Consider the following 56,203-nt stretch of genomic DNA (forward strand, 5'->3'; position numbering starts at 1 on the left):
CCTCGAAAAGCTCCCAACCAAGCGCTTCCGCCAGTCCGTTGCCACCTACAACAACACCCCGCGCAAATGCCTTGACTTCAGAACCCCGGCAGAGGCCTTCTCCTCTCAACTGTTGCACTTCGAGTGTGAATCCACCTCCTGGCTTTCGCCAGGACGACGACGGAGGCTTAAACAGCCATCTTCCGATGCAGCACCGGCGCGCCGGTGGTGAGGCTTTCGGCCGCATCGATGATGGCGTTGGCGTCGATGCCGTAGTGGCGGTAGAGGTCGGCGATGGTGCCGGTCTGGCCGAACTGCTCGACGCCGAGTGCCTCGACGCGGTGGCCGCGGACACTGCCGAGCCAGCCGAGCGCGGAAGGATGGCCGTCGATCACGGTCACGATGCCGCAGTCGCGCGGCAGCGGTGCCAGCAGCTTCTCGATGTGGCTGAGGTGCTGCACGCCGCGCCTGTCACGCCGCAATTTCCGTGCGGCGGTCCAGCCCGCGTGCAGGCGGTCGGCCGATGTGATCGCGAGCAGGCCGATGTCGCGGCGGCTCTCGCCGATGAAGCCGGTCGCCTCGATCGCCTCGGGCGCCACCGCGCCGGTATAGGCGATCACGAGTTCGGCATTGGGGCCCGGCTTACGCAGCCAATAGGCGCCGTCGGTGATGCCTTGCTGAAGCTCCGGCGTCATGATCCGCTGCGCCTGCTCGATGCTGCGCGTCGAGAGGCGCAGATAGACGGAACCGCCCTCACCCGGATCGCGCTGCATGTGATTGAAACCCCAGCCCATGATCACGGCGAGCTCGTCGACGAAGGCCGGCTCGAACGAGGCGAGGCCATCCTGCGCCATGCCGATCAGCGGCGTCGCGATCGACTGGTGCGCGCCGCCCTCGGGCGCGAGCGTGATGCCTGACGGCGTCGCCGCCACCATGAAGCGCGCATCCTGGTAGCAGGCATAGTTCAGCGCATCGAGCCCGCGCTCGATGAAGGGATCGTAGAGCGTGCCGACCGGCAAGAGCCGCGCGCCGTTGATCTGGTGCGACAGGCCGAGCGCCGAGAGCATGATGAACAGGTTCATCTCGGCGATGCCGAGCTCGAGATGCTGGCCCTTGGGCGAGGCGTCCCAGTTGTAGGTGGAGGGAATTTTCTCGCTGCGGAATAAGTCCGCCTTCTCGGCGTTTGCGAACAGGCCGCGCCGGTTCACCCACGGGCCGAGATTGGTCGAGACGGTGACGTCGGGAGAGGTCGTCACGATGCGCCTGGCGAGTTCGCTATCGCCGCGCGCGATCTCGTTCAGCACGAGGCCAAAGCCCTGCTGGGTGGACATCTGCGGCGACGGCTTGAAGGCGAGCTGCTGTGGCACCTCGACGACGGGCGCGGTCAGCCGGCGGCCGTCCTGGTTGAACGGCACGCGCGCGAGAAACGCGTCGAGCTCGGCGGGAGCTAGCGCGAGGCCCTCGTACTTGTCCCATTCGTGGCCGGGCCGGATGTTCTGGCTCTCGCGATATTTCTCCATCTGCGTGACCGTCATCAGGCCTGCATGGTTGTCCTTGTGGCCCTGGAACGGCAGGCCGACGCCCTTGATGGTGTAGGCAATGAAGCAGACCGGGCGATCGTGGTCGATGGATTCGAACGCATCCAGCATGCTCGCCATGTCGTGGCCACCGAGGTTCGACATCAGCGCCAGCAGTTCCTCATCGCTGCGCTTGTCGATCAGCTTGGTGATCGGCCCCTGGTCGCCGATCTCGTCGTGCAGATGCTTGCGGAAGGCCGCGCCGCCCTGGAAGCACAGCGCCGCATAGAGCGCATTCGGGCAATTGTCGATCCAGCGCTTGAGCGCCTCGCCGCCCGGCTCGGCGAAGGCCTCGCGCATCAGCCGGCCGTATTTCACGATCACCACGTCCCAGCCGAAATTGCGGAACATGGTCTCGAACTTTTCCCAGAGCCCTTCGCGCACGACGGCGTCGAGCGACTGGCGGTTGTAGTCGACCACCCACCAGGTGTTGCGCAGGCCGTGCTTCCAGCCTTCTGCCAAGGCTTCGAAGATGTTGCCCTCGTCCATCTCGGCGTCGCCGACCAGCGCGATCATCCGCCCTTCGCGGCGATCCTTCATCCAGCCATGCGCCTTGACGTAGTCCTGCACCAGCGAGGCGAACAGCGTCTGCGCAACGCCGAGGCCGACCGAGCCGGTCGAGAAATCGACGTCGTCGACGTCCTTGGTGCGCGAGGGATAGGACTGCGCGCCCTTGAAGCCGCGAAAATTCTCCAGCTTCTCGCGGCTCTGCCGCCCGAACAGATACTGGATGGCGTGGAACACCGGGCTCGCATGCGGCTTCACCGCAACGCGGTCCTCAGGGCGCAACACGCTAAAATACAGCGCCGACATGATGGTCGCGAGCGAGGCCGACGAGGCCTGGTGGCCGCCGACCTTCAACCCGTCCGCGTTGGAGCGGATATGGTTGGCGTGGTGGATGGTCCATGACGACAGCCACAGCGCCTTGCGGGCCAGGGCAGTCAGGGTTTCGAGACGCGCGGAATCGACGGGCATGGCGATGCTCCGGAAAAATCTGGCCTCGATGATACTCCCGCGAGGGGCGCCAAACTTCTCAATTTTTCGCGCCATACCTGCCGATATTGGGATATTTTACCAATCGAATGCCCCCTGACCCAGGTTTCATCCCAATGCCCGAGCTCGACGCCATCGACCGCAAAATCCTCAGCTACCTCCAGAACGACAGCCGCCTGACCATGCAGGAGCTCGCCGACAAGGTTGGGCTCTCGGTGTCGCCCTGCCACCGCCGGGTCAAGCTGCTGGAGGAGCGCGGCGTCATCTCGCGCTATATCGCGACCGTCGACCAGAAGGCGCTCGGCCTGCATGTCAGCGTCTTCATCTCGATCAAGCTGGCGCGGCAGAAGGAGGAGGACCTCAACCGCTTCGCGCGCGCGATCTCGAAATGGGACGAGGTGCTGGAGTGCTATCTGATGACCGGCAACCGCGACTATCTGCTGCGCGTCGTCGCCGCCGATCTCGCTTCCTACGAGACCTTCCTGAAGACCAAGCTGACCCGGCTCGACGGCATCGCCTCGATCGAGTCGAGCTTTGCGCTGAGCCAGGTGAAATATTCGATCGCGCTGCCGGTGTGACGGTCCACCGGGCCGCCGGTGTCACATGGACGCAATAATGCCCGCCGATGGTCGTGGGGACATTGGCATCTCAGCCGAGAGAAGGATCCATGACGACAGCCGACCGCCCCACCGACGCCGCCATGCGCGACCGCTTCTACCAGGAGATCGCCGACGATCTCGACGAGGAGCTGGAGCTCGAGCTCGACGACTCCAGGCTTGACGAACTGCTGGACGAGACCGACGCGCTTCGCCCGACGGTGGATCGCAGGCTCTATTTCCGTGAGCTGCTGCGGTTGCAGGGCGAGCTGGTCAAGCTCCAGGACTGGGTGCAGAGCGAAAAGAAGAAGGTCGTGGTGCTGTTCGAGGGCCGCGACTCCGCCGGCAAGGGCGGCGTGATCAAGCGCATCACCCAGCGGCTCAATCCCCGCATCTGCCGCGTCGCCGCCCTTCCGGCGCCGAGCGAGCGCGAGCGCTCGCAATGGTATTTCCAGCGCTACGTGGCGCATCTTCCTGCCGGCGGCGAGATGGTGCTGTTCGATCGCAGCTGGTACAACCGCGCCGGCGTCGAGCGCGTGATGGGCTTCTGCTCAGAGCACGAGTACCAGGAATTCTTCAAGACGGTGCCGGAATTCGAGCGGATGCTGATCCGCTCCGGCATCATCCTGGTCAAATACTGGTTCTCGATCACCGATGACGAGCAGCAGTTCCGCTTCAGCATGCGTATCAGGGACCCCCTGAAGCAGTGGAAGCTGAGCCCGATGGACGTCGAGGCGCGCAGCCGCTGGGAGCACTACACCAAGGCCAAGGAGACGATGCTGGAGCACACCCACCTTCCGGATTCGCCGTGGTGGATCGTCGACGCCGTGGACAAGAAGCGCGCCCGGCTCAACTGCATTGCGCACCTTCTGAGCCAGATCCCCTACCAGGAGGTCGGCCGCGCACCGGTGGTGCTGCCGCCGCGCGCCCGCAATCCCGACTACCACCGCGGCCCGATCCCGCCGGAGATGTATGTGCCTGCGAAATATTGAGAAGATCTCGTAGGGTGGGCAAAGCGCAGCGTGCCCACCGTTCTCACCACAGACGCGGATGCATGGTGGGCACGGCGCTGCGCGCCTTTGCCCACCCTACGACACTGCTACCGCCACGGCTGCACGATGATCTTGGTGTGCGCCTCCGGATTGGCGAGGTCGGCGAAGGCTTTTGCGACGCCGTCGAGGCCGACCTCGGCCGTCACCATGGCTGCGGCGTCCACCTGCCCTTCGGCGATCAGGCGCAGCGAGCTTGCGAACTCGTCCGGCGTGTAGCCGAGCACGTACTGGACGTTGAGCTCCTTCATGATGCCGAGCATGGGCTCGTTCCTGTCGGTCTCCATGCAGACGCCGACCACGACGATCCTGGCATCGCGCGGGGCGCCCTCGAACACCTGCTGCAACAGGCCGGGCACGCCGACGCATTCGAAGATGATTGCGGGCTTCAGTGCCGGCAGCATGGCCTGCAACTGCGGCCGCGCCGCCTTCTCGCCCTCCGACATCTGCGCGTGCTCGGCCCAGGTCGCGTAAGGCTGCGACACCTTGGGATCGACGACGATATCGGCGCCGAGCCTGGCCGCGAGCGCGCGCCGCGCCGGCGAATAGTCGGCGGCGACGATCGGATGCAGACCCCTGATCTTCAGCGCGGCAATCACCGCGAGCCCGACCGGGCCGCAGCCGATCACGAGCGGCACCTCGCCGCCGCTTATGTTGGCTTTTGCCACGGCGTGGACACCGACGGCGAGCGGCTCGGTCAGTGCGGCATGTTCGGGAGCCAAGCCGTTGGGCACCTCGAGCAGCAGCGCTTCGCTGAGCAGCATCGCTTCGGCATAGCCGCCGATATTGTCGTTGGAATAGCCGATGCCCTCGATGCCCTGCGCCGTCACCAAAGCCGGCAGCGAGCAGACATGGGTGCCGGGCTTGAGCTTGCGCGCGGTGCCGGGACCGTAGTCGACGATCTCGCAACAGAATTCATGACCGAACACGACGTCGCGGGCGAGGTCCATCGGCTTGCGGCCGACCTTCCGCGCCATCTCGACCATGCGGTGGGCGTGCTGGCGCGCATGCAGGTCGGAGCCGCAAATGCCGCAGGCGAGCGTCTTGACCAGCACCTGGCCGAGGCCCGGCTTCGGCTCGGCCATCTGACCAACGACAATCTCACCGTTCCTGAAGATCGCAGCGCGCATCCGGCTCCTCCCGTATTGTTGTTGGAGCCGTTGATAGCACGACGCGGAAGCTGCGAACTTGCGTCAGGCGTTCGGGGAACGCTCTTCGAGCACCAGGAGCTGGGCGCGGCGGACGCGCTCGCGATGGGCGATGTAGAGACCGCTGGCGACGATGAAGGCCGCGCCGACGATGGTCCAGATGCTCGGCACCTCGCCGAAGATGAAGAAGCCGAGAATGCTGACCCACAACAATTGCGAGTAGGAGAAGGGCGCCAGCACCGAGGCATCGCCGTAGCGATAGGCGAGCACGACGATCCACTGGCCCGCCGTGGAGGCGACGCCGATGAAGATGCCGAGCGCAATCGCGGTCCAGGACGGCGTGACCCAGACGAACGGCACGATTGCGGTGAGGATCGCAAGGCCCGTCAGCGAGGAATAGGCCATGGTGGTGACGACGGCCTCACGACCGCTCATCATGCGCGTCAGGATCAGCGTGCCGGCCCAGCAAGCGGCCGAGATGACCGGGAAGAACGCTGCGAGTTGAAACGCGCCGGTGCCCGGGCGCAGGATGATCAGCACGCCGATCAGGCCGAGCGCGGTGGCGAACCAGCGGCGCATGCCCACCTTCTCACCGAGGAAGACGATGGAGAGCGCAGTGACGAACAGCGGTGCGACGAAGCCGGTTGCGGACGCCTCCGCGATCGGCAGGAAGCGCAAGCCCGTGATGAAGAACAGCGAGGAGCCAAGCAGCACCGCGCCGCGCATCACATGCAATCCGAGGCGCTCGGTGCGCATCGCGTAGTACGGCGAGGACCGCAGCATCACAGGCGTGAATATCAGCGCGAAGGTGAGGAAGCGGATCCAGGTGATCTGGATCGACGGCAGGCTGGTCGAAAGATATTTCGCGGTGATGTCGGAGCAGCCGAGAAATACCGTCGACAGCAGGATCAGCGCGATGCCCTTGAAGGGATGGTCGACGCGCGCAGGCGCGCGGCGGCCGACGTTCTTCTTCTCCGGCATAGGCATGGAAATACTGTCGAGCCTTGCGGCTGCGGCGGGCGGCGGAGTCACGGCAGAAACTCTGGAAAAATGCGAATCGGGGACGGCTGTAAAAAACGACAAATGCGCCGCTTTCACAACTTCCGAAAACAGGATGCCGATATGCGCTGAGGGCTGCGCGCGTCAATATTCCATTAAGAATGCGCGCTTGCTGCACTACAGCATGGGAAGACCTCGCGGCTTCGGACCACGCGGAAACGCCGCATCCAGCGCCGCAATCTCCCCTTTCGTCAACACGAGATCGCCGGCGGCCGCATTCTCGCCGGCATGTTCCGCCGACGACGCCTTCGGGATCGCGAACACCGTAGTTGCACGGGTGAGAAAGCTCAGCGCGACCTGACGCGGTGTCACGCGCCGCGCCTCCGCGATGCGCGCCAGCACGGCGCCGCCCTTGCTGTTGCTTGCCGGAAAATCGTCGTGGCCGAACGGAGAGTATGCGACGACAGCGACGCCATGCTTCTCGCACCACGGGATCACCGCATGCTCGATCGCACGTTCCTTCAGATGATAGAGCACCTGATTGCAGGCGATGCGGCCCTCGCCCGCGACATCGAGCATCTCGTCGAGATCGTCGGTGTCGAAATTGGAGACGCCCCAGGATTTGATCTTGCCGGCCTTCACCAGCTCCTCGAACGCGGCGACGGTGTCCTCGAGCGGATAGGAACCGCGCCAGTGCAAGAGATAGCAATCGAGGCGATCGGTCTTGAGCCGCTTCAGCGAGCGTTCGCAGGCGGTAATCGTGCCGCGGCGCGACGCATTGCTCGGCAGCACTTTCGAGACGAGGAAAACGTCCTCGCGCCGGCCCGCGATCGCGTCGGCAATGACGAGCTCGGCATCGCCATACATCTCGGCGGTATCGATATGGGTCATGCCGAGATCGAGCCCGCGCTGAAGCGCTGCGATCGCGCGCTTGCGGTCGCCATGGTCGAGATACCAGGTGCCCTGCCCGATGACGGAGACGTTGGCGCCGGTCTTGCCGAAGGAGTTTGTATTCATGTTCGCTCCGATCTCCGCTGTTTCTTCTCCCTCTCCCCCGTTCTTAAGGGGCCGCGACGAGCTTCGCTCGCGCTGAGAGGGTTGGGGTGAGGGGCTACTTCCGCAAAGTCTATGACAGTTAGACTCGCGGAGACTCCCCCTCACCCGCCGCGCTACGCGCGTCGGCCTCTCCCCGCAAGTGGGGAGAGGCGAAGAACTACAATCCGCCGATGTCCGCGACCAGCACGCTGCCGGTCGCGGACTCCGTGATATAGAGACGATCCTTGCTTTCGCCACCGATCGCGACATTGGTGCAGTTCGGCCCCGCGCACGACTTGATCCGCGCGATCAATTCGCCGTTCGGCGCGAACACGAAGACGTGGCCGAGCGAGGCGTGGCCGACGAACAGACGGCCACGCGCGTCCATCGTCATGCCATCAGGGCCACTGGTGCCGAACAGCGAGCAGAAGCGGCCGACCTTCGACACGCTGCCGTCCTTCATGAACGGCAGCCGCCACACCGCGTTGTCGCGTGTCATCGCGACGAACAGCACGGTCTCGGTTGGATCGAGCACCAGGCCGTTCGGGCTGATACCGGTGTCGATGAGGCAGTCGAGCCTGCCGCCCGGCGTCAGCCGGTACACGCGGCCGCTCGGATCGTGCAGGCCGGTCTGGCCTTGATCGGTGAAATAGATGTCGCCGCTGGAGGCCAGATGCAGGTCGTTGCAGCCGCGGAAGGATTCCGAATTGCGCGCGGTCAGGATAGGCTTGATGCGGCCGGCCGTCGCATCGAGCTCCATGATGCCGTGCATGTAGTCGGCGACCAGGATGCGGCCGTCGGCCGCGATCTTCAATCCGTTCGGCCAGCCTTCATATTCGACGATTTGCGACCATTCGCCGTCAGGCGCGATGCGGAAGATGCGGCCGAAGGGAATGTCGACGATGTAGAGATTGCCGTCCCTGTCGAATGACGGCCCCTCGATGAAGCTATCGGTCGCAACACCCGGCCGGTTGGCATCGGCCCAATCCGTCCGCACGCCCTTGCGGCGGAACTTGTCGGGCATGGCGGAGAAGAGTGACGTCTCGATGAGACGCGGCGGCGTTTCCAGGTACATCATGGTTGTTATAGGTGCTGCTGATGGGAGAGCGCGGCAACATAGGGCACAATCGAGGGCGCGTCGATTGGGGCGGAGGTATGGCGCCACGCCCTCACCGTCATTCCCCGCGAAAGCGGGGAATCCAGTACGCCGCGGCCTCACCGCATAATCACAGATGTCTCGGCGTACTGGATCGCCCGGTCAAGCCGGGCGATGACAGCGGAGTCTCCGGCAACGACCGAGAACGTCGCCCCTACCCCGCCGCGCCCGCAAGCTTCGCCTGCTTCACTGGCGCTACCTCCGTCGTCGCGATCAGGCGCTTCAGCTCGGGGATGCAGGAGCCGCAATTGGTGCCGGCCTTGAGCCTGGCGCCGATCTCGGCCGTCGTTCGCGCCCCAGTCGCGATGCTGTCGCAGATGGTGCCGCGGCCGACGCCGAAGCAGGCGCAGACGATCGGGCCGGTCGTGGCGGCGCCTTCGCTGGACTTGCCGGACAGCAGCATGCGGCGCTGGTCGTCGGTGACCTGATCGGCCACGAACAGGCTCTTCACCACGTCCCAGTCGCCGGCATCATGAGCGGGGCCGACGAACAGGCAGGTCTCGATGCGATCGCCTGCGAACGAGGCCGCACGATAGACGCCGCCGCCGAAATCGCGGTACTCGGCGACATCCTCGCCGGCGACACTCTCGAGCCAGGCGGGCCAGCGCGACAGATCGGCGTTGTCGGCGAAGAGATAGCCGAAGCCGCCGCTGACCGTGACGCGCGTCCACAGCAGATTGGGCGGCAGATCGAGCTGTTTGCGCGACAGCGCGAAGCCGCGGAAGACGTATTCATAGGGCGCGATCGCGGCCGGCGTCGCCTTCGATTCCGGCTGTCCCGAGAACGGGTCGGTGAAGGACTGCACCAGCGCGCCGACGCGGCCGTGCGAGGCGTTCATCGCGCTCCAGTGGATCGGCACGAACAGCGTGCCGCGCTGCTGCCGATCGCTGACGACCACCTTCAGGATGCACTGCCCGTAATCGGTGGTGATGCGGGCATAGCCGTCGTGGGCGATGCCGTATTTGCCGGCGTCGTCTGGATGGACCTCGACGAAGGGCTCGGGCAGATGCGCGCCCAGCCGCTGGCTGAGACCCGTGCGCGTCATGGTGTGCCACTGGTCGCGGATGCGCCCGGTGTTGAGCCGTAAGGGGCGCGACGCGCCGGTCTCGCCGCGCAGCGACGGCATCTCCGGCGCGACGAAGCGACCTTTGCCGTCATTGGTGAAGAAGCCACCGCTCGCGAAGAAGCGCTCGCCGGGCGCTTCGCCTTCGCGCACCGGCCACTGCACGGGCTTCAAGGCGTCGAAGGCCTCGTTCGAGAGCGAGGTCAACGCGCCGATGTCGAAATCGCGGCTGCCGTCGTTCTCGAACGCCGAAAGCGCCGCGTGCTCGCGGAAAATATCGGCGGCGGATTTGTAGTCAAAACTGTCGCCGAAGCCGAGACGTTTTGCGGTCTCGCTGAGAATCCACCAGTCCGGCCGCGCCTCGCCCGGCGCCGGCAGGAACGAGCGCTGGCGCGAGATGCGCCGTTCGGAGTTGGTCACCGTGCCCGACTTCTCGCCCCAGGCCAGCGCAGGCAGCAGCACATGCGGGCCGGCCTCGACCGTGTCGTTGGAGAGCACGTTCTCGGAGACCACGAACAGCTCGAGCTTTTTCAGTGCCTCGCGCACGAAGTCCGCATCGGGCAGCGACACCGCGGGGTTGGTACCCATCACCCACAGCGCCTTGACCTCGCCGCGGTTGATCGCCTCGAACAGCTGCACCGCCTTCAGCCCCTCATGGGTGGCGATGCGCGGCGCCTTCCAGAACCGCCTGACACGGTCGATGTCCGGCGGCGTGAAGTTCATGTGCGCGGCGAGCTGATTGGCGAGACCGCCGACCTCGCGGCCGCCCATCGCGTTGGGCTGGCCGGTGAGCGAGAACGGCGAGGCGCCCGGCTTGCCGATGCGGCCCGTGGCGAGATGGCAGTTGAGGATCGCGTTGACCTTGTCGGTGCCCTGCGCCGACTGGTTGACCCCTTGCGAATAGAGCGTGACGACGCGCTCGACATCACGGAACATCTTGAAAAACGTCGCGACGTCCTGCTCGGAGAGGCCTGTGGCCAGCGCGGTCGCAGTGACGCTGCCGGCGATATTGCGCGCGCGCGCCAGCGCGTCGTCGAAGCCCGACGTGTTGGCCGCGATGTAGTCCTGGTCCAGCGCGCCGCTGTCGGCGAGATGGACGAACAGGCCCGAGAACAAGGCGGTGTCGGTGCCGGGCTTCAGCCCCAGGAACAGATCGACGTCGCTGGCCGTGTCGGTGCGGCGCGGGTCGATCACGATCATGCGGGCGCCGCGCTCCTGCCTGTTCTTCAGCATGCGCTGGAACAGGACCGGGTGGCACCAGGCCGCGTTCGAGCCGACGAAGACCAGCAGGTCGGCCTGGTCGAGATCCTCGTAGCAGCCGGGCACGGTGTCGGCGCCGAAGGCGCGGCGATGGCCGGCGACCGAGGACGACATGCAGAGCCGCGAATTGGTGTCGACATTGGCGGTGCCGACAAAGCCCTTCATCAGCTTGTTGGCGACGTAGTAATCCTCGGTCAGGAGCTGGCCCGAAAGATAGAACGCGACCGCATCGGCGCCGTCGCGCGCCACGATGTGCTGCATGCGGTGGGCGACGTGGTCGAGCGCATCGCTCCAGGCGACGCGCTCCAGCACGCCCTTGCAGCGGATCATCGGGTAGAGCAGCCGGCCCTCCAGCCCGACGGTCTCGCCGAGCGCCGAGCCCTTCGAGCACAGCCGGCCGAAATTGGCGGGATGGTCCGGGTCGCCGGCGATCGCCGCTCCGCCCTTGCCGTCGGGCGTTGCGAGCACGCCGCAGCCAACACCGCAATACGGGCAGGTGGTCTTGGTGGTCCGGAGCGTCGGGTCGATCGCCGTCATATCGAGCTGCCTTATCAAGCCGCCTCTATCAAGCCGCTTTGGAGGGACGCGCGAGCGCGCGGCCGAACATCATGTCGGTACGGATCGCCGCCACCTTGTCGCGGTTGCGGATCAGTTCGAGATACCAGAGCGCATCGACGGTATCGCCGATCAGTACCGCGCCGGTGAGCCGGCCGTCGGCGATGACGAGCTTCTTGTAGGTCCCGCGCCTGCGGTCGGACAGCACGAGGCTCTCGCTGCCCTCCCCGCCCATGAAGTCGCCGGCGGAGAACACGCTGACGCCCGAGACCTTCAGATTGGTCGAGACCACGCTGCCCTGATAAGCGGCGGGCCGGCCTGCGAGATGCCGCGCCAGCACGCGCGCCTGCTCATAGGCGGGCTCGACCAGGCCATAGCAGGTGCCGCGATGCTCGGCGCATTCACCGAGCGCGAAGATGTCGGGTGACGCCGTCTGCATGACGTCGTTGACCACGATGCCGCGGTTGACCGCGATGCCGGCGTCCTTGGCCAACGCGATATTGGGCTTGATGCCGGCGGCAAAGATCACGGCATCGGTCTCGATGCGGCTGCCGTCGGCGAGCTCGACGGCTTCGACATGGCCGTCGCCATGGATGCACTTCGTGCTGGCATTGAGCAGGATGCGGATGCCCTTGCGCTCGACCAGCGTCTTGAGCAGGTCGGCGGCCGGCCCATCGAGCTGGCGCTCCATCAGCCGGTCCATCAGATGCAGCAGCGTCACCGGGGCGCCGGCCTTGGCAAGCCCATAGGCCGCCTCCAGCCCGAGCAGACCGCCGCCGACCACGACGACGCGCTTCTTCGCCGCCGCAAGCGTCAGCAGCAGGTCGACGTCGCGCGTGTCGCGGAACGTATGCACGCCGGCGAGATCGGCGCCCGGCACGTTGAGCCGCAGCGGCGTCGATCCCGTGGCAAGCACGAGCTTGGAATATTCCATGCTCTCCTCGCCCTCGATCTTGAGCTCGCGGCGGCCGGTGTCGATCTCGGTGACGCGGTAGCCGTAGCGCACCGTGACGCCGCGATGGCGCCACCAGTCGGCCGGCCGCAGCTCGATCTCGTGCGAGCCGGTCTCGCCGGCCAGCACGGAGGAGAGCAGCACGCGGTTGTAAGCGAGCCTCGGTTCATCGCCGATAACGGCAACCGCGTAGCGGCCAAGCGCGGTCTTGGCGAGCTCGTCGACCAGACGCGCGGCCGCCATACCGTTACCGACGATGACCAGCGGTTCACTCACAAGGCATCTCCTATTCGGCGGCCTGCGCCTGAGCGCCGTAGGCCTCGGAAATCATGTAGCCGGACAGCACGCCGTAGGCGTCGGTCCAGGCCGTGGCGAGTTCGGGCGTCCAGGCTTCGCCGAGACCCTTCTCCAGGGTCCACAGCAAGGTCGCGCCGACGACGGGGTAGTGCTCGGCCTTGGCGCCGTAGGCGACGTGACGCTTGGCAAGCGCCGAGGCCGCGGGAAGAATCGAGTCCAGGTTCGACAGGCCGCCGACGACGGCAGCAAGCATGCCCATCAGCTTCTTGCGCTGCTCGGTCATGTCTTCAGGAAACATCGCGCGCACGGACGGCGCCACCTCGAACAGGCGATCGTAGAACAGCACCGCTGCGGTTTCCGAAATCGGCGCGACCTTGGCGAAGCTCTGCTGGACGAGGGCGATCTGTTCTGAAGTCATGGTGTTCTCCTGCCTGTTGGGTTTGTCTTGGTGCGCGCCATTGCGAACCAGGTTCATGGTCAAACTGTCGGGCAATGCTTCTCCCCGCGTACGGGGAGAAGCGAGATTCATACCAAGCGGTCACACCCTTGCTTCGGCGAGGCTTGGCGCGCCTTCACGCTGCGGGCTGCGACGCAGGTAGAACCACCAGGTCAGGCCGAGGCAGGACGCGTAGAAGGCGAGATAGATCGCGAGCGCGAGCTGCGGCCCGCCGGTCATGGCGATCGACTTGCCGAAACCGCTCGGGATCAGATAGCCGCCGACAGCGCCGACCGCGCCGATGAAGCCAACCGCCGCACCGCTCTCGATGCTCGCCGTCTTCAGGGCGACCGCGCGCGCCGCATCGCCCTTGCCGCGCACCTTGAACAGGTTCTGCTCGCGGAAGATCGAGGGGATCATGCGGTAGGTCGAGCCGTTGCCGATGCCCGTCGTCACGAACAGGATCAGGAACATCGACAGGAAGCCGATGAAATCCTTGTGCCCGACGAAATAGAGCACGCCGACGGTGGCGCCCGCCATCACGATGAAGTTCCAGAAGGTGATGACCGAGCCGCCGATCCTGTCGGCCAGCCAGCCGCCGAACGGACGCGACAGCGAACCGACGAGAGGCCCGAGGAACGCGATCGCGATCGTCACCGACGGAAACTGCGTCTTGATCAGCAGCGGAAACGCCGCGGAGTAGCCGATGAAGGAGCCGAACGTGCCAATGTAAAGGTACGCCATGATCCAGGTGTGCTTGCGCTTGACCACCGCGAGCTGATTCCTGATCGACGACTTGGCCGTGGTCAGGTTGTTCATGAAGAACACCGCGCCGAACACCGCGATCGCGATCGGCAGCACCCACATCAGGCCGGCGTTCTGAAGGAACACGCCGTCGACGGGGGTTGCCTGGAACAGGTTGATGACGGCGAGCGTCATCAGGATCGGGGTCAGGAGCTGCACGCTGGAGACACCGATATTGCCACCGGCTGCGTTGAGGCCCAGCGCCCATCCCTTCATCTTGTCCGGGAAGAAGAAGGAGATGTTGGTCATGCTGGAGGCGAAATTGCCGCCGCCGAGACCGGCGGTCGAGGCGATCAGCAGCATCAGCCAGAACGGCGTGTCGGGCTGGCTGACGAAATAGGCGAGCGACAACGTCGGAATGAACAGGATGGCCGCGCTGAAAATGGTCCAGTTGCGACCGCCGAACGTCGTCACCGCGAATGTGTAGGGAAAACGCATCAGCGCGCCGATCAGGCCCGGCACGGCAACGAGCTGGAACAGCTGGTCGGTGGTGTAATGGAAGCCTGCCTGCGGCAGCTTGGTGGTGACGATGCTCCAGATCAGCCAGACCGAGAAGCCGATATGCTCGGCCACGATCGACCAGATCAGGTTGCGTCGCGCGATAGTCTTGCCAGTCGCGTTCCAGAACGCCTCGTCTTCGGGGCGCCAGTCTGAAATCCAGGTCGGATTCTTCGTCATTGAGTATCCCTTCTAGGCTCACCGCTGCGTCGTTGCAGGCTCAGCCTCCAGGCGCGGAGGCGCGCTCCGAGGCTTCACCCCGGTGGCGAGTTCACGATGCTGATTGATGATGTTGAGGGACGTCGTCGTTGGCGTCGCGCAAATGCTTTTCAATTTCCGTGCCAACTGCGCGCGCTCGGGAAATACAGGGAATTCAGGGGCTTGTTCGAATTGCCCGAAATTCTTGCAGGGCTATTTCGCACGCAAATTTTGCGATTCGCTCAATCCCTGTGCGCCGCACAAGGATTGAGCGAGGTGTCGATTATTTAGGCGCGCACATCTTCCGCGTTAAACCTTCGTTTACGCGGCTTCTACGAAGCGATGACGCTCGTAGAGGAATTCGAGCACGCGCTGCCGGCACTTCAGATAGGTGGTGTTGGTGGCGAGCTCGAGCCGCTTGCGGGGACGCGCCAGCGGCACCTCCAGCACCTCGCCGATGCGCGCGCTTGGCCCGTTCGTCATCATCACGATACGGTCGGACAGGAGCACGGCCTCGTCGACATCGTGGGTGATCATCAGAATGGTGTTGCCGAGCTTCTGGTGCAGCGCCATCACCGAGTCCTGCAGATGCGCGCGGGTCAGCGCGTCGAGTGCGCCGAACGGCTCGTCGAGTAGCAGCACCTTCGGCTCCATCGCCAGCGCCCGCGCGATGCCGACGCGCTGCTTCATGCCGCCGGAGATTTCGGAAGGACGCTTGTCCTTGGCGTGCGCCATCTGCACCAGATTGAGATTGTGCATCACCCAGGCGTCGCGCTCGGCCCGCGTCTTGGTCTTGGCGAACACCTTGTCGACACCGAGCCTGACGTTCTCGTAGACCGTGAGCCAGGGCAGCAGGCTGTGGTTCTGGAACACCACGGCGCGATCGGGCCCCGGCGAGTTGACCTCGCGGTTCTCCAGCAGCACGCCGCCGGTCGAGGCGTTGGTCAGCCCTGCGATGATGTTGAGCAGGGTCGACTTGCCGCAGCCGGAATGGCCGATGATCGAGACATATTGCCCCTTCTCGATCGTCAGACTGATGTCCTTCAGGACCTCCGTGGTGGCGGCGCCGCGGGTAAAAATCTTGTCGATGTGGTCGAGCTTCAGATAGGCGGTCATGTGTCCCTCCCCTCAGTTCATCGCGGTGCCGCGGGTGACGATCTTGCCGAGGCCCGCAATCAGGCGATCGAGCACGAAGCCGACGATGCCGACATAGATCAGAGCCAGGATGATCTCGCTGATGTGCGAGGAGTTCCAGGCGTCCCAGATGAAGAAGCCGATGCCGACGCCGCCGATCAGCATTTCGGCGGCGACGATGGCGAGCCACGACAGACCGATGCCGATGCGCAGGCCGGTGAAGATGTAGGGCGCGGCCGCCGGGATCATGACCTTGCCGAAGAACTCCAGCGGATTGAGCTGCACGACAGCCGCGACGTTGCGGTAGTCCTGCGGGATGTTGCGGATGCCGACCGCCGTGTTGATGATGATCGGCCAGATCGACGTGATGAAGATGACGAAGATCGCCGAGGGCTGGCCGTCACGGAACGCTGCGAGCGAGAGCGGCAGCCAGGCGAGCGGCGGGATGGTGCGCAGGACCTGGAACAGCGGATCGAGCCCGCGCATCGCCCAGACCGACTGGCCAACCAGCACGCCGAGCGCGATGCCGGCGATCGCGGAGAGCGAATAGCCGAAGGCGACGCGCTGAAGGCTGGCGGAGAGATGCCAGAACAGGCCCTTGTCGATGCCGCCATGGTCGAAGAACGGATCGAGGATCAGCTCCTTGGTGTCCTTGAATACCCGCGACGGCGGCGGCAGTGCCGAGCCGGCGCGGCGGCAGACCAGCTCCCAGACCAGCGTCAGCAGCGCGATCACGACGATCGGCGGGATGACGCGCACAGCGGTCTCGCGCACCATGCGCGCGTAAGCCTCGCTCCGCGGCGGCCGCTTCGGCGTCATCGCGACGACGGGCGCGGCGCTCCCCGCGGGCGTCGCGGTCTCAACCTCAATCTTCGTGGCAGGCATGTTCATCGCTATCTCTCTCCGGCTCCGGGACGATGCGGCCGCCTCGCGGCGGCCGCAGGGCTCCATCAGACTTCGACGCGCTTGATCGCGAGCGACTTCAGATAGGCCGCCGGATTTTCGGGATCGAACACCTTGCCATCGAAGAAGGTCTCCTTGCCGCGCGAGGTGGAGGCCGGGATCTCCGAGGCGGCGACGCCGAGCGTCTTGGCGGCGTCGCGCCACATGTCCTCGCGGTTGACCTTGGCGATCAGCGCCTTGGTGTCGAAGTTCGCCTCGTATTTGCCCCAGCGGATGTCCTCGGTGAGGAACCAGAGGTCGTGGCTCTGGAACGGATAGGAGGCGAAGTCGCGCCAGTACTTCATGATGTGCGGCGAGTTCTCGACCACCTTGCCGGGGATGCCGTAGTCGAACTTGCCGGAGGTGCGATCGAGCACGTCCTCGACCGGGCAGTTCATCCACTGCCGCTTGCCCATGATGGCGGCGAGCTCGGCCTTGTTCTCGGCCTTGTCGGCCCACTGCTGGGCCTCCATCACGGCCATCAACAGCGCCTTGGCGGCTTTCGGATATTTGTCGACGAAGGCTGCGCGCATGCCGAAGGATTTTTCCGGATGCTTGTTCCAGAGTTCGCCCGTGTTGATCGCCGTGTAGCCGATACCCTGGTGGATCAGCTGCAGGTTCCAGGGCTCGCCGACGCAGAAGGCATCCATGGTGCCGACCTTCATGTTGGCCACCATCTGCGGCGGCGGCACGACGATGGTCTCGATGTCCTTGTCGGGATCGATGCCGCCGGCGGCGAGCCAGTAGCGGATCCAGAGGTCGTGGGTGCCGCCGGGGAAGGTCATCGCGGCCTTCACCGACTTGCCGGAGGCCTTCTTCTTCTCCAGCGCCGCCTTGAACGGCGACGCGTCGACGCCGAGCTTGAGGTCGGCATATTCGTTGGCAACCGAGATGCACTGGCTGTCGAGATTGAGCCGCGCCAGGATGTACATCGGCGTCGGCTGGTTGTTCTGCGTCACCTTGCCGGCCGAGATCAGATACGGCATCGGGGTGAGGATGTGGGCGCCGTCGATGCCGTTGCCTTCGGAGCCGAGCACGAGGTTGTCGCGCGTCGTGCCCCAGGAGGCCTGCTTCTGCACGTCAGTGTCAGGCATGCCGTATTTGGCGAACAGGCCCTTGTCCTTGGCGACGAAGAGCGGACCGGCATCGCTCAGCGCGATGAAGCCGAGCTTGGCGCCCTTGACCTCGGGGCCGGCGTCCTGCGCGAATGCGCCGGCGGGGAAATTGAGCTTGGCGGCGGCAAGAAGGGCAGCGGTGCTGCCGGTGGCCTTCAACAATTGACGGCGGCTGAGGCCAGTCTCGGAGGGCCAGCGGATGCGCTTGGTCATCGGTGATGTCGTCCTTTTGCGTCGTTGCGAATGATTGCGTCAGTGCGCACGAGCAGCCCGTCCGTCCGTGACGCCCGAAAAAGGCGCATGCGAACGCGCGAGGGGGGGACCCCCGTCTGGTGGCGTCAGCAAAATCGGATGAGAAGTCTCGCGGGACGGCTTCAATGGCGTCGGCTTGGAACTATTCAAGCTTCATGCCAAGCTCCGCATCTCATAAACTTCCGAGAATTCAATACGTTATTTACGCCGCGCCAGTCTGTCGCAGGGTTGCTGCGCACGCGAAATTTGCGGACTGCTCATTTCTTGTGCGCCGCACAATTCTTATGCACTCGCCTAAGCAAAAGGCCGCAGAACCGGCAAAAGCCGGATCAAGGCACGCACCATCCATTTGAAATCGCCTACGTTTTCTATCACGCCCAAGCGGCACGCGACTTGCATTTCCATTGCCGTCAACGAAGACTGCGGCTTGCCGCATTGTTGCAGCCTCTGGCGGCTGCAAACCGGAAGCTCAACTGCTTCGCGGCCCTTATCGGCTCAGTCGTCGTGACGCGATTCCCAAGGCTTCCAGACCTCCATAGCCCTCGTGCGCGGCAGAGCTGTCCGCACGGCTCAAGACGTTCAGCCGCGCTCTCTCTGGGGGCGTGTCGATCTCACTTACGAAGCAAAAGGAACCATTGATGTCGTATCTCGCGCCTTCGGAATTCGTCACCAAGATGGTGGATGCGGGCGAGTCCAAGATCTTCATGTCCACCCGGGATACCATCATTCGGGCCTATATGGCCGGCGCCATCCTCGCGCTGGCGGCCTGGTTCGCCGTCACGATCAACGTGAACACCGGCCAGCCGCTGGTCGGCGCGCTGCTGTTTCCGGTCGGCTTCGTCATGCTGTACCTGCTCGGCTTCGACCTCTTGACCGGCGTGTTCGTGCTCTCGCCGCTCGCCCTCATCGACAAGCGCCCGGGCGTCACCTTTGGCGGCGTGCTGCGCAACTGGGGCCTCGTCTTCGCCGGCAATTTTGCCGGCGCCTTCACGGTGGCCTTCATGATGGCCTTCGTCACGACCTTCGGCTTCACGCAGGACCCCGACAAGGTCGGCGCGGCCATCGGCAATATCGGTGAGGGCCGAACGCTCGGCTATGCCGCGCACGGCGCCGCCGGCATGGCGACGCTGTTCATGCGCGGCATGCTCTGCAACTGGATGGTCTCGACCGGCGTCGTCGGCGCCATGATCTCGACCTCGGTCTCCGGCAAGGTCATCGCGATGTGGATGCCGATCCTGGTGTTCTTCTACATGGTGTTCGAGCACTCCGTGGTGAACATGTTCCTGTTCCCGTCGGGCCTGATGCTGCACGCGAAGTTCTCGATCATGGACTACCTGATCTGGAACGAGATCCCGACCGTGCTCGGCAACCTCGTCGGCGGCCTCGCCTTCACCGGCATGACGCTCTACGCCACGCACGTCATGACCCTGCCGAAGCGCCAGGCCGGCAAGACCACGCAGCCCCGCGTCGCGGCCTGATCAAACAACGTCTCGACAGGGGAGCCTCGCCCGAGCAGGGTGAGGCTCCCCTCTCCTGGTGATGATGATGTCCCGCGGACTTCAGATTTCGATCGGCCAGCACTCCGACAGGGGTCGCAAGCCCGTCAACCAGGATTTTCACGGCGTCCTGATTCCGGAGGAGCCGCTGCTCAGCCTGAAGGGCATCGCGGCGGTTCTGGCCGACGGCATCTCCAGCAGCACGGTGAGCCAGATCGCCAGCGAGTCGGCGGTCAAGAGCTTCCTGATGGACTATTACTGCACGTCGGAATCCTGGACGGTGAAGACCTCCGCCCGCCGCGTGCTCGACGCGACCAATTCCTGGCTGCACGCGCAGACGCGCAAGAGCCAATATGCCTATGACCGCGACAAGGGCTATGTCTGCACCCTCAGCGCCATGGTCATCAAGGCGACCACCGCGCACATCTTCCATGTCGGCGACTGCCGCATCTACCGCGTCGCCGGCAAGGCGCTCGAACAGCTGACCGACGATCACCGCATCATCGTGTCGTCGGAGCAGACGTATCTCGGCCGCGCGCTCGGCATCAACCCGCAGCTCGAGATCGACTACCAGACGGTCGAGATCGAGGCCGGCGACACCTTTATCCTCGCAACCGACGGCGCCTACGAGTTCGTCGACCATCGTTTCATCACGACCGCGCTCGGCGAGCATGCAACCGAGCTCGACGGCGCCGCGAAGGCGATCGTGGACGAAGCGTACCGGCGCGGCAGCGACGACAACATCACCGTCCAGATCCTCCGCATCGACGCAGTGCCGCAGCGCGACTCGGCCGGTATCTTCAATCGGACCTTCGAACTGCCGCTTCCTGCGCTGCCCGAGCCGCGGGCGATGTTCGACGGCTACAGGATCGTCCGCGAGATTCACGGCAGCAGCCGCAGCCACATCTACCTTGCCGTCGATGTGGAGACCGAGGAGGCGGTCGCGCTCAAGCTGCCGTCGATCGACTTGCGCGACAATGCCGCCTATCTCAAGCGCTTCCTGATGGAGGAGTGGATCGCACGCCGCATCGACAGCCCGCACGTGCTCAAGCCGCTGTCACAATCGCGGCGGCGCAGCTACCTCTACGTCGCGACCGAGTTCATCGAGGGGCAGACCCTGAGGCAGTGGATGCTCGACAATCCGCGGCCCGATCTGGAGACGGTCCGCAGGATCGTCGAGCAGATCGCCACGGGGCTTCGCGCCTTCCACCGCATGGAGATGCTGCACCAGGACCTCAGGCCCGACAATGTCCTGATCGACAAGACCGGCACCGCGAAGATCATCGACTTCGGATCGGTAAGGGTCGCCGGCGTCGCAGAGGCGGCGCCGAAATCGGCAGACGAGGAAATTCTCGGCACGGTCCAATATACGGCCCCGGAGTATTTCCTCGGCGAGGGTGGCTCGCCGCGGTCCGACATGTTTTCGCTGGCCGCCATTTGCTACCATATGCTCACCGGACATCTTCCCTATGGCGCCCAGCTCGCCAAAATCCGCGGTAGATCGGACGCGTGGAAATTGAGATATCGCCCGGCCATCGATGCCGAGCGGGGCATCCCGGGATGGATCGACGGCGCGCTCAGGAAAGCGCTGCATCCCGATCCCTACAAGCGCCACGAGGACCTCTCCGAATTCGTCTTCGAACTCAGGAATCCCAATCCGGCCTATCTCGCCACGCGGACCACGCCTCTTCTGGAGCGCAACCCGCTGATGTTCTGGAAGCTGACCACGGCGGCGCTCGCCTGCGCAGTCGTGGTTCTGCTCGCGCTGCTGCACGCGCGTTAGGGCGGTGCGGTCATAGAAGCCCGGACGTCAGCTTCTCGCGGCCATGCGGACATAGGTGGCCGGTTCAGAACATTACCGCTTGTGACCCAAAGCTGACGTGGACGCCTCGCCCTCAGCCCCGTTTTGGAATGAGCCTCAGGAGAACCCAGCCCAAGAAGCAAGTCCCTGCAAGTGAACTGGTTAGCACGAAACTGAATAAACCTGGATTAGTCCGATAGCTCACCCACTCCCAATGTGAGGTGAACTGATCTCCGAAAAATACTCGCTCCGCAAAAACGGCGGACAAGACCTCAGCAAGAAAAAGCAGCCATACCGCAGCAAGCAGAACCCATACTGCAACCGACTCGGCCTTTCGCATCGCCGAGTTAGTCCTGCGTGGAATTTTGACTTTCTGACGTGTCATGATGCATCTCAGCCGACAGCGCCTTCGCGGCGCCTAGAGAATGAATGAAGACGACATGGACAGGCGGCACCAGAGGGCAGGCTGGTGCGGAGTGTATCTGATGCCGATTGCCTTGGCTATCGTCTTTGCACGTTATGTCAATCTGCTTTCGGCTGAGTGGATTTTCCGCTCACAAAAGGACCTGGTGAGACTAGCGATTGGTCTCGGCACACACGTCTGGAGTGGTCGTCTCATTCAGCGGGCTGACCCTGTTGCCGATAGCGATCGCGCAATCCAAGTGCCCAAGACATGAAGTGAGGCTTAGCCCAGCTCGGGGCGCTCGAAGTCCCCTTATGGCCCTCTTCTGGCGTGGCGGATCAAGTCAGCGATGTCGGCTCAGCGAGACAAGGCGGACATTGCGTTGGCAGGTGCGGGGACCCGGAAATAGCATGGGACTCGCAATTCGCGAGCCCCGCTGTGCACTCCGCAATTTCAGGCCTTGTGATGGACAGTCTGCAGGCCGTAGACCGGCGTCGGGATGCTCTCGTAGCGCGCCTTCAGCTGCAGGGAAAGGAATTGCGAGTAATGTCGCGACTGATGCAGATTGCCGCCGTGGAACCATAGGCCTTCCTGCTGTGTCGGCTTCCACATATTGCGCTGCTCACCTTCCCATGGGCCGGGGTCCTTTGTCGTATTCGAGCCGAGGCCCCAGACCTTGCCGACTTTGCTGGCCATCTCCGTACTCACGAGATCGGCGACAAAGCCGTTCATCGAGCTGTAGCCGGTGGCATAGACGATCACGTCCGCCGGCAATTCCTTGCCGTTGTCGAGCCTGACGCTGTTGGGCGTGATTTCCTCGACCTGTCCAGCGAACAGTTTGATTTTGCCGTCAATGATAAGCTGTGAGGCGCCGACATCGATGTAATAGCCCGAGCCGCGACGCAGATATTTCATGAATAGCCCGGAATCGTCGTCACCGAAGTCGAGCTTGAATCCGGCCTTCTCCAGCCCGGCATAGAAAGCGGCGTCATCCTGACGGATCTTGTCGTAGACCGGCTTCTGAAACTGATTCAATATCCGGTATGGCAGTGAAGCGAAGATCAGATCGGCCTTTGCCGTCGTCGTTCCGCCGCGGACGGCGCGTTCGGAATAAAGATCAGCGATACTCTCCATCAGCGAATCCGAGCGCACGATGTGGGTCGTCGAACGCTGCACCATCGTTACGTCGATGCCGGCCTCGTACAGCGCAGCGCAGATGTCATGGGCCGAATTGTTCGAGCCGATCACCACCACCTTCTTGCCTTTGTAGCCGCCGGAGCCGGGATGGCGTGAGGAATGGTGTTGCTCGCCCTTGAACGTTTCCGCGCCTTTGATTTTCGGCATGTTCGGCTTGGCCGACATGCCGGTCGCGAACACAAGCTGCCTGGGCCGCAGAGTAATCTCCTTACCATCGCGTTCGACGATGACGGTCCATTCCTTCTTGGTGTCGTCCCAACTGGCGCGTTTGGCCGTGGTGTTCGTCCAGTAGTTCAGCTCCATGACCTTGGTGTACATTTCCAGCCAATCGCCGATCTTGTCCTTGGGCGAGAACACAGGCCAGTTCTTGGGGAAATCGATGTAGGGCAAGTGGTCGTACCAGACGGGGTCGTGCAGGCAGAGCGACTTGTAGCGGTTGCGCCAGGAATCGCCGGCGCGTGCGTTCTTTTCGACGATGATCGTTGGCACACCGAGCTGGCGCAGCCGCGCCCCGAGCGCAATGCCGCCCTGTCCGCCGCCGATGACAAGCACGTAGGGCTGGGACTTGAAGCCGAGTTGCTCGACTTCCTCGTCACGCAGTTCCTTCCAGGTCTTGGCGCCGGGATTGACGCCGTGCCTGGCGCCGAGCGGTCGGCTGAAGCCAGCCTTTTCCTCGTGGGCCTTGAGTTCGGCCATGGTCGTCAAGAGCGTCCAGATCTGACCATTCTGCAGGCGGATGAGTCCATATCCGCGCGCGACCTCGGTCTCGAACGTGATCCAAGATTCGGTCACGCCGCCGGCCTCGGTTGGCGTTTCACCCTCGGCGGTTTTCCAGTTGCGCGGCTTCACATGCGCGAGACAATGCGCGAGCATGTCGCGGACCTGATCGCGGCCTTCCATGGTCTTGATGTTCCAGGTGAAGGCAACGAGGTCGCGCCAGTAGCATTCCGGAGCGAACATTCCTACCGCGGCGTCGAGATCGCCCGCCGCAAGTGCGGCTTCAAACTTGTCGAGGAAAACCTGGACGCGCGCACTGAGCGTGGTGTCGAGCATCACTTCCTCCCGGATGTCGATTGCAATTTTTCTGCGCAGGTCGCGTAACCTTATCCCAACTAGCGCGGGAATCCAGACTCGCGCGGCAGGGTTCCCGGTCGGCTTCAGCGCCTCTCAGCGACCGCCTGCAACAACGCCGCTTGCCCACCGACGAGGGGAAGAGTTTTGCTGCGGTGCATGCGTCCGGAATTGGGCCCAACTCAGACATCGGTGACGTCCGTTGTTGCGCCGCCATCGGAAGCACAGCGGACGTCGTACGCGCCCAGACTGCCTGCCGCACAGTTTGAATTTACGCCCCGGGTGGAGCCGTCAGGCCGGCTCCGCCGCCTTCACCCCGAGCGGTTTCGGCGCCATGCCGCCGCCGGGCTTGAGGTGGAATTCATAGGTCATCAGGTACCACGGCCCACTTGCCTTGGAGCCGTCGGGCATCTCAAGGTCGTTGCGCGGCTCGACCTTGGCGACGAGGTCGTCCTTGACGCCGAACACCACGTCGGAATCGAGGTATTTGTCGCCGTCCATGAAGACATGCGTGATCAGCGGCTCATAGCCCTTGGCATTGACGAGGAAGTGCACATGCGCCGGACGCATCGGATGGCGATTGGTCTGCACGATCATCTCGCCGACGGGACCATCGGTCGGAATCGGGTAGCTGCACGGCAGGATGGTGCGGAAGAAGAAGCGGCCGTCGCTGTCCGTGATGAAGCGCGCCCGCGCCGAGGCACCGACCTCGTCGTAGTTCGGCTTCTGTGAATCGTAGAAGCCGTCGTCGTCGGCATGCCAGACGTCGACCGGAACGCCCGCAAGCGGCTTGCCCTTCAGGTCGGTGACGCGGCTCTGCACGAACATCCGCTCGCCGGTCTGATTGTTCGGCGAGATGTCGGTGCCATGCGCGGTCACCTTGTGCTCGCCGACATAGAACGGGCCGAGCACCGTGGTCTGGGTGGCGCCCTCGCGATCCCTGTGGTTGACGGCGTCGACCAGCATGGAGACGCCGAGCACGTCGGAGAGCAGGATGAACTCCTGGCGGGTGTCGGTGCATTTATGACCGGTGCGGGTCAGGAAATCGATGGCGTATTCCCATTCCTCGAAGGTGAGACCGGTCTTGCTCACGTAATCGTGCAGCGACTTCACCAGTTCCTGGAGCAGGAATTTTGCCCGCGGGCTCGGCGTATTGTCGAAGCTTCTGACGACGGCTTCGGTGAGCTCGGTCTCGTTGAACTGGGTCATGGTGCGTTTGCCCTGAGTTTTCTCGTTGGCCCGGATGGGCTCCTTGGAGGCGTTCCAGAGTGGAGCCTACACCAGTCGGCGGGGCCGCGTTAAGCGCAACCGGCTTGGAATGGGGCCGGCATTTCGCTATCAACTTTCCGACAAAACGCCCCGGAGGAACTGATGCTCGCCCCCACCCCCGCCTCGCCCGAATCCGTCGGCATGTCCAAGGCTGCGCTCGACCGCGTCGATGCGCATCTGAAAAGCCGCTACATCGATGCCGGCCGTTTCCCGGGCACGCATCTCTTGGTCTATCGCCGCGGCAAGGTCGCCCACAGCTCGGTCCAGGGCCTTGCCGATGTCGAGCGCAAGGTGCCGGTCAAGGACGACACCATCTACCGCATCTATTCCATGACCAAGCCGCTCACCAGCGTCGCCTTCATGATGCTGGTCGAGGAAGGCCTCGTCGCGATCGACGAGCCTGTCGCCAAGTACATTCCGGAATGGAAGGAACTCGGCGTGTTCGTCGCCGGCACCGCGCCGGGCTTCCTGACCCGGCCGCCGTCCCGGCCGATGCTGATCGTCGATCTGCTGCGCCACACCTCCGGGCTGACTTACGGCTTCCAGCAGCGTTCCAATGTCGATGCCGCCTATCGCACCGAGAAGATCGGCGAGGTCGAGAAGTCAGGGACGCTCCAGACCATGATCGAGGCGCTCGCGAAGATCCCGCTGGAGTTCTCGCCGGGCGAGGCCTGGAACTACTCGGTCGCGACCGACGTGCTGGGCTACCTCGTCGGCAAGATTTCCGGCATGCCGTTCGAGCAGTTCCTGAAAGCACGCATTCTCGATCCGCTCGGCATGACCGACACCGATTTCCACGTGCCGGCCTCGAAGGCCCATCGCTTCGCCGCCTGCTATTCGGCGGACCCGGGCGGCGGCATGACGTTCCACGCCGGCCAGCGCCGCGAGGGCCTGACGCTCCAGGACGATCCGGCGACGAGCTCGTTCCTGTCACCGCCCTCCTTCATCTCCGGTGGCGGCGGCCTGTGCTCGACGGTTGCGGACTATCTCACCTTCTGCCGGGCGCTGCTCAACGGCGGCGAGCTCGGCGGCGTCAGGCTGATCGGACCGAAGACGCTGGCGCTGATGACGACCAACCACATTCCGGGCGGCCGCTTCCTCCCCGAGGTATCACGCTCGCTGTTCTCGGAAGCCACCTATAACGGCATCGGATTCGGCCTCGGCTTTGCCGTGACGATGCGCCCGGCCGAGACGCTGATCGCCGGCAGCCCCGGCGAATACAATTGGGGCGGCGCGGCCACCACCTCGTTCTGGATCGATCCGGCCGAGGAGCTGATCGCCATCTTCATGACGCAGGTGCTGCCCTCGAGCGCCTACCCGCTCCGGCGCGAGCTGCGCAGCATGGTGTATGCCGCGATCACCGAGAGCAATCTGTAAGACAAACGAAATGATCCCGCGGCTCCGGGGCCGCGGGATCGTTCACTTCAGCATCTCCGGCACGATCAGGCGCGGCAGGAACAGCGACACCTCCGGCCACACGATGAGGGCCGCCAGCACGACCAGCATCGGCACCAGCATGATCGCGGTGTCCTTTAGCGCATAGCGCAGCCGCACTCCCGCAACCGCGCAGGCGATCATCAGGCACAATCCGTAAGGCGGCGTCACCAGCCCGAACGCCAGCGACACGATCGAGACGATCGCGAACTGGACGGGGTGCAGATCGACGGACTTGGCCAACGGCTCCAGCACGGTGCCCACGATCACGATCGCCGGAATGGCGTCGAGAAAGCAGCCCACGACCAGGAAGCAGAATGCAATGAAGAAGCCGGCTGCAATCGGTCCCATGCCCCAGGTCGAGACGTTGGCCAAAAGCTCCTGCGGAATCTTGTAGTAGGCCAGCAACCAGCCGAACGCGCTCGCGGTGCCGACGCAGAACAACGCAACGCCGGCAAGGCGTCCCGTATCAAGCAGGGCCCCATACAGTTCGCGCCAACCGGTCTCGCGATAGAAGAACGCCGACAACGCCACGGAATAGAGCACCGCAACGCAGGCGGATTCGGTCGCGGTGAACCATCCGAGCAGGATGCCGCCGACGATGATGAACGGCGTCGTCAGCGCCGGTATCGACCGCCAGATCGCGCAGCACATGTCCCGCCAGCTATCCTTCGGATAGGTCGGATAGCCTCGCCGCACGGCGTAGACATGCACGGTCGCCATCTGGGCTCCGGCAATCAGGAGGCCTGGGACGATGCCGGCCAGATACATCGCGGCGATCGAGGTCGAGATCAGCCCGCCCCACACGATCATCAGGATCGACGGCGGGATGATGACTGCCAGCACCGCCGATACAGCCGTGATCGCGATGGAGAACGAGAGGTCGTAACCCTCCTTGGTCTGGGCATCGATGAAGATCTTCGACTGGCTCGCCGCATCGGCAGTCGAGGAGCCGGAGATGCCGGCGAAGAACACCGAGAGCACGACGTTGATCTGCGCCAGCGATCCCGGCCAGTGTCCGACCATCGATCGCGACAGCGCGACCAGCCGGTCGGTGATGCCGCCGATACTCATCAGATTAGCGGTCAACAGAAAGAACGGCACCGCCAGCAGGATGAACGAATTGTAGGCGTTGAAGGTTTCCTGCGCGAGCGTCATCAGCGACAGATGCGGCTCGATCAGCAGGATCGGCACGCAGGCAAGGCCAAGCGCGAAGGCGACCGGCACGCGAATGACGAGCAGGCCGATGAAAACCCCGAACAGAACCGCCGCGGCCTGTCCGGCAGAAAGAACATTCCCCGTCATTGCTTCGCCCCAACCAGAATCCGCATTTCATCAAGTATCTGCTCACCCGCAAACACGATCCACGTCACGCCGGCCACCGGCCAGGCGACGTGGATCAGCCAGAGCGGCAGATCAGCCAACTCCGACGTCCTGTTCCAGGCGAACCGTGTGAATTCGAGACCGGCCCACACAAACACAAATGCAAGCGCCAGCACGCCGAGACGGGCGAGGATTCGCACCAGAGCCTCCGACCGCCGCGACAGATCGGGCCAGACGTCGACTTCGAAATGCTGGGACTCCCGGATTCCGACCATGGCGCCGATCATGATCGTCCAGACGAACAGGAAGCGCGCCATCTCCTCCGTCCAGATGTAGGAGGGAATGAGCGGGGTGTAGCGCGATATGATCTGCAGCGTCACCGGGATCACGAGAATGCCGACACAGGCTGCGAGCAGGATTTCGAGCAATTTCGCGTAGGCCGCCGTCGCTCGGCGCCATAGCGACGGGATCGCCGCAACAGGTATTTCGGTCATTGTATCTCCGCGGTGGCAATCATCACCAAAGGGGCAAGCCGCAAGGCTTGCCCCGATATTCCGTCGGTCGACATGGAGCGGTCAGGCGACGTTGATCTTCTCGAAGATTCCCTCGGCGCCGATTTCCTTGGCGTAGGTCGCCATCACGGGGTCGGCGCGTTTCTTCATGGCGTCCCGCTCCTCGAAGGGAACGCGCTTGAGCTTGCCGGCCTTCTCGAGCGTGTCGAGCTTGACCACCTCTTCGCTCGACTCGAGCTGACGGCCGTAGTCGCCGGCCTCCTTGCCGGCCTTCATGATCGCGTCCTGCAGATCCTTCGGCAACGTCTTCAGCGTCTTCACCGAGAAGCAGATCGGCCGGATCGACACGGCGTGCTGGGTCAGGTTGAGATGCGGCGCCACCTCGTAGAACTTCATCGCCTCGACGCCGGCGGCCTCGTTTTCGCCGGCCGAGATCACGCCGTTCTGGATCGCGTTGTAGATTTCGTTATAGGCGATCACCGTCGGGCTCATGCCGACGGCCGCAAAGGTCTTCGACCAGATCGGCGCGCCCTGCACGCGAACCTTGAGGCCCTTGAGATCGGCGAGATTCCTGAGCGGCTTGTTGGCGAAGATGTTGCGGATGCCGCCGCCGGAATAACCGATCAGGACGACCTCGGCTTTCGCCGCGACCTCGTCGGCGATCGGCGCCAGGATATTGGCTTCGACGACCTTGTTCATGTGCTCAATGCCCTTGAACACGAAGGGCGCGTCGATGAACGGAGCCGCCTTGGCGAAGGTCGACATGTGAGCCGGCGAGACGATGCCGTAATCGACCGCTTTGCCCTGCGACATGTACTCGAAATACTGCTTCTCGAGGCCGAGCGAGGAGTTCCTGTGCAGGGTGAAGTTGACGGGCTTGCCGTAGTACTTCTTGACCAGCTCTTCGAACCGGATCAGTGCCCGGTTGAAGGCGTGGTCGTCGTTGAACTGGACTGCGCCGTTCAGCGTGATCGGCGCTTGCGCCTTGAGGATCGACGGCATGCCAATCGTAGCCGCCGCAGTGGTCGCACCGATACCAGCGAGAAATGATCTTCGCTTCATCGTCTCCCTCCCTTGTTGCTCCGCCCCTGTAACCGGAGCGTGAGCGCGGCCGGCATACGGCCAGCGTTCGGGGAGGGTATGAAAAACGACGGCGGGACGGAAGCCAATTCGGATGAGCTGGAGGTACTCTTCGTCGCAGGGCCACTCCTGCGCGACCTGTTGCACTGCAACTCGCGCACGCGGCAGGTCGCATGGACGGCCCCCAATCCCCCAGGAGACGGAAGACTTGCGGACCCCGTGCGCTGCACGCAGAGATCCGCACGCCTTCCGCCGCAGACCTAGTGCATGTGACCAATCAAATAAATGCCGCCACCGATCACCAACACAGCCGGCACGGCCCACAAAATAAGGACTGGCATTTGTCGTCCTCCTCAGTTTGACGTGCAGACCTTGACGGTCTTCATCCCGCTCTCGGCTTCGGTGCGCGACTTGTAGACCATGCCCGACGGGCTGACGACGGTCACGGACGTGTCCATCGGCTTCTTGTCGACGATTGTGCACTTCTTCGTCTTGACGTCCTGGACGACATAGAACTCGTCGGCCGCGAACGCCGGCAGGGACAATGCAGCAAGCATCAATGCTGCAGATGCGATCTTCAGCTTCATTTTATCCTCCTCCAATCGCCGGACGTTTCCAGCCCGGCAGGCTCACCAACGGGAAGAAACGGCAATTCGTTCCTAAGCAGGAGGAACGCCGTCCACAGTGAGGTGTTGACGCCGCACTTATTCCAGCGAGGAGGACAAGATGAAGAAGCTGTTTCTGCTTTCCGCCGCGGCGGTGATGATCTCGACCGGCGCGTTCGCGCAGTCCACCGTGGTGACGACCACCGGAACCGGGCACGCGGCCGTCGTTCAGATCGAGCCGGAGTACCGAACCAGGATCAAATCCTACGTCACCGAACATCGCGTTCGTCCCGTGACGACGAAGGAGAAGATCATCGTCGGCGCGACGGTGCCGAGCGACGTCGAGCTCGAGGCAGTTCCTGCCGACTGGGGACCCTCGCTCACCAAGTACCGCTACGTCTATTCCGGCGAGCGCGTGATGTTGGTGGATCCGGGCTCCCGAACGGTCGTTCAGGAAATCGACTGATAGGAGGTGACGGAGGGGGGCCGCCTCAAGGACGGCCACCCTCCCGGAGTTGACGATGAAATCGCATCGAGAGGCCCGGATCGCCGGTGTCAGCCTGGCGGCCATCTACGCCATATGCCTGTTGCTGGCCGCAATCGGCATGACCTGAAGCGCAGACACCCCGCGACCGCGTTGCAACGATTCCCTTCTCTGCTCTGCTCTGCTCGCTGAATGCAAAAATCATGGCGCAGCGCAAGTCCTGACCGTATGGTCTGACAAAATCATAAGCCGGCGCCGTCGCGCTGGAATCGGGACGACCGCGTTTGTCAAAGTTCACCCTGCCGGTCCGGCTCGCTCTCCTGGTCACGGGAACGATGTTGCCGCTGATCGTCTTCGCCGTTGGCATCGCCGTCTACAACTACCAGCAGGACCGCAGCGACGCGACCCGCCGCGTGCTGGAGAACGTGCGCAGCATGCGCCTGGTGCTGGATTCCGAGGTGCAGCGGATGACCGGCGGCTTGCAGGTGCTCGCGCTGACGAACTCGCTGCGGAACGACGACTTCCCGACCTTTCGCCGCATCGCGCTCGGCTTCCTCGAGCAGTATGGCAAGGGCGGCCTGGTGCTGATCTCCGACCGCAAGGGCCGGCTGCTGTTCTCCTCGACGACGGAGGACACCGCGAACCTGCCGCCGCGCGGCAATCTGGAGATCGTCGAGAAGGTGTTTGCGACCAGGGTGCCGCAATATTCCGACCTGTTCACCGGCCCGCTCAATGGGCGACAGGTTCTCACCGTCGAGGTGCCGGTGCTTCGCAACGGCGAGGTGATCTACGACCTGTGCTTCAGCCCGCCGGTCAGCATCTTTCAGGATCTGGTGGAGAAGCAGCGCCCGGACCGGCAATGGACGGTAAGCCTGCTCGATGCCAAGGGCATCGTGTTCGCGCGCGCGCCGAACCCCAGCGAGACATTCGGCAAGCGCGCTTCGCCGTCGCTTTACACCGAGATGTTCCGCAGCAACGAGGCGGCGCTTCCGACCGTGTCGCTCGACGGCGTTGCGCTCGCCGCCGCCTACACCCGTTCCGGGCTGACCGGCTGGACCGTGGCTGCCGGCGTCGCCGAGAGTTCGCTGATCGCCCCGCTCTGGCGCAACATCGCCATCACCAGCCTGATCGGCGGCATCCTGCTGCTGACCGGCCTCACCTTTGCGGTCCGCATGGCGACGACGATCGCGCGCGGCGAGATGCTGCACGATCTGCTGATCGAGGAGCTCAACCACCGCGTCAAGAACACGCTGGCCTTGATGCAGGCGATCGCGGTGCAGACCTTCCGCAGCGCGAGCCGCGAGGAGCGGGCCAAGTTCGAGGGCCGCCTCGGCGCGCTCGCCGAGGCGCACAATCTGCTCAGCCAGGAGAAATGGGCCGGCTCAGAACTGAAGGATGTGATCGCGCGCGCGGTCCAGCCGTTCCTGCCCAACGCGCCCGAGCGCATCCGGATGAACGGTCCCGCGGTGCCGCTGTCGCCGCGGCTTGCCGTGGTGCTGTCGATGATCGTGCACGAGATCGCCACCAACGCCGCAAAATATGGCGCGCTGTCCAACGAGACCGGCCGGGTGACGCTGGAGTGGGAGGTCATCGCCGACACACCGAAGCCGCGGCTGCGGCTGATCTGGACCGAGATCGGCGGACCGCCGGTGACGGAGCCGGTGCGGCGTGGCTTCGGCTCGCGCCTGATCGAGCGCAGCGCCCGCGACCAGCTCGGCGGCGAGGCAACCGTCGATTTTCTGCCGCGCGGCGTGGTCTGCACGGTGACCTGCACGCTGGACGAGGCGCGGTGAATCCAACCGGATGATCATCACCCATGCCGGACTTGCTCGTTAGAGCGATAGCCATGTGACGGCCTGCCGCATTTTTTGGCATAAAGCGTCTTTCACAAGATCTCCGTTCAAGACCTCGACAACCCGGCGCCGTCCGTCGTGCGTTTCCGAAAACGCGCGCCTGCCCGGAGCAGGATCGGACAAAGCATGGCCGCTTCAGGAAAGACGCCATGCCCTCGCGCACATAGAACACGCGCCGACCCGTACAAATACGGGCCCTGATTTGAAGCCAGAGGCAATCAGGAGAACCCACACAATGACCGGGAACACTGCACTCATGCGCAATCCCTCGCACAGGAGCCCGCCACCCGTACCTGCCGAACAGCCCGACGATGGCGCGGCGCACGAGCGGCGCGCCGCGGATGCGGAGATGGCGCGGGTGCTCAGGACCGAACCGACACGCATGGCATTGGACTCATCCGGCGCCGGCATCGCCCACTGGAAACATGATCCATTGCACGACGTCGTGGAGCCCATGAGCCACCATGTGATCATGGCGTACAACGGCGTAATGCAGCGCATGGAGCGGCGGTCAGGAAAGTCGGTTGCGATCGGCACGTTTCGTCCCGGAGTCGTGATCATCATTCCGGAAGGATCGAGCTCCCGATGGGATATTCCGAAGCCTGTCGATGTGGTCCAGCTGTATCTTCCGAATGCAACGCTGAAGCGCGTTGCCGACGAAGCCGGGACCACCAAACAGGCCGACCTGCTGGAGCGGACGGCGCATCCCGATCCCATTACGTCCAGACTGCTCTTGAGCGCAGCGGAAGCGCTGGGGGGCAACGGAGCCCTGGATACGTTGTTCCGTCATCAGCTGACAGATCTTCTGGCCACCCGCCTGCTGGTCGCCCACACGGGTTCGCCAACCACGCTCCAACCGACCATGGGTGGGCTGTCGCCGAAGGTCCTGCTCCGTGCGATCGAACGGTTGCGCTCGGACAGCGATGCGGACGTCTCGCTCGATGCGCTGGCTTCCGATGCCGGCCTCTCGCGCTTTCACTTCTGCCGCGCCTTCAAGGAAAGCACCGGGCTCTCGCCGCATGCCTGGCTGCGCCAGCACCGGCTCGAGCAGGCCATGAACATGCTGCGCGACAGCGACGAATCGGTGGTCTCGATCGCCGCGGCGCTCGGCTATTCCTCGCAGACCGCCTTCGCCGCAGCGTTCAAGAAGCTGATGGGAGAAACGCCGAGCGATTGGCGCAGGCGCATGCGTTAGCAGCAATCTCTCGACAGGGACGGCAATCGCTCTGGGGCAGTCGGATATCTGGTTCGCTAAACATCTTGGCATCGTAGCACGACGCGGACGGAGACCAACGATGGACTGGAAACACCTTGCAATCGCACCGCGACGGAAAGCCATCGCGACGGCGCTGATGTACGGACTCTCTCTGAGCGTGCGTTTCACCTCGCCGACAGCCGAAGAAGCGCCGGTACGGGCTGCGCAAAGCGCCAGTCCCGCGACGTCGATCCTGATCAATCAGACCTGGCTGAGGAAACCCATGGTGCCCGTGGCTCTGCGCAGCTGGCCATCGGGCTCGAGAAGCTGCCAGGCGGCATGTGAAGGCCCCGCGCTGCTGTCCTCACTGCCGAATTGCGCCGCGCCGTAACGGTCCCGCGGCCTCCGTTTCACCTCTTCGCGTCATCGCCGGTCACAACAGGCTCTGCCGACACCAGCGGCGGCGAAGGCGCGCGCGCCCCGAGCGAACCAAACCCAGGAGTTAAACCACATGCGACTGCTCATCATTGGCTCCGGCTTCGCCGGCATGTACGCCGCCCTCTCCGCAGCCCGCCTGCGCGACATCCACGGCGCTTCGCCTGACGATCTCGAAATCGCCCTGATCGCGCCGGAGCCGACGTTGGTGGTCCGCCCGCGGCTCTACGAGCCGAAGCCGGAAACCCTGACGGCACCGCTGCTCGACGTCCTCAAGGCGATCGACGTCGACTACATCCAAGGTAGCGCCGAGACGATCGACACCAAGGCGCAGATGGTGCAGGTCGCCACTCCCAAGGGCACGCGAAAGACCCTGTCCTACGACCGCCTGGTGGTCGCCACCGGCAGCCGGCTGTTCCGTCCCAACATTCCAGGCCTTGCCGAGCACGGCTTCAGTGTCGATTCGCTCGATGACGCCATCGCGCTCGACAGGCATCTGCACGGTCTCGCCGACCGGCCGGCCGTGACCGGACGCGACACGGTCGTCGTCGCCGGCGGCGGCTTCACCGGCATCGAGGCGGCAACCGAGCTGCCCGCGCGCCTGCGCGACATCTTCGGCAAGGATTCCAGGGCGCGCGTGATCATCGTCGAGCGCAACGGCGCGATCGCGCCCGACATGGGCGAAGGCGCCCGCCCGCTCATCGAGGACGCGCTGCGCAAGCTCGGCGTGGAGACCCGGCTCGGGGCCGGCGTCGCCTCGCTCGACAAATCCGGCGTGACGCTATCGACCGGCGAACACATCGAAACCGAGACGGTGGTCTGGGCGGCCGGCATCCGCGCCGCGCCATTGACGGCGCAGATTCCCGCCGAGCGCGACAGTTTCGGCCGGCTGCTGGTGGATCGCGATCTGCGCGTGCCTGCCGTCGCCGGCGTCTTCGCCACCGGCGATGCTGCGCGGGCCGCTTGCGACGACGAGGGCAATTACGCGCTGATGTCATGCCAGCACGCCACGCGCATGGGCGCCTTTGCCGGCAACAATGCCACCGCCGAACTGCTGGGCGTTCCGACCAGGCCGTATCACCAGAAGGCCTACGTCACCTGCCTCGACCTCGGCGAAGCCGGCGCGCTGTTCACGCGCGGCTGGGAGCGCAAGGTCGAGATGGTCGGCGACGTCGCCAAGAAGACCAAGCAGGAGATCAATACCGTCTGGATCTACCCGCCCTGCGCCGAGCGCGCCGCGGCGCTCGCGTCGGCCGATCCGGAACGCGTGACCGACCTCTAGACGCACGAGGCGATGACGGCCGCGTTCTCCTGGCTACGCGGCGCGCTCAACCAAGACCAGCCAGGAGCCTTATCAGGAAACAGGAGACCAACATGAACCTGCACAACACCTCATATCCCGTGTCATCGGGCCCAGAAGAGCTCGTTCCGTCGCGCTACGCGCTGAAGGTCGGCGAGATCGACGTGCTGGTGGTCAGCGACGGCGTGCTGCCGCTGCCAACCACCATGCTGGCCCACAATGCCGCCCCGGCCGAACGTGAGGCCTGGCTGCACGACATGTTCCTGCCACAGGATGCTTTCGACTGGGCGCTGAACGCGGTCATGGTCCGCAGCGGCGACAAGACCATCCTCATCGACGCCGGACTGGGGTCCGACCCGAACTTGCACCTGCCGCGGGCCGGACAGTTGATCAAGCGACTGGAGGCCGCCGGCATCGATCTGGCGTCCGTGACCGACCTGGTGCTGACCCATCTGCACATGGACCACATTGGCGGGCTGCTCATCGATGGCGTGAAGCAGCGACTGCGCAAGGATCTGCGCATCCACGTGGCGGCCGCTGAGGTCAAGTTCTGGGAGGCGCCCGATTTCTCGCACACCAACATGCCGCAGGGCTTCCCGGACGCGCTTCGCGCGACCGCTAAGCGGTTCGTGAGCGAGTACGGCAGCCAGTTGCGGCAGTTCGATGAGACGCACGAGATTGCGCCTGGCGTCATCGCCCGTCGCACCGGCGGTCACACCCCCGGACATAGCGTGGTCCGCATAGCGTCCGGCGGCGACGCGTTGACCTTCGCCGGCGATGCCGTGTTCGCCGTCGGGTTCGAACAACCCGAATGGTACAACGGCTTCGAGCACGATCCCGAGGAGGCGGCGCGCGTTCGTATCCACCTCCTGCGACAGCTTGCCGAAACCGGCGAGATGCTGGTCGCCACGCATTTGCCGTTCCCGTCGGTCGGCCGCGTGGCGGTCAACGGCGATGCCTTCCGCTGGGTGCCCGTGTTCTGGGACTACTGATCGCCAATCGAGTTAGGCCGAACCGGGGCGCGTGCTCATGCTGTTGATGAGCACGCGCCCTGATTCAATCAGCCCGGTATGGCCTCCGTCCACCGACCCGGATATAGCGAGAAGCTCCAATGAACCATGTGCCTGGAGCATCGCAAGGATGACCTGTGCAAGTCCCGAACTCGTCATCTTCGATTCGGACGGCGTCCTGGTCGATAGTGAGATCATTGCGCTGACCGTCCTGGTCCGGACAGCATCCGAGGAAGGCGTAGCGATCAGCCTGGAAGACGCGATTCGTTCGTTCCGAGGGTTGAAGATGACGGAATGCGTGCGCGAAATAGAGCGCCGGTTAGGCCGCAGCGTCCGAGACACTTTCGTCGCCGACGTTCGGCGAGCAACCGCGCTGGCTTTTGATGCCGAACTGAAGCCGGTCGAAGGAATCCATGCAGCGTTGGCTGAAATCGCCGTTCCGGTTTGCGTGGCGTCCAACGGACCTATGCCGAAACTCACGCATGCGCTCGGATTGACCAAACTGCTGGGGCACTTCGAAGGACGCATCTTCAGTGCGTATGAGGTTGGTTCGTGGAAGCCGGACCCCGGCCTGTTTCTGCACGCTGCGCAAACATTGGGCGCCCACCCCTCACGTTGCGTCGTTGTCGAGGACTCGCTGTCCGGGATTCACGCAGCAAAGGCCGCAGGAATGAGGGTCCTCGGTTTTACCGGAGGTGATCCGGAAATCGAGCGAGAGTTAGCAGCCGTCTGCGGCGACCTCTTTGATCGAATGAGCCACCTTCCGGCGTTGCTGCGCATGGAATGATTGCGGCACTCCCATTCCACACGACCTACCCGATCGTCTGCAACGCCGGAAACGTCTCGAGCAGCCAGATGCTCACATTCGAGACCGCGCCGGTGAGAAAGCCGATGCCGGTGATCACCATCAACACGCCCATGGCGCGCTCGACATTGACGAGTTGGCCCTTCATGCGCGCGAACAGCGCTGAGAACTGCTCGATCATCAGGGCAGCGATCAGGAAGGGAATGCCGAGGCCCGCGGAATAGACCGCGAGCAGCCCTGCGCCCTTGGTCACCGTGGCTTCGGCTGCGGCGATCGAGAGGATCGCAGCGAGGATCGGGCCGATGCAGGGCGTCCAGCCGAAGGCGAAGGCGAGGCCCATGATATAGGCGCCCCACAGGCCGACCGGCTTCGGGATCGGCAACCGGCCCTCCCGCATCAAGAGGCCGATGCGCGTCAGGCCGAGGAAGTGCAGGCCCATCACGATGATGACGAGGCCGGCGAGGATCGACAGCTCCGCCGACCAGGCCCGGATCAGCCCGCCGATCAGCGAGGCGCTGGCGCCGAGCGCCACGAACACGGTGGAGAAGCCGAGCACGAACAGAAGCGCCGACATCATGATCGCGCGCTTGGAGGCCGATGCCGGCTCGTCGCTCTCGACATGCTCGATCGTCGCGCCCGTGAGATAGATCAGGTAGGGCGGGACCAGCGGCAGGACACAAGGGGAGAGGAAGCTGACGAGGCCGGCAATCAGGGCCGCCGGGATCGAAACATTTTGCATGATGCAGTCGGAGCCATCTCAGGCGCCGGCGCGGCGCGCGGGAAATGCGCGCGGCCCGGAGCACCGGCTCTGGTGTAGCCGATGCCGGAAAATGCGCAACAGAGGCGCACAAAACCAGGCTCCTCCCGATGCCGTCCGCAATCACAGATGCGGCATCGGGACGCGCACAAATCTCGCCAAAAAGCGAGACTCGGCGGCGCGGCTACTTCACCACGCGGAGCAGCGGACGCCGGGGCTGGTCCTGCGTCTGCTTGGAGGGGGGGTGCGGTTCGCTGGCAGCGCTCCGCAGCATTTCGTCGCACAATGCCTTGAGATCGGCACTGTCAATTCCTTTGAGTTTCATCCGCACGTCCAGGATGACGATGGACAGCAGCTCGGCCGACTCACGGTTGTTGCACTCGTTGAGCACCCTGCGGCACTCCTCGAGCGTTTCCAGCACCGACTGCAACTGTTCGTCTGAATGCGACACCGGCGTTCTTTCCGTTAATTCGGCCTGTGAGACGTGTTTGTGACGACCCCTTTGGCCCCCATGGAGAACCAAGGATAGCACGAGGCCGTTGCGCCTCTGAACATGATTTCAGTGTGTTTCTGCGTTGAAACTGCGGTTCCGGCGAACATCGCCCCGCTACGCCATTGGTCATTGTCGAAATAACGAAGGGTAGAACGCACGATGCGCTGCGACTGATCCGTCCCGGAGGGCGGCAACGCCGCTCTCGCAAGGAGATCCATTGCGGACAGCGCCGACAATCCCGCAGCCATTTCGCGGCTCGCAACGGAACTCACGCGACACCCCTCACTCGGGCGAAATACTGCCCGATTCCCAGATCTTGGCCGCACTCGGATACCACCCACGGGTAGTAAGGATGACGTTCAAAACTCGTCACCCCGCAACCCGCCGTGGTTGTGGTTTGCGCCAGATTCTGCCACTTTAACGACCTGAAGGGAATTGTATGCACTCCTTGGCGGAAAGGGGCGTTCCATTGGAAGAACGCCCAAAGACAAATCTCAGCGGCCTCTCGGATTGGGATGCCGCCCGCATTTTCCTTGAAGTCGTCCGGTGTGGAAGTTTTCGCTCGGCGGCCGAACGCCTGTCGCTGTCGATCAACGCCGTCCGCCGGCGGATCGACGATTTCGAGCGCCAGACCGGCACCACCCTTTTCACCCGCGACGTCCACGGCACCCACCTGACTGACGAGGGCACGGTCGTGGTCGCCGCCGTCGAACGAATGGAGGCAGCTGCGTTCGACGTGCTGCGTACCAGCGATTCGACGGCCAACGTCCTGTCCGGCGAGGTCCGCGTCGCCGTGACCGAGGGCCTCGGGACGTTCTGGCTCGCCCCGCGCCTGGTCGAATTCCAGCAGGCCTATCCGAAGATTCTGGTCGACCTGCACTGCGCGATGCGTTCCGCAGACGTCTCCCGCCACGAGGCTGACGTCGCGATTCACCTGTCGCGTCCCTCCGCGCTCGACGTCAAGCTGGTGCGGCTCGGCCGCATGCATCTGATGTTCTGGGCCTCCGAGAAATACATCGAAAAACATGGCGCACCGCGCTCGGCAATGGAATTGATCAAGCACCGCCTGGTGCTGCAATTCGCCGACCAGCTCGCCGCCAAGGAAACTTTCGAGAGCTTCTTCCCGGGCGTTTCGGAACGTGACCTTCTGGTCATGAAGACCAACGTCTCAAGCGCCAACTACTGGGCTGTCGCGAATGGCGCCGGAATCGGAGTATTCCCGAGCTACGCCGTTGCGCTTGGCGGGAAGTTGATTCCACTGGAGGTCGAGCTGAACAGACCGCTGGATATCTGGTTGTCCTACCATCCCGGTAGCGGCCGGATTCCGCGCGTACGGCACATGATTGACTGGCTGATCGAAGCCTTCAATCCGGCTCGCTTCCCGTGGTTTAAGGAAGAGTTCGTGCACCCGCATGAATTCAAGGACTCGTATATGGGCGAACCCCTGACCCAGCTCTTCGGGGGATTTTCAACCGAAGAACGGTGAGAACGAACATGAAAACAGCGGCGAAAAGAATGAAGCAGCGCAGTGCCGGCAAGCCGGACATCGAGCTTGGCAAGCGGATCCGTCTGCGCCGCGTCGAGATGAAGATCTCGCAGGCCGAGCTGGGCGAGAAGCTCGGCGTCAGCTTCCAGCAGGTTCAGAAGTACGAGAAGGGCGTCAATCGCGTCGGCGCGGCTCGGCTTCAGCAGATCGCCTCCGCCCTCGACGTGCCCGTGACCTTCTTCTACGACGGCGACAACAAGGCGCGCGAAGTCGAGAGCCTGCTCTTCCTCGATTCGGCTTTCAGCCTCCGCCTGCTGCGCGCCTACAGCAAGATCAAGGACCAGACGGTGCAGCGTCAGCTCGTTTCGCTGATGGAATCGATCGCGGCCAACGAAGCCTGATCTATCGACGGTCTGGCCTTTACGGCCGACGTTCAATCCACCGCGTCACGGGGCGCGGCCGGATTGAACGAGACCTGCCGGATCGGATCTCCTTGATCAGACTTGGCCTGCGCGCCGTGCGCGCGGCCTTCGTTTCTCGGGGCGGCCTGACCGCCCCTTTTTCTTGGGCTCTTTCCCTGCCCCAACCCGCGGTTTTTGCGAACCCATCCCCACCCTGCCGCGACCCAATCGGGAGGCTCCGCATTGGACGCGCGGGGTTTTCGACTGCCGTGCTTAATGGGACCTCAACATTGAGGCCCTAGCTTCCCGCCGATTTTGCCAATCGGCGCCCGCGGCACTGCGACCGGGAAATTGCCAATGCGAGCGCCCGTCCGGGCCTCGTCCTCAGGGGAAGAACAAGACAGATGTCGACGCGCCATGCCGTGATCATTGCCATGGGCCTCTTCGCCAGCGCTTCCGCGCTCGCGCAGACCGAGACCACGGGCCAGGCCGGCCCCAAGCCGGCAACATCGGGCGGCACCGTGCCGGCCGCCGCCAATCCGGCCCATGCGGCCGTGCCGAAAACCGCCGCGTCGACGTCGGCCTCAACGCCGGAAAGCCGCTCGGCCGCGGCGCTCGCGATGACGCACGAGCCGACCTATGACGAGGGCTCCGCCCAGCGCATCAGGGACGCGGCGCTCAGCTATTCCGATCTCGCGGTGCGCGGCGGCTGGCCGACGATCCCGGCGGACGCCAAATTCGCGCTCGGCGTCCAGGGTGCCAGCGACGAGCTGCTGCGCAAGCGGCTGATCATCTCCGGCGACCTTTCCGCCGACAAGGCGAGCGGCGCCTTCGACCAGGATCTCGCGGACGCGGTGAAGCGTTTCCAGGCCCGCCACGGGCTGGCGCCGACCGGCATGATGACGCCGCGCACGCTCGCGGCGATGAACGTCTCCGTGCAGAAGCGCATCCGGCAGCTGGAGGCTTCGCTCCAGCGGCTCGAGAACATGAATTTCGGCTTCGGCCAGCGCTATGTCGTGGTCAACATCCCCGCGGCCTTCGCCGAAGCGGTCGAGAACGACGTCGTGGTGCGGCGCTATCGCGTCATCGTGGGCAAGACCGAAAAACCCTCGCCGACACTGACGGCCCAGATCACCAGCGTCGTCCTCAATCCGACCTGGACGGTGCCGTCCTCGATCGCCAAGACCGAAATCTCCGCGCATATGCGCAAGGACCCGACCTACCTGTCGCGCATGCACATGGAGGTGCTCGACGCCCACGACAATCCGATCGATCCGCATTCGGTCGACTGGTCGGGCACGCATACGCCGAACTTCACCGTGCGCCAGCACAACGGCACCTTCAACGCGCTCGGCGCGGTGAAGATCGACATGCCGAACGCCTATTCGGTCTACATGCACGACACCAACCAGCGCAATCTGTTCAGCGACGACTACCGTTTCGATTCCCACGGCTGCTCGCGTGTCGACAATGTGCGCGATCTCGCCGCCTGGCTGCTCAAGGACCAGCCGAAGTGGAGCCGCGCCGCGATCGACGCGGAGATCGCCAGCGGTCAGCACCTCGACGTCGCCATGGCCAGCAAGGTGCCGGTGGCCTGGATCTATCTCACGGGGTGGATGACCAAGGACCAGACCGTCCAGTTCCGCAACGACGTCTATAACCAGGACGAGCAGTTGCTGGAGGCGACCGCGGAAGAGGCGGCGTTCTTCAGCAATGCCGGCAGCCATCCGCTGACCGCGCACATGACGCGCTAGGACTGGCGCAGTCGCCGCGCCATGCAATCGCGGCACAGGCGGATGCGGAGCCCCTCGCCTCGCCGCGGTTGACCCGGACCACGGCCCGGCAGCACATTGCGCCTCGCAAATGACAAGCGAGCGCGCGATGCCCGACATTTCCAATGAAACTCCTTTCGCCGACGGCAAGATCCTCAAGCACGCCGCTGACGGCGTCGGCGTGATCACCTTCAACAATCCCGACAAGCGCAATGCGATGTCGCTGGAGATGTGGGAGGGATTTGGCGAGGCACTGACGGCCTTGCGCGACGACGACGCGGTGCGCGTCGTGATCCTGCGCGGCGCCGGCGGCAAGGCGTTCGTATCCGGCGCCGACATCAGCCAGTTCGAGAAGACGCGCCATAACGCGGCGGCGTCCGAGGAATATGCCAAGCGCAGCGCCGCCCAGCGCGCGCTGCTCGCCGACTATCCCAAGCCGACGATCGCCTGCATCCAGGGCTTCTGTCTCGGCGGCGGCATGCAGGTCGCGATGCTCGCCGACATCCGCATCGCCGCGCATGACAGCCAGTTCGGCATTCCCGCAGCAAGGCTCGGCATCGCCTATGGCTACGACGGATTGCGGCACCTGGTGTCGCTGGTCGGCCCGTCCTGGGCGCGGCTGCTGATGTACACGGGCATGCGCATCGATTCCGCGGAAGCGCTGCGCATTGGCCTCGTCGAACGCGTGATCCCGGATGATCAACTCTGGGGCGAGACCATGGCGATCGCCAAGACGATCTCGCAGAACGCCCCGCTCGCGATCAAGGCCGCCAAGATCACCATCGCGCAGGTTCTGAAGGACGAAAGCGGACGCGACATGGACGCGATCAAGGCGATCGGCCATGCCTGCATGGACTCTGCGGATTTTCGCGAGGGCCGGCAGGCCTTCATGGAGAAGCGCAAGCCGCAGTTTTCGGGGCGGTGAATCTGAACCGACATTCAGGAAGATTAAATTCCTCTGGCCCCTGCGCCGCGATAGCAACCAACTGATCCGTCGCAAGTTCTTCCGCCACCAACGAGGGAGATTGCGATGAAACTCAAGTTTGCTGTTCTTGGTCTGGCTGCCCTGGGCAGCGCCGCGCTCGCGTCAGGGCCAGCGCTCGCGGCGATGCCGAACGGCATTCCGCAGGCCGATCGCGTCGCAAGCGGTCCGGCCGCTGACGTCGATCAGGTGCGCATGGTCTGTAATCAGTGGGGCCGCTGCTGGTGGCGCCCGAACTATTATGGCGCCTACGGCTATTACGGTGGCCCGCGCCGGTACTATGGCGGCCCGCGCCCATGGGGCTGGGGTCACCGCCACTGGCACCGCTGGTGAACGACGAAGGGGCGCGAGGCCCCTTCTCTTTTTGCATCTGACTACAGCGCCCCCAGCACCGCTTTCGTGATGTCGGCCGTGCCGTTGCTGCCGCCGAACTCCATCGGCTTGATGCCGCCGGCATAGACCTGGTCCACCGCGCGTTCGATCGTCTCGCCGGCTTCTGCCGCGCTCTCGACGCCGTGCTTGTCGGCGAGCCAGTCCAGCATCATCGCGGCCGACAGGATCATGCCGGTCGGATTGGCCTTGCCCTGCCCCATGATGTCGGGCGCGGTGCCGTGGCAGGGCTGGAACACGGCGTATTTGTCGCCGATGTCGGCCGACGGCGCCATGCCGAGGCCGCCGATCAGGCTCGCGGTGATGTCGGAGACGATGTCGCCGAACATGTTCTCCATCACCATCACGTCGAAATCCCAGGGTCGCTTCACCAGCATCGCCGAGCAGGCATCGACATAGAGCCGGTCGGTCTTCACCTCCGGATGCTTCTTCTCGATCTCGTCGAAGATGCCGCGGAAGAAAGCAAAGGCCTTGAACACGTTCGCCTTGTCGACGCAGGTGAGCATTCCCGGCTTGCCGCGCGCCTTGCGGCGTTCGGCGAGGCGAAACGAGAATTCGAACAGGCGCTCGGAGGTCCGGCGCGTGATCACCATGGTCTCGCGCGCATCCTCATGGGTGACGACACCCTTGCCCATCGAGGCGAACAGGCCCTCGGTGGATTCGCGGATCACGACGAGATCGATGCCGCGCGTGTCGGCGCCGACGATCGGGCTCGGCACGCCCGGAATGAGCCGCGCCGGCCGCACGCCGGCATAGAGATCGAAGATGAAGCGCAGTTCGATCTGCGGCGCGATCTCGGTGTTATCGGGGTAGCGCACCGACGGCAGGCCGCAGGCCCCGAGCAGGATCGCATCCGCCTCCTCGCACAGCTTGATCGTGCTCTCGGGCATCGACTTGCCGGTGGCGAGATAATTGTTGGCACCGGCCGGCGCCTCGGTGAAGCGGAAGCGCAAATCCGATTTCTGTTCGATCTTGCGCAGCACCTCGATCGCCGGCGCCATGACTTCAGGGCCGATGCCGTCACCGGCGAGCACGGCAATGTGGAAGGCGTTGTTTGCGGACATGGGGGGTTCCTAAAGGATGAGTCATTCCGGGGCGGTCCGAAAGGACCGAACCCGGAAGTTCGAGATTCCGGGTTCGCCCTTCGGGCGCCCCGGAATGACGGAAGTCACTACGGCGTCAGCACGGTGCGTCCGACAACCGCGCCCTGCTGCAACTGAACCAGCGCGTCGTTGGCCTTGGCGAGCGGCTGACGCGTCACCGGGATCGGCGGCACGTTCTTCGTCCGCACGAGGTCGAGCAATTCCTGCGTCTCGCGCAAATTGCCGACATAGCTGCCCTGGATTGTCACCGCCTTGATCGGAATCAGCGGCAGCGCCCAGGTCGCGCCGCCGCCGAACAGGCCGACGATGACGAGCTTGCCGCCCTTGGTCAGGCAGTCGAAGCCGAGCTGCGTCGTCGCGGCATTGCCGACGAGGTCGATCACGGCGCGGATCGGTCCGCCCGCCTTCTTCGCAAGTTGCTCCAGCGCGTCCGGCGCCTTGGGATCGACGGTCGCAAGCGCGCCGGCCTTTTCCGCGGCCTCGCGCTTCCTGGCGTCGATGTCGACCATGATCGCGCCCTTGCCGCCCATGGCTTTCAGCAGCGACAGCGCCATCAGGCCGAGGCCGCCGGCGCCGAACATCACGATCGGTGCATCGAAGTGCTGCTCGACCTTCTTCAGCGCGCTGTAGGTGGTGACGCCCGAGCAGGCATAGGGCGCGGCCGAAGCGGGATCGAGGCCTTTGAGATTGAGAAGGTAGCGCGGATGCGGCACCAGCATGTGGTCGGAATAGCCGCCGTCGCAATAAACGCCGAGCGAGCGCGGCGTCAGGCACATGTTCTCGTCGCCGCCAAGGCAGGTCGCGCACTTGCCGCAGCCGATCCAGGGATAGACCAGGCCGACATCGCCGAGCTTGAGGTCGCCCTGATCGGTCGGCTTCACGTCAGGACCGAAAGCCAGGATTTCACCGACCGTCTCGTGGCCCATGGTCAGCGGCAGATTGATGCCGCGGTCCTTCAGCGACAGCGGCTTGCGGCCATGGCCGAGATCGTAACCGCCTTCCCAGATGTGCAGGTCGCTGTGGCAGACGCCGGCGGCCTTCACCTTGATCAGCACCTGCGTGCCCTGCGGCTGCGGCGTGGCCTCGTCGAACTCCTGCAACGGCGCCTTAAAATCGGCGACCTTGAAACTCTTCATCGGCGTCCTCCCGCATGCTTCTTGTTGTCGCGCCACCATGCCATGGTCGGCGAGGCGAGACAAACGCGCACCTGTCTAGTTTACGCCGGCCAATGGTGGCAAGCCGGCCGCGCGCAAGGCCGCATTGCTCGCCGCACCGAGCCCGCCGTCACCCTTGCACGGCCGTTTTGCCTGACGGAATTGACGCATCATCGGCGAGGCCAATCTCCTCGCGCAGCGCATCCGTGTGCTCGCCGAGCGCGGCCATCGTCCTGGCCGGCGTCGTGTCGGCACCCGACATCCGGAACGGCAGGTTGAGAACCTGGAACGAACCGCCCTCATCTTCCACCGACGAGAGCGCCTGCCGATGCGCGAGCTGCGGATCGGCCAGCGCCTCTGACACGGTGCGATAGGCCGAGGCCGGCACGCCGGCCTCACCAAGCGCGACGAGGCATGCCTCCGTCGAGAGCTGCCGCGACCAGGCCTCGACGCCGTCCATCATATCGGCCCAGTTCTCGCGGCGCGCGGCGTAGGTGGCGAAGCGCGGATCGGGGATCCAGTCGGGGCGGCCGATCACGCCCATCAAACCCTGAAACGTCTTTTCGCTTGCGACCGTGATCATGACATAGCCATTGGCCGTCTCGGTCGGCCCGAACATCGGGCGCGGCGGCGGCTTCACCGCGAATTGCGAGCTCTGCAACTCGATCACCGTCAGCGTCAGCATCGACTCCAGCATGGAGACGTCGATGTGCTGGCCGAGGCCGGTCACCGTGCGCTGATACAGGGCGGAGACTATCGCGCCAAAACCATAGGTGCCGGTGACGACGTCGGCGTGGTAGATGCCGCAATAATCAGGACGGTTGCGGCCGGGCTGGTAGGCGAGATGGGCCATGTCGTAGCCGGAGGCCGCGTGGATCACCGGCGCATAGGCCGGCAGCTCGGCCGAGGGGCCGGTCTGGCCGTAGCCGGAGATCGAGCAGTAGATCAGCTTCGGATTGACCGGGCGTATTCTGTCGTAGTCGAGCCGCAGCCGGTGCATCACGCCGGGGCGGAAGTTCTCGACCAGGATGTCGGCGGTCGCGGCCAGCCGGCGGACCGCTTCCGTGCCGTCCTCGGACTTGAGGTCGAGCACGACGCTCTTCTTGCCGACATTGAGCTGGCCGAATACGGTGCTGCACCCCTTGCGCAGCGGCGGCCGGGTCCGCATCGTCTCGCCGCCGTCGGTCTCGATCTTGATGACCTCGGCGCCCATGTCGGCGAGCATCCGCGTGCAGTGGGGACCGGCGATGGTGGTCGAAAAATCCAGCACCCTGAGGCCGGCGAAGGCCTTTGTCGTCGCCCCCTCATGCTTATCTGCTAGCTGCATGCGTGCTGCGTCTCCTCGGCGTATCCTGGGAACAATCAATGTTCTCTGTTGTTGTGCGCTCGACCGTAGAGGGCGGCGGCTGAGTAGGAAAGGGTTTACCGAACGGAGGCGCTCCGCAGGCGTGCTTGGGAATTCCGGGGCAACTGGACCCGTTCTTGCATAGCAGCAAACTGGATCGGCAAGGGGCAACTGTTCTTGAGGGTCTTGTTCGTTACGACAGAGATGGACGACTTCGTCCGCGTCGGCGGACTTGGAGCCGTTTCCGCTGCCCTCCCCAGAGCCCTTCGCCGCTTTGCCGATATCCGGATCATGTTGCCCGGCTATCGCGACATCATCGAGCAACTCACGCATATTCAGATCGTTGGCCGCTGCCCGTCGTTTGCGGATATGCCGGCCTGCTCGCTCGGCCGGGCCGCGACCAAGGACGGCCTGCCGGTCTATGTGCTATTGTGCTCGCAACTGTACGACCGGCCCGGCAATCCCTATGGCGACGAGTCCGGACGCGACTGGCCGGACAACGACATCCGCTTCGCGCGCTTTGCCTCGGCAGCCGCTGAGCTGGCCATGGGCAAGCTGGACAAGAATTGGGCAGCAGACCTGATCCATGCCAACGACTGGCAAGCCTCGCTCGTGCCGGCCTATCTCGCCTGGCGCGGCGCCAAGCTGCCGTCGATCCTGACCATTCACAACCTCGCCTATCAGGGGCTCTTCCCGAAGGACTCGCTGCGGCGGATCGGCGCACCGGAAAGCGCCTTCCACATCGACGGCCTCGAATTCTACGACCAGGTCTCGTTCCTCAAGGCCGGGCTGGTCTACGCCTCGCATCTCACCACCGTCAGCGGCACCTATGCGCGCGAGATCACCACGACCGAGTTCGGCTGTGGCCTCGAGGGTCTGCTCCGCCTGCGCTCGGACGCCGCCGAGCTGACCGGCATCCTCAACGGCATCGACGAGAGCTGGGACCCGCGCTCCTGCGCGCAGCTCGCCCAGCAATTCGGCGCCGGAGACTGGGTCGGCAAGAAGGCCAATGCCGACTACGTGCGCAAGCAGTTCGGGCTTGCGGTGTCGCGCGGCCCGATGTTCGGCATCGTCGCGCGCCTCGTGCACCAGAAGGGCATCGACCTCGTGCTGTCCGCGGCCGACGAGATCATCGATGCCGGCGGGCAGATCGTGGTCACCGGCTCGGGCGAGCCGGCGCTCGAGCAGGCGCTGATCGACGCGCATCGCCGCCGCCCCGACGCCATCGGCGTTGCGATCGGATTCAACGACGCCCAGGCGCGGCGCATCTTCGCCGGCAGCGACTTCACCCTGATGCCGTCGCGCTTCGAGCCGTGCGGCCTCAGCCAGATGTACGCGCAGCGCTTCGGTTCACTGCCGATCGGGCACCAGACCGGCGGCCTGGCCGAGACCATCACCGACGGCGAGACCGGCTTTTTGTTCTCAAGACCCTCGCACGAATCCTTCCTCGGCGGCGTCCGCCGGGCCTTCGAGGCCTTCATGGCGCAGGACCAGCTCGACACCATGCGCCGCAGCGCCATGGGACGGTCGTTCTCCTGGAGCATCTCCGCTGGCAGCTACAGCGCACTGTACCGGAAGCTGGCAGCGGTGTGAGAAAGCGACGGCGCTTCCACATACTCCGTCATTGCGAGCGCAGCGAAGCAATCCAGAATCTTTCCGCGGAGACAGTCTGGATTGCTTCGCTGCGCTCGCAATGACGATGCGGGGAGAGCGCGCGCCTCACTCTTCTCTCGGGCCCCGGCTCTGCGCTGCAACGCTCATGCGTTGCAGCGTGTCCGGGACACGCCGGGAGCGCTACTTAGCGGCGCACGTCCATCTGCGGCCGTCCGATCCAGGCGCGGTTGAGGCAGCGGGTTATCCAGTCCGGCTGCAACTCTCCTCGCAGCCGCGCCTGCGCTTCCTGGTAGGGACCGACATAGCGCAGCCTGTCCGGCAATTTCGGATAGACGCGCCTGATCCATTTCATCGCATTGTCGGCGGATCTGATATCGCGCTCGTCCAGTTCGAACCCGAAGCCTGCGCGCAACCGCTCCGGCAGCAGGCTTGCCGTGAGCGCGCGATACCATCGCGGCGGACGCAACCACGGACGCGCGCCGTTGAAGATTTGTGTCGCGATCTCGCGCGCGGCCGGACTGACAGTCAATGTCTCCGACTGCGCCATCGCTGCGGTGTAAGCGGCAAAGCCGGACCAGTCCGCCGGCAGGTCGTCCGCCCTCAACCCGAACAAGGCGCCGAACGTCCGGCTCTCGACCCAGTAGCGCTCGCGCTCCGCCGCCGAGAGCTGCGGCAGAACGAGGTCATGCGCCATCAGGGCAGTCTCGACCAGCGTCGCATGCACCCAGCGCAATGACGGAATGTCGTTGGCGCAGTAGCGCGAGCCGGCCGCGAACGGGCCGACGGTCTCGGGGATCTCTCCGACGATCATGCTGTGGCGCCGGTGCAGCTGCCGGGACGACAGCAAGGCACGGTCGAGCGATCCGAACACCATGGCGAAGACGATGTCGAAGGTGCGATGGAAGCGGCCGATCGGATCGGCCAACGTCCGGGAGTGCTCGGCGATGGCGGCGGCGACCCAGGGATGCGCCAGTTGCAGCAGCAGCGCCCGGCCGGCGCCGAGGAAGATGACCGCCTCCCGGTCGAGTTGCCAGGTCACCGAGGACGGACCGAACACGCCAGCAACGGGCCCCGCCGCATCAGCGCGGACCTGATCGAGCGCCGCCTCCAGATCTTTCTCGACGACCAATTGCGAGCCTCGCGACGAAGACGCCGCGACAATAGCCCAGACAGCGCGCTCGCGATATCGTCACGGCCCAAAACAAACGACGGAGAAGGCCCCTACTCCGCCGCAATCGGCATCTCGTCCATATGCTCGTGCAGCACCACGCCGGCGAGCGGATCGAATTCGCCGATCCACGGCTTTCGTGCGAGCACGGACTTCGTGTGGGCGTAGCCCGCATGCCAGCGCCGCGTAATGCCTGACGGGCTGAAGTCGATGTCCTTGGTATGGGTCTCGCGGTCGAGCTGCGGCGCCAGTAGCCGCACGACGTGCATGCGGGTCGGACAACCATAGCTCATCAGCTCCCTCACCACGGGATCGCTGCGCTCGCTCTCGGGCAGACGCGCGGCGAGCTGGTTGATGACGTGGCGCAGGCGATGGGCCTGCTGCTGGCGGACGATCTGGCTCGCGATCCGACTGGAATACATCACATCCTTGTGCCGGTTCAGCACCTCCGCCATCGTGGTTGGCTCGGCGCCGACCGGATTCCACAGATGCACAGAGAAGATCAGCGAATCCCTGCGTGGATTGTCGTCGAACACCGCTTCCGTCGGCGTGTTCGAGAGGATGCCGCCGTCCCAATAAAGCTCGCCGTCGATGCGCACCGCCGGGAAGGCCGGCGGCAATGCGCCCGAGGCCAAGACATGTTTCACCGTCAGTTCGCCGTCGCGGCTGTCGAAATAGCGCATTTCGCTGGTGCCGACATGGGCCGCACCGACCGTCAGGCGCGGCGCGCAGCGATTGGCGAGATCGAAATCGACCAGCTCGCTCAGCGTCTTCTCCAGCGGCGCGGTCGAGTAGAAACCGGCGTGATCGGCGCCCAGCGGATAGGAATCCCCGGCATGCGCCAGCGGGTTGGGCCGGAAGAAGCCGGGAATGCCGTGGGTCACGGTCGACCAATAGGCGAGCTTCTCGTTGAAGTCGGGAAACGCAGTGCGCCAGTTCCAGACCGGATTCTGCTCCATCCGCTTCCAGAACTCCCTCAAGCGCGCGAGCCGGTGCTCCGGCGCGTTGCCCGCAATGAGGCTCGCATTGATGGCGCCGATCGAGGTGCCGATGATCCAGTCCGGCTCGATACCGGCCTCGTGCAGCGCCTGGTAGACGCCCGCCTGGTAGGAGCCGAGCGCGCCGCCGCCCTGAAGCACGAGGACGACCTGACCCGGCAGGTCCATGCTCTTTCGTTGCCCGTTGTCCTGCATGCCGTTCATGTCTTGCTCCTGTCGAGCCTATGGTTATCATTCGTCAGGTGTAAGGCCATTGTTACGTCCTGCCGTTCTCGGCGATTGTCGGTCGTTTTGGAAATGCCGGTTGGCTTCCGAAACCATACGCACGCGCTATCGCCGCCAGGATATCATTCCCTGTCCCGATCGGTTAGATTTCCGGCCGATCCTGCCGGGAGCCGATCCATGGAAATGCACCAGGTCCGCTATTTCCTCGCGGTGGCGCAGCTTTTGAACTTCACGCGCGCCGCCGAGGAATGCAACGTGACGCAGCCCTCGCTGACACGCGCGATCAAGCAGCTCGAGGCCGAACTCGGCGGCGACCTGTTCCGCCGCGAACGGCCGGCGGCGCAACTGACCGAGCTCGGCCAGCGCATGCATCCGCTGCTGAAGCAGTGCTATGACGCCGCCGCCGGTGCGCGCTCGCTCGCCTCCTCGTTTAGAAGTGGTGAGGTCGGCGCGCTCCGCGTTGCGCTGACGCATTCGGTCGACCTGGCGCTGCTCATCCCCCACCTCAACGAGATCAGGCGGCAGTTCAACAGGCTCGAATTCCGCTTCCTGCGCGGGACGAGCCGCGAGGTCGCAGAATTCCTGAAGAAGGGCGAGGCCGAGCTCGGCATCGCCGCCGAGATCGACGAGGCCTGGGAACGGCTCGACGTCTGGCCGCTGTTCACCGAGGCGTTCGATCTCATCGTCAGCAGGGAGCACCGGCTTGCCGAGCACGACACGATCGAGCCGGACGACCTGCGAGCGGAACAATTGCTCGGCCGCAGCTATTGCGAGCATTCCAAGCGCATCGCAGCGAGCCTGCGCGAGCACGGCATCGATGTCGATCACGGCCACGAGATTTCGAGCGAACGCGACCTGATCGAACTGGTGGAGGCCGATATCGGCATCGCCATGATGCCCCACACCTCGCCCGTGCCGGAGAGCCTGAAACGCGCCGCGGTCGCCGGCCTCGATGCCCGCCGCACCGTCAGCCTCTATGGCGTCGCCGGCCGCCAGCGCACGGCGGTGGCCAACGCCGTGATGCGCATGCTGCGCGGTGCGGACTGGCGGGCGATTGCGGGGTAATATTGCGATCTGGATGCAGCCTATGCAGGCGCCAGCGGAAACGACGCCACCACCGGTCGGGCTCGTCGCGTCGACCTCGATGTTTGCAGTCTTCTCGATACTGCTGTGGCTGACAACAGAGGCCGTGATTCCCAGGCTGCGAGATGCGTTCGGCATTTCGCCGATCATTGGCTGGTACGTGAGCGGCTCGACGTTCGTACTTGTCCCCATCCTGGTCTTTGGCTGCCTGATGGCCTGGCGAGAAATCCCAAAACGTGACCTCGGTTCCTTGAGAAGGCGCCTGAGGTTGAACGCGATGAATCGCGGCGACGTGATTTGGGCCATTGGCGGCCTCTTTGCCATTGCGATCACCACGGCAGCGATTTTGGCGCTGGCGCGCTATTTGGACCCGAGCTTTCATCCGTCACCCTGGTTCCTGCTGCAACCTCCCGGCTGGCACACCTGGGTCTTCGCGGCATGGCTTCCATTGTTTGTCAGCAACATCTTGGGTGAGGAACTGTGCTGGCGCGGTTACCTTCTGCCTCGCCAGGAGGCAGGATTTGGCCCCATGGCATGGCTGCCAAATGGAATCTTGTGGTGCCTGTTTCACTGGAGTTTCGGCTGGCCGATCGTGGTGACGTTGCTGCCACTTACGCTGCTGTTGCCCTGGATCGTGCAGCGACGGCAAAACACGTCAGTGGGTATCGTCATTCACGGCGCGTTCAACGCGGCCGGCTTCATCGCCGTGACAAGCGGCGCCAGCTCTTAGGAGAAGCCCGAGCTGCTGCCGCGCCAACGACCTCAGCTCGCGCGGCTATGATCCAGACCGCTCGGACTCTGCTCCCTGCTCGCTTGCTCCAGCGCCGCGAGCAGATCATCGATCTCCATGCGCTTGCGGAAATCCGGGTCGACGAAGCGGGCCTTCACCAGTCCATCACGGCCGACCACGAACACCGCCGGGATTGGCAGCATCCAGCCGTCATTGCCGTGGAATTTCGCCATGTCCTGATAGGACAACAGTCTCTGGATCTCGGCGCCGAGCCAGATCGCGAGATTGAGCGACAGCGCATAGCCATTGTCGAGATCGGTCAGGATCGGAAATGGCGCACCGGAATCAGCCTTGAGCTGGCTAGTGTATTCCTGCGTCTCCGGCATGATCGCAACGATCTGCGCGCCCATCGCCTCGACGCGGTCCTGAGCCTGGACCACGGCGCGGACATTGAGCCGGCAATAGGGACACCAGTGGCCGCGGAAAAACATCACCGCGACGGGGCCTTGCGACAAAAGCGCCGGCAGCGTCACGAGACGCCCGCCCTCGTCAGGCAGCATGAATGGCGGCATCGCATCGCCCGGACGCGGCGCGTTCTCCCCGCCGCCGTTCCCGTTCAATCGCGCCACCAGGCGATCGACCGCCTCGCCATAGGCCGGAAACACCTGGCGGCTTGCGTCGGCATACGCGAGGAGCTGCTCGTTCAGCGTTCCCTCCATCTCGCGGCAGCGCTGGAAGGCAAGCTTGAGCTGCTCGGCGTCAGCTGGTGAGAGAGACGTCATCTTCCGCTCCGGCGTTCGAAGGACGAATATTAGGTTCCTGGTGCGGCCACCCGCAAGGGGCGGCCGCCGCCAATCGGGCGCCGGATCTCCCGAAAATGGAAATGCCGATGCCCAATCGGTTCGATAGCCGCCGCGCATTAACATAGCGCGGGGCTATCGCACCGAAAGCGAAAGGGCATTTCACGACGGGCTCGCTCTCGACGAAGCTCCTGCCATAGCCGGCGACCAGCGAGGTTGCGGCCAACACAGGAGATTTTCCATGTCCAAGCATCACATGTTGTCGCGCCTGGTCTGGTCGGGCGCTGTCGTTCTCGGCGCACTCACATTTGCGGCACGGCCGACCCTCGCGGGCGAATGCCCCGCCGACAAGATGAAGCCAAATGCGCATCAGATGGTCGATTACAAGCCGGTCGGCGTCACCGACGTCACGCTCGGCGCCATCGACCTCGGCAAGCAGCCGGCGCATATCGAGGGCCGCGAGCTGCGCTTCCGGAAGCTCACCATCGAACCCGGCGGCATCGTGCCCTGGCACAGCCACGACGATCGCCCTGCCCTGATCTTCGTGCAGCAGGGCGAGATCGTCGAATACGCCTCCAACTGCGTCGATCCGATCGTGCACAAGGCCGGCGACATCCGCCCCGAGGTATCAGGCACCTCGCATTGGTGGAAGAACCTCGGCAAGGAGACAGTCATTCTCTATGTCGGCGACGTCCGCAGGGATCCCAACGATCATCACATGTAACGGGCGCATGAACAGGGCCGTCGTTCCGGGGCGCGAAGCGAACCCGGAACCTCGAGATTCCGGGTCTGGTGCTTCCGCACCAGCCCGGAATGACCAGTCAGAGGGAGGCACGCCATGACCGATCTTTCCGCGTCGATCAAACCGACCGCGATGACGATGGACGCGCATTCCCCGGGCCTTGCGCTTCGTTCGCTCGTCATCGGCCTCACCGCCTTCCTGACCGTCGTCGATCTCTTCGCGACGCAGGCGATCCTGCCATCGCTGACGCGCCATTACGGCGTCACGCCGGCGGCGATGGGCTTTGCCGTCAACGCCAGCACCTTCGGCATGGCCACGGCCAGCCTCGTCGTCGGCTTCTTCAGCCCGCGCATCAACCGGCGGACCGGTATCCTGCTCAGCCTCACGCTGCTGGCGGTCCCCACGGGCCTGCTGGCGACCGCGCCCAATCTTGCGGTCTTCACCGCCTTGCGGATCGCGCAGGGCCTGTGCATGGCATCCGCCTTCGCCCTCACCCTCGCCTATCTCGGCGAGCAATGCAGCGCGATGGACGCCGGCGGCGCGTTTGCCGCGTACATCACCGGCAATGTCGCCAGCAACCTTGTCGGCCGGCTGATCTCGGCGGCGGTCGCCGACGGCCTTGGCCTCGCCTGGAATTTCTATGTCTTCGCGACGCTCAACCTCGTCGGCGCGGCGCTGGTCTATTTCACCATCAGACGCGCGCAGCCGATGCATGCCATGACGCCGGCGGGCCCGCCGCTTGTCGCCATGATCGCGCATTGGCGCAATCCGCGGCTGCGTGCCGCCTACGGCATCGGCTTCTGCATCCTGTTCGCCTTCATCGGCACCTTCACATTCGTCAATTTCGTGCTGGTCCGGCCGCCGCTGTCGCTCGGCATGATGGATCTCGGCCTCGTCTATTTCGTCTTCCTCCCGTCGGTCGTCACGACGTTGCTCGCCGGCAAGGTGGCATCGCGGCTCGGGACGAGGCCGACAATATGGGCCTCGCTCGCTGTCGCCGGACTGGGCCTGCCGCTGATGCTGGCACCGCATCTGGGCGAAGTGCTCACCGGCATGGTCCTGGTTGGTGTCGGCACATTCTTCGCGCAGGCGGCCGCGACCGGTTTCGTCGGGCAGGCCGCCACCGACAACCGCGGCGTCGCCAGCGGGACCTATCTTGCCTGTTACTTCTTTGGCGGGCTCGTCGGCACGGCCGTACTCGGGCGGCTGTTCGACAGCGTCGGCTGGCACGCCTGCGTCGCCGGTGTCGGCGTGGCCCTCGCGGCCGCAGCCATGCTCACATTCGCCCTGAAGCGCTAGCGCTTGACCGGGGCTTCCTGCGGCGGCTCGTCGTCGGCGATGGCGCGCCACGCCGCTCCGTCGAGATCGTCGTACTGGCCGCTCCTGAGCGACCAGAGGAAGGCGACGAGGCCGGCGCCTCCGAGCGCCAGCGCCAGCGGGACCAGGATGACCAGGATTTCCATCACACGTTCTCCCGCGAGGCGCTGCGTGCGCGCAGCGAATTCAGCATGACCAGGATCGACGATCCGCTCATGGCGGCCGCGGCAATCAGGGGCGTCACGACGCCGCTGATCGCGACCGGCACCGCGAGGACGTTATAGCCGATGGCAAGCCAGAGGTTCTGCCGCATCAGGTACAGCGCCTTGCGC

General features: G+C 64.4%; 52 protein-coding genes (1 of these 52 cut by a window edge). 24 read left to right on the top strand and 28 right to left on the bottom strand.

The features are described from left to right. Positions 1-167: 167 nt before the first annotated feature. Positions 168-2,531, bottom strand: coding sequence for a transketolase (locus tag A3M7_RS0125810; protein WP_027546511.1), 2,364 nt, complete (start codon positions 2,529-2,531; stop codon positions 168-170). 134 nt (positions 2,532-2,665) lie between these two features. On the opposite strand from A3M7_RS0125810, the gene A3M7_RS0125815 reads away from it, so the two are divergent. Together A3M7_RS0125815 and ppk2 are read left to right on the top strand one after the other, a co-directional pair. Next, a complete protein-coding gene (locus tag A3M7_RS0125815; protein ID WP_027546512.1) occupies positions 2,666-3,127 on the top strand; it encodes an Lrp/AsnC family transcriptional regulator in 462 nt (153 codons plus the stop codon). Between the two features lie 89 nt (positions 3,128-3,216). Continuing rightward, entirely contained in the window at positions 3,217-4,137 is a 921-nt protein-coding gene (gene ppk2 / locus A3M7_RS0125820) for a polyphosphate kinase 2 (protein WP_027546513.1), read from the top strand. A gap of 107 nt (positions 4,138-4,244) precedes the next feature. On the opposite strand, the gene A3M7_RS0125825 is transcribed toward ppk2, so the two are convergent. From A3M7_RS0125825 to A3M7_RS0125860, 8 genes are all read right to left on the bottom strand, one after another. After that, positions 4,245-5,324, bottom strand: a complete 1,080-nt coding sequence (locus tag A3M7_RS0125825) for a zinc-binding dehydrogenase (protein ID WP_027546514.1) — start codon at positions 5,322-5,324, stop codon at positions 4,245-4,247. Positions 5,325-5,387: 63 nt separating this feature from the next. Beyond that, positions 5,388-6,329 carry a DMT family transporter gene (locus tag A3M7_RS0125830; RefSeq protein WP_027546515.1) on the bottom strand — a complete coding sequence of 314 codons (942 nt, stop codon included), beginning with the start codon at positions 6,327-6,329 and terminating at the stop codon, positions 5,388-5,390. A gap of 189 nt (positions 6,330-6,518) precedes the next feature. Next, positions 6,519-7,358, bottom strand: a complete 840-nt coding sequence (locus tag A3M7_RS0125835; protein WP_027546516.1) for an aldo/keto reductase — start codon at positions 7,356-7,358, stop codon at positions 6,519-6,521. 196 nt (positions 7,359-7,554) lie between these two features. Continuing rightward, a complete protein-coding gene (locus tag A3M7_RS0125840; protein WP_049823682.1) occupies positions 7,555-8,451 on the bottom strand; it encodes an SMP-30/gluconolactonase/LRE family protein in 897 nt (298 codons plus the stop codon). Between the two features lie 235 nt (positions 8,452-8,686). After that, complete coding sequence (locus A3M7_RS0125845) at positions 8,687-11,392, bottom strand: nitrate reductase (RefSeq protein WP_027546518.1); 2,706 nt, start codon at positions 11,390-11,392, stop codon at positions 8,687-8,689. A 28-nt stretch (positions 11,393-11,420) separates the two neighbouring features. Continuing rightward, positions 11,421-12,638, bottom strand: a complete 1,218-nt coding sequence (locus tag A3M7_RS44940; RefSeq protein WP_049823683.1) for an NAD(P)/FAD-dependent oxidoreductase — start codon at positions 12,636-12,638, stop codon at positions 11,421-11,423. A 10-nt stretch (positions 12,639-12,648) separates the two neighbouring features. After that, positions 12,649-13,077, bottom strand: a complete 429-nt coding sequence (locus A3M7_RS0125855; RefSeq protein WP_027546519.1) for a globin family protein — start codon at positions 13,075-13,077, stop codon at positions 12,649-12,651. Positions 13,078-13,197: 120 nt separating this feature from the next. Next, positions 13,198-14,577, bottom strand: coding sequence for an MFS transporter (locus A3M7_RS0125860; protein WP_027546520.1), 1,380 nt, complete (start codon positions 14,575-14,577; stop codon positions 13,198-13,200). 96 nt (positions 14,578-14,673) lie between these two features. Here A3M7_RS0125860 and A3M7_RS48870 point away from each other — a divergent pair, with 96 nt between their 5' ends. Beyond that, a complete protein-coding gene (locus A3M7_RS48870) occupies positions 14,674-14,886 on the top strand; it encodes a hypothetical protein (RefSeq protein ID WP_156936979.1) in 213 nt (70 codons plus the stop codon). 30 nt (positions 14,887-14,916) lie between these two features. Here the strand turns inward: A3M7_RS48870 and A3M7_RS0125865 are convergent, their stop codons facing one another. From A3M7_RS0125865 to A3M7_RS0125875, 3 genes are read right to left on the bottom strand one after another with little or no spacing between them, the layout of a single operon-like run. After that, a complete protein-coding gene (locus A3M7_RS0125865) occupies positions 14,917-15,711 on the bottom strand; it encodes an ABC transporter ATP-binding protein (protein WP_027546521.1) in 795 nt (264 codons plus the stop codon). A 12-nt stretch (positions 15,712-15,723) separates the two neighbouring features. Continuing rightward, positions 15,724-16,620, bottom strand: a complete 897-nt coding sequence (gene ntrB / locus A3M7_RS0125870; RefSeq protein WP_027546522.1) for a nitrate ABC transporter permease — start codon at positions 16,618-16,620, stop codon at positions 15,724-15,726. Positions 16,621-16,679: 59 nt separating this feature from the next. After that, positions 16,680-17,999: a CmpA/NrtA family ABC transporter substrate-binding protein gene (locus A3M7_RS0125875; RefSeq protein WP_027546523.1), complete on the bottom strand. Its 1,320-nt coding sequence runs from the start codon at positions 17,997-17,999 to the stop codon at positions 16,680-16,682. 677 nt (positions 18,000-18,676) lie between these two features. Between A3M7_RS0125875 and A3M7_RS0125880 the strand changes: the two genes are divergently transcribed. From A3M7_RS0125880 to A3M7_RS0125890, 3 genes are all read left to right on the top strand, one after another. Continuing rightward, complete coding sequence (locus A3M7_RS0125880) at positions 18,677-19,516, top strand: formate/nitrite transporter family protein (RefSeq protein ID WP_027546524.1); 840 nt, start codon at positions 18,677-18,679, stop codon at positions 19,514-19,516. A 61-nt stretch (positions 19,517-19,577) separates the two neighbouring features. Further along, the gene (locus A3M7_RS0125885; protein ID WP_049823684.1) at positions 19,578-21,317 is read left to right on the top strand and encodes a bifunctional protein-serine/threonine kinase/phosphatase; all 1,740 of its coding nucleotides are present in this window, start codon (positions 19,578-19,580) and stop codon (positions 21,315-21,317) included. 503 nt (positions 21,318-21,820) lie between these two features. Next, positions 21,821-22,012 carry a hypothetical protein gene (locus tag A3M7_RS0125890; protein ID WP_156936980.1) on the top strand — a complete coding sequence of 64 codons (192 nt, stop codon included), beginning with the start codon at positions 21,821-21,823 and terminating at the stop codon, positions 22,010-22,012. A gap of 179 nt (positions 22,013-22,191) precedes the next feature. Here A3M7_RS0125890 and A3M7_RS0125895 read toward each other — a convergent pair whose 3' ends face one another. Beyond that, positions 22,192-23,988 carry an NAD(P)/FAD-dependent oxidoreductase gene (locus A3M7_RS0125895; protein WP_027546527.1) on the bottom strand — a complete coding sequence of 599 codons (1,797 nt, stop codon included), beginning with the start codon at positions 23,986-23,988 and terminating at the stop codon, positions 22,192-22,194. A gap of 309 nt (positions 23,989-24,297) precedes the next feature. Further along, complete coding sequence (locus tag A3M7_RS0125900; RefSeq protein ID WP_027546528.1) at positions 24,298-25,215, bottom strand: intradiol ring-cleavage dioxygenase; 918 nt, start codon at positions 25,213-25,215, stop codon at positions 24,298-24,300. A gap of 162 nt (positions 25,216-25,377) precedes the next feature. Between A3M7_RS0125900 and A3M7_RS0125905 the strand changes: the two genes are divergently transcribed. Then, complete coding sequence (locus A3M7_RS0125905) at positions 25,378-26,652, top strand: serine hydrolase (protein WP_027546529.1); 1,275 nt, start codon at positions 25,378-25,380, stop codon at positions 26,650-26,652. A 42-nt stretch (positions 26,653-26,694) separates the two neighbouring features. Here A3M7_RS0125905 and A3M7_RS0125910 read toward each other — a convergent pair whose 3' ends face one another. The 4 genes from A3M7_RS0125910 to A3M7_RS0125925 form a co-directional block, all read right to left on the bottom strand. Continuing rightward, positions 26,695-28,014, bottom strand: coding sequence for a TRAP transporter large permease (locus A3M7_RS0125910; RefSeq protein WP_027546530.1), 1,320 nt, complete (start codon positions 28,012-28,014; stop codon positions 26,695-26,697). Further along, on the bottom strand, positions 28,011-28,526 hold the full coding sequence (locus A3M7_RS0125915; RefSeq protein ID WP_027546531.1) for a TRAP transporter small permease: 516 nt from the start codon (positions 28,524-28,526) through the stop codon (positions 28,011-28,013). The genes A3M7_RS0125910 and A3M7_RS0125915 overlap by 4 nt, the downstream gene beginning before the upstream one ends. Before the next feature lie 81 nt (positions 28,527-28,607). Beyond that, a complete protein-coding gene (locus A3M7_RS0125920) occupies positions 28,608-29,606 on the bottom strand; it encodes a TRAP transporter substrate-binding protein (RefSeq protein WP_027546532.1) in 999 nt (332 codons plus the stop codon). Positions 29,607-29,977: 371 nt separating this feature from the next. Beyond that, a complete protein-coding gene (locus tag A3M7_RS0125925) occupies positions 29,978-30,211 on the bottom strand; it encodes a hypothetical protein (protein ID WP_027546533.1) in 234 nt (77 codons plus the stop codon). Positions 30,212-30,350: 139 nt separating this feature from the next. Between A3M7_RS0125925 and A3M7_RS0125930 the strand changes: the two genes are divergently transcribed. From A3M7_RS0125930 to A3M7_RS0125960, 7 genes are all read left to right on the top strand, one after another. Further along, complete coding sequence (locus tag A3M7_RS0125930; RefSeq protein ID WP_027546534.1) at positions 30,351-30,695, top strand: DUF1236 domain-containing protein; 345 nt, start codon at positions 30,351-30,353, stop codon at positions 30,693-30,695. A gap of 353 nt (positions 30,696-31,048) precedes the next feature. Then, the gene (locus A3M7_RS0125935) at positions 31,049-32,506 is read left to right on the top strand and encodes a sensor histidine kinase (protein ID WP_049823690.1); all 1,458 of its coding nucleotides are present in this window, start codon (positions 31,049-31,051) and stop codon (positions 32,504-32,506) included. Between the two features lie 316 nt (positions 32,507-32,822). Continuing rightward, entirely contained in the window at positions 32,823-33,761 is a 939-nt protein-coding gene (locus tag A3M7_RS0125940; RefSeq protein WP_027546536.1) for an AraC family transcriptional regulator, read from the top strand. Between the two features lie 100 nt (positions 33,762-33,861). After that, positions 33,862-34,152 carry a hypothetical protein gene (locus tag A3M7_RS0125945; protein WP_027546537.1) on the top strand — a complete coding sequence of 97 codons (291 nt, stop codon included), beginning with the start codon at positions 33,862-33,864 and terminating at the stop codon, positions 34,150-34,152. Between the two features lie 120 nt (positions 34,153-34,272). Beyond that, on the top strand, positions 34,273-35,478 hold the full coding sequence (locus tag A3M7_RS0125950) for an NAD(P)/FAD-dependent oxidoreductase (protein WP_027546538.1): 1,206 nt from the start codon (positions 34,273-34,275) through the stop codon (positions 35,476-35,478). Positions 35,479-35,570: 92 nt separating this feature from the next. Then, complete coding sequence (locus A3M7_RS0125955; protein WP_027546539.1) at positions 35,571-36,488, top strand: MBL fold metallo-hydrolase; 918 nt, start codon at positions 35,571-35,573, stop codon at positions 36,486-36,488. Positions 36,489-36,636: 148 nt separating this feature from the next. Then, entirely contained in the window at positions 36,637-37,293 is a 657-nt protein-coding gene (locus tag A3M7_RS0125960) for an HAD family hydrolase (RefSeq protein ID WP_049823686.1), read from the top strand. A gap of 25 nt (positions 37,294-37,318) precedes the next feature. Here the strand turns inward: A3M7_RS0125960 and A3M7_RS0125965 are convergent, their stop codons facing one another. Together A3M7_RS0125965 and A3M7_RS0125970 are read right to left on the bottom strand one after the other, a co-directional pair. Next, on the bottom strand, positions 37,319-38,050 hold the full coding sequence (locus A3M7_RS0125965; protein ID WP_027546541.1) for a cytochrome c biogenesis CcdA family protein: 732 nt from the start codon (positions 38,048-38,050) through the stop codon (positions 37,319-37,321). A 202-nt stretch (positions 38,051-38,252) separates the two neighbouring features. Further along, positions 38,253-38,519: a hypothetical protein gene (locus tag A3M7_RS0125970; protein WP_027546542.1), complete on the bottom strand. Its 267-nt coding sequence runs from the start codon at positions 38,517-38,519 to the stop codon at positions 38,253-38,255. A gap of 481 nt (positions 38,520-39,000) precedes the next feature. Between A3M7_RS0125970 and A3M7_RS0125975 the strand changes: the two genes are divergently transcribed. The 5 genes from A3M7_RS0125975 (at position 39,001) to A3M7_RS0125995 (ending at position 43,535) form a co-directional block, all read left to right on the top strand. Then, positions 39,001-40,047, top strand: coding sequence for a LysR family transcriptional regulator (locus tag A3M7_RS0125975; RefSeq protein ID WP_027546543.1), 1,047 nt, complete (start codon positions 39,001-39,003; stop codon positions 40,045-40,047). Positions 40,048-40,076: 29 nt separating this feature from the next. Continuing rightward, positions 40,077-40,448: a helix-turn-helix domain-containing protein gene (locus A3M7_RS0125980; RefSeq protein WP_027546544.1), complete on the top strand. Its 372-nt coding sequence runs from the start codon at positions 40,077-40,079 to the stop codon at positions 40,446-40,448. 404 nt (positions 40,449-40,852) lie between these two features. Continuing rightward, positions 40,853-42,202, top strand: coding sequence for a murein L,D-transpeptidase (locus A3M7_RS0125985; RefSeq protein WP_027546545.1), 1,350 nt, complete (start codon positions 40,853-40,855; stop codon positions 42,200-42,202). A gap of 127 nt (positions 42,203-42,329) precedes the next feature. Further along, positions 42,330-43,145, top strand: a complete 816-nt coding sequence (locus A3M7_RS0125990) for an enoyl-CoA hydratase (RefSeq protein WP_027546546.1) — start codon at positions 42,330-42,332, stop codon at positions 43,143-43,145. A 105-nt stretch (positions 43,146-43,250) separates the two neighbouring features. Continuing rightward, the gene (locus tag A3M7_RS0125995) at positions 43,251-43,535 is read left to right on the top strand and encodes a hypothetical protein (protein WP_027546547.1); all 285 of its coding nucleotides are present in this window, start codon (positions 43,251-43,253) and stop codon (positions 43,533-43,535) included. A 41-nt stretch (positions 43,536-43,576) separates the two neighbouring features. Here A3M7_RS0125995 and A3M7_RS0126000 read toward each other — a convergent pair whose 3' ends face one another. From A3M7_RS0126000 to A3M7_RS0126010, 3 genes are all read right to left on the bottom strand, one after another. Beyond that, on the bottom strand, positions 43,577-44,656 hold the full coding sequence (locus A3M7_RS0126000; protein ID WP_027546548.1) for an isocitrate/isopropylmalate dehydrogenase family protein: 1,080 nt from the start codon (positions 44,654-44,656) through the stop codon (positions 43,577-43,579). Between the two features lie 107 nt (positions 44,657-44,763). Continuing rightward, entirely contained in the window at positions 44,764-45,831 is a 1,068-nt protein-coding gene (locus A3M7_RS0126005; protein WP_027546549.1) for an alcohol dehydrogenase, read from the bottom strand. A gap of 148 nt (positions 45,832-45,979) precedes the next feature. Further along, entirely contained in the window at positions 45,980-47,176 is a 1,197-nt protein-coding gene (locus tag A3M7_RS0126010) for a CaiB/BaiF CoA-transferase family protein (RefSeq protein ID WP_027546550.1), read from the bottom strand. A gap of 195 nt (positions 47,177-47,371) precedes the next feature. On the opposite strand from A3M7_RS0126010, the gene glgA reads away from it, so the two are divergent. Next, a complete protein-coding gene (gene glgA, locus A3M7_RS0126015) occupies positions 47,372-48,787 on the top strand; it encodes a glycogen synthase GlgA (RefSeq protein ID WP_049823687.1) in 1,416 nt (471 codons plus the stop codon). 205 nt (positions 48,788-48,992) lie between these two features. Here the strand turns inward: glgA and A3M7_RS0126020 are convergent, their stop codons facing one another. Together A3M7_RS0126020 and A3M7_RS0126025 are read right to left on the bottom strand one after the other, a co-directional pair. After that, positions 48,993-49,937, bottom strand: coding sequence for an oxygenase MpaB family protein (locus A3M7_RS0126020; RefSeq protein WP_027546552.1), 945 nt, complete (start codon positions 49,935-49,937; stop codon positions 48,993-48,995). 92 nt (positions 49,938-50,029) lie between these two features. Next, positions 50,030-51,178: a patatin-like phospholipase family protein gene (locus A3M7_RS0126025; RefSeq protein WP_027546553.1), complete on the bottom strand. Its 1,149-nt coding sequence runs from the start codon at positions 51,176-51,178 to the stop codon at positions 50,030-50,032. A 198-nt stretch (positions 51,179-51,376) separates the two neighbouring features. On the opposite strand from A3M7_RS0126025, the gene A3M7_RS0126030 reads away from it, so the two are divergent. Beyond that, positions 51,377-52,264: a LysR family transcriptional regulator gene (locus A3M7_RS0126030; RefSeq protein ID WP_027546554.1), complete on the top strand. Its 888-nt coding sequence runs from the start codon at positions 51,377-51,379 to the stop codon at positions 52,262-52,264. Between the two features lie 22 nt (positions 52,265-52,286). Then, positions 52,287-53,012, top strand: coding sequence for a CPBP family intramembrane glutamic endopeptidase (locus A3M7_RS44945; protein ID WP_198033815.1), 726 nt, complete (start codon positions 52,287-52,289; stop codon positions 53,010-53,012). A 32-nt stretch (positions 53,013-53,044) separates the two neighbouring features. Here A3M7_RS44945 and A3M7_RS44950 read toward each other — a convergent pair whose 3' ends face one another. Then, complete coding sequence (locus A3M7_RS44950; protein WP_049823689.1) at positions 53,045-53,794, bottom strand: peroxiredoxin-like family protein; 750 nt, start codon at positions 53,792-53,794, stop codon at positions 53,045-53,047. Between the two features lie 259 nt (positions 53,795-54,053). Here A3M7_RS44950 and A3M7_RS0126045 point away from each other — a divergent pair, with 259 nt between their 5' ends. Further along, complete coding sequence (locus A3M7_RS0126045) at positions 54,054-54,536, top strand: cupin domain-containing protein (RefSeq protein ID WP_027546555.1); 483 nt, start codon at positions 54,054-54,056, stop codon at positions 54,534-54,536. A 114-nt stretch (positions 54,537-54,650) separates the two neighbouring features. Beyond that, positions 54,651-55,853, top strand: a complete 1,203-nt coding sequence (locus A3M7_RS0126050) for an MFS transporter (RefSeq protein WP_027546556.1) — start codon at positions 54,651-54,653, stop codon at positions 55,851-55,853. Here A3M7_RS0126050 and ccoS read toward each other — a convergent pair. Together ccoS and A3M7_RS0126060 are read right to left on the bottom strand one after the other, a co-directional pair. After that, positions 55,850-56,017, bottom strand: coding sequence for a cbb3-type cytochrome oxidase assembly protein CcoS (gene ccoS, locus A3M7_RS0126055; protein WP_027546557.1), 168 nt, complete (start codon positions 56,015-56,017; stop codon positions 55,850-55,852). The two genes, A3M7_RS0126050 and ccoS, sit on opposite strands and share 4 nt — an antisense overlap. After that, positions 56,017-56,203, bottom strand: partial view of a cation-translocating P-type ATPase gene (locus tag A3M7_RS0126060; protein WP_027546558.1) — the 3' portion only. 2,003 nt of this gene lie beyond the right edge of the window; only the last 187 of its 2,190 coding nucleotides appear in the window; its start codon lies off the right edge, out of view; it ends in the stop codon at positions 56,017-56,019. The genes ccoS and A3M7_RS0126060 overlap by 1 nt, the downstream gene beginning before the upstream one ends.

This window comes from Bradyrhizobium sp. WSM2254 (assembly GCF_000472645.1).
GTDB classification, from domain to species: domain Bacteria; phylum Pseudomonadota; class Alphaproteobacteria; order Rhizobiales; family Xanthobacteraceae; genus Bradyrhizobium; species Bradyrhizobium niftali.

What these genes read in the sequence shown, in the direction of transcription:
- A3M7_RS0125945 (WP_027546537.1), top strand. Translation starts at nt 33,862, where the DNA reads ATGGACTGGAAACACCTTGCAATCGCACCGCGACGGAAAGCCATCGCG.
- A3M7_RS0125980 (WP_027546544.1), top strand. Translation starts at nt 40,077, where the DNA reads ATGAAGCAGCGCAGTGCCGGCAAGCCGGACATCGAGCTTGGCAAGCGG.
- A3M7_RS44950 (WP_049823689.1), bottom strand. Translation starts at nt 53,794, where the DNA reads ATGACGTCTCTCTCACCAGCTGACGCCGAGCAGCTCAAGCTTGCCTTC.
- A3M7_RS0125935 (WP_049823690.1), top strand. Translation starts at nt 31,049, where the DNA reads ATGTTGCCGCTGATCGTCTTCGCCGTTGGCATCGCCGTCTACAACTAC.
- A3M7_RS0125900 (WP_027546528.1), bottom strand. Translation starts at nt 25,215, where the DNA reads ATGACCCAGTTCAACGAGACCGAGCTCACCGAAGCCGTCGTCAGAAGC.
- A3M7_RS44945 (WP_198033815.1), top strand. Translation starts at nt 52,287, where the DNA reads ATGCAGGCGCCAGCGGAAACGACGCCACCACCGGTCGGGCTCGTCGCG.
- A3M7_RS0125950 (WP_027546538.1), top strand. Translation starts at nt 34,273, where the DNA reads ATGCGACTGCTCATCATTGGCTCCGGCTTCGCCGGCATGTACGCCGCC.
- A3M7_RS0125880 (WP_027546524.1), top strand. Translation starts at nt 18,677, where the DNA reads ATGTCGTATCTCGCGCCTTCGGAATTCGTCACCAAGATGGTGGATGCG.
- A3M7_RS0125965 (WP_027546541.1), bottom strand. Translation starts at nt 38,050, where the DNA reads ATGCAAAATGTTTCGATCCCGGCGGCCCTGATTGCCGGCCTCGTCAGC.
- A3M7_RS0125925 (WP_027546533.1), bottom strand. Translation starts at nt 30,211, where the DNA reads ATGAAGCTGAAGATCGCATCTGCAGCATTGATGCTTGCTGCATTGTCC.
- A3M7_RS0125895 (WP_027546527.1), bottom strand. Translation starts at nt 23,988, where the DNA reads ATGCTCGACACCACGCTCAGTGCGCGCGTCCAGGTTTTCCTCGACAAG.
- A3M7_RS0125990 (WP_027546546.1), top strand. Translation starts at nt 42,330, where the DNA reads ATGCCCGACATTTCCAATGAAACTCCTTTCGCCGACGGCAAGATCCTC.
- A3M7_RS0125840 (WP_049823682.1), bottom strand. Translation starts at nt 8,451, where the DNA reads ATGTACCTGGAAACGCCGCCGCGTCTCATCGAGACGTCACTCTTCTCC.
- A3M7_RS0125975 (WP_027546543.1), top strand. Translation starts at nt 39,001, where the DNA reads ATGCACTCCTTGGCGGAAAGGGGCGTTCCATTGGAAGAACGCCCAAAG.
- A3M7_RS0125845 (WP_027546518.1), bottom strand. Translation starts at nt 11,392, where the DNA reads ATGACGGCGATCGACCCGACGCTCCGGACCACCAAGACCACCTGCCCG.
- A3M7_RS0125885 (WP_049823684.1), top strand. Translation starts at nt 19,578, where the DNA reads ATGATGATGTCCCGCGGACTTCAGATTTCGATCGGCCAGCACTCCGAC.
- ppk2 (WP_027546513.1), top strand. Translation starts at nt 3,217, where the DNA reads ATGACGACAGCCGACCGCCCCACCGACGCCGCCATGCGCGACCGCTTC.
- A3M7_RS0125905 (WP_027546529.1), top strand. Translation starts at nt 25,378, where the DNA reads ATGCTCGCCCCCACCCCCGCCTCGCCCGAATCCGTCGGCATGTCCAAG.
- A3M7_RS0125920 (WP_027546532.1), bottom strand. Translation starts at nt 29,606, where the DNA reads ATGAAGCGAAGATCATTTCTCGCTGGTATCGGTGCGACCACTGCGGCG.
- A3M7_RS0126025 (WP_027546553.1), bottom strand. Translation starts at nt 51,178, where the DNA reads ATGAACGGCATGCAGGACAACGGGCAACGAAAGAGCATGGACCTGCCG.
- A3M7_RS0125960 (WP_049823686.1), top strand. Translation starts at nt 36,637, where the DNA reads ATGACCTGTGCAAGTCCCGAACTCGTCATCTTCGATTCGGACGGCGTC.
- A3M7_RS0125915 (WP_027546531.1), bottom strand. Translation starts at nt 28,526, where the DNA reads ATGACCGAAATACCTGTTGCGGCGATCCCGTCGCTATGGCGCCGAGCG.
- A3M7_RS0126045 (WP_027546555.1), top strand. Translation starts at nt 54,054, where the DNA reads ATGTCCAAGCATCACATGTTGTCGCGCCTGGTCTGGTCGGGCGCTGTC.
- A3M7_RS0126000 (WP_027546548.1), bottom strand. Translation starts at nt 44,656, where the DNA reads ATGTCCGCAAACAACGCCTTCCACATTGCCGTGCTCGCCGGTGACGGC.
- A3M7_RS0125865 (WP_027546521.1), bottom strand. Translation starts at nt 15,711, where the DNA reads ATGACCGCCTATCTGAAGCTCGACCACATCGACAAGATTTTTACCCGC.
- A3M7_RS0125830 (WP_027546515.1), bottom strand. Translation starts at nt 6,329, where the DNA reads ATGCCTATGCCGGAGAAGAAGAACGTCGGCCGCCGCGCGCCTGCGCGC.
- A3M7_RS0125910 (WP_027546530.1), bottom strand. Translation starts at nt 28,014, where the DNA reads ATGACGGGGAATGTTCTTTCTGCCGGACAGGCCGCGGCGGTTCTGTTC.
- A3M7_RS0125860 (WP_027546520.1), bottom strand. Translation starts at nt 14,577, where the DNA reads ATGACGAAGAATCCGACCTGGATTTCAGACTGGCGCCCCGAAGACGAG.
- A3M7_RS0125930 (WP_027546534.1), top strand. Translation starts at nt 30,351, where the DNA reads ATGAAGAAGCTGTTTCTGCTTTCCGCCGCGGCGGTGATGATCTCGACC.
- A3M7_RS0125855 (WP_027546519.1), bottom strand. Translation starts at nt 13,077, where the DNA reads ATGACTTCAGAACAGATCGCCCTCGTCCAGCAGAGCTTCGCCAAGGTC.
- A3M7_RS0125810 (WP_027546511.1), bottom strand. Translation starts at nt 2,531, where the DNA reads ATGCCCGTCGATTCCGCGCGTCTCGAAACCCTGACTGCCCTGGCCCGC.
- A3M7_RS0125995 (WP_027546547.1), top strand. Translation starts at nt 43,251, where the DNA reads ATGAAACTCAAGTTTGCTGTTCTTGGTCTGGCTGCCCTGGGCAGCGCC.
- A3M7_RS0125890 (WP_156936980.1), top strand. Translation starts at nt 21,821, where the DNA reads ATGCCGATTGCCTTGGCTATCGTCTTTGCACGTTATGTCAATCTGCTT.
- A3M7_RS0126030 (WP_027546554.1), top strand. Translation starts at nt 51,377, where the DNA reads ATGGAAATGCACCAGGTCCGCTATTTCCTCGCGGTGGCGCAGCTTTTG.
- A3M7_RS0125815 (WP_027546512.1), top strand. Translation starts at nt 2,666, where the DNA reads ATGCCCGAGCTCGACGCCATCGACCGCAAAATCCTCAGCTACCTCCAG.
- A3M7_RS0125875 (WP_027546523.1), bottom strand. Translation starts at nt 17,999, where the DNA reads ATGACCAAGCGCATCCGCTGGCCCTCCGAGACTGGCCTCAGCCGCCGT.
- A3M7_RS0126005 (WP_027546549.1), bottom strand. Translation starts at nt 45,831, where the DNA reads ATGAAGAGTTTCAAGGTCGCCGATTTTAAGGCGCCGTTGCAGGAGTTC.
- A3M7_RS0126050 (WP_027546556.1), top strand. Translation starts at nt 54,651, where the DNA reads ATGACCGATCTTTCCGCGTCGATCAAACCGACCGCGATGACGATGGAC.
- A3M7_RS0125955 (WP_027546539.1), top strand. Translation starts at nt 35,571, where the DNA reads ATGAACCTGCACAACACCTCATATCCCGTGTCATCGGGCCCAGAAGAG.
- A3M7_RS0125985 (WP_027546545.1), top strand. Translation starts at nt 40,853, where the DNA reads ATGTCGACGCGCCATGCCGTGATCATTGCCATGGGCCTCTTCGCCAGC.
- A3M7_RS48870 (WP_156936979.1), top strand. Translation starts at nt 14,674, where the DNA reads ATGCTGATTGATGATGTTGAGGGACGTCGTCGTTGGCGTCGCGCAAAT.
- ccoS (WP_027546557.1), bottom strand. Translation starts at nt 56,017, where the DNA reads ATGGAAATCCTGGTCATCCTGGTCCCGCTGGCGCTGGCGCTCGGAGGC.
- ntrB (WP_027546522.1), bottom strand. Translation starts at nt 16,620, where the DNA reads ATGAACATGCCTGCCACGAAGATTGAGGTTGAGACCGCGACGCCCGCG.
- A3M7_RS0125825 (WP_027546514.1), bottom strand. Translation starts at nt 5,324, where the DNA reads ATGCGCGCTGCGATCTTCAGGAACGGTGAGATTGTCGTTGGTCAGATG.
- A3M7_RS0125940 (WP_027546536.1), top strand. Translation starts at nt 32,823, where the DNA reads ATGCGCAATCCCTCGCACAGGAGCCCGCCACCCGTACCTGCCGAACAG.
- A3M7_RS0126010 (WP_027546550.1), bottom strand. Translation starts at nt 47,176, where the DNA reads ATGCAGCTAGCAGATAAGCATGAGGGGGCGACGACAAAGGCCTTCGCC.
- A3M7_RS0125835 (WP_027546516.1), bottom strand. Translation starts at nt 7,358, where the DNA reads ATGAATACAAACTCCTTCGGCAAGACCGGCGCCAACGTCTCCGTCATC.